Genomic DNA, 55946 nt, shown 5'->3' on the forward strand with positions numbered 1-55946 from the left:
ATGCACAAGGTCATCGAGGAGCTCGTCGACGACGGCGACTACCTGGAGGTCCACGAGCGCTGGGCCCGCAACATCATCTGCGCACTGGCCCGCCTCGACGGCCAGGTCGTCGGCATCGTCGCCAACCAGCCGCAGGCCCTGGCCGGTGTCCTGGACATCGAGGCCAGCGAAAAAGCCGCCAGGTTCGTCCAGATGTGTGACGCCTTCAACATCCCCATCGTCACTCTTTTGGACGTACCCGGCTTCCTGCCCGGTGTGGATCAGGAGCACGGTGGAATCATCCGGCACGGGGCGAAGCTGCTCTACGCCTACTGCAACGCCACGGTGCCGAGGATCTCGCTGATCCTGCGCAAGGCCTATGGCGGTGCGTACATCGTCATGGACAGCCAGTCCATCGGCGCCGACCTCACCTATGCCTGGCCGACCAACGAGATCGCGGTGATGGGTGCCGAGGGTGCCGCCAACGTCATCTTCCGCCGCCAGATCGCGGATGCCGAGGACCCCGAGGCGATGCGGACCCGCATGGTCAAGGAGTACAAGGCCGAACTCATGCACCCCTACTACGCCGCAGAGCGCGGTCTGGTCGACGACGTCATCGACCCCGCCGAGACCCGCGAGGTCCTGATCGCCTCCCTGGCCATGCTCCGCACCAAGCACGCAGACCTGCCGTCCCGCAAGCACGGCAACCCCCCGCAGTAGTCCGCAAGCCTGCCGAGAAGACGGAGAACACCCATGACCACTGCCGCCGAGTCCGTGCTGCGCGTCGAGAAGGGTCTGGCCGACCCCGAGGAGCTGGCCGCCATAACCGCGGTCCTGCTCGCCCGCGCCGCCTCCCAGCCCGCCGCTGCCACCCCCGCCCACCGGGGCCGCGACACAGCCGGCTGGCGCCGCCTGGAACGCACCCCGGGCTTCCGCGCCCCCCACAGCTGGCAGGGCTGACCGCCACAAGCCAGACCAAGCCCGGGCCGGCCAAATCAAGCCCGTCCGGCGATTGAGGACAAAGCACGGCCGAAGGCCGGGCGCACCACAGAGAAAGGCCCCGCACCCCCAGCAAAGGGGCGCGGGGCCTCACGTATATCCGCGGAAGCGGGCCGCAGGCCCTACCGCAGGCGCGCCATCAACGCATGCTCCACCAACGTGATCAGCGCACTCTTCGCATCCGCCCGATGCCGCGCGTCCGTAGTCAGAATCGGCGTGTCCGGCCCGATCTGGAGCGCTTCGCGGACTTCGTCGGGGGTGTAGGGCTGGTGTCCGTCGAAGCCGTTGAGGGCGATGACGAAGGGCAGCCCGCTGTTCTCGAAGTAGTCGACGGCCGGGAAGCAGTCCGCGAGACGGCGGGTGTCGACGAGTACGACGGCGCCGATGGCGCCGCGTACGAGGTCGTCCCACATGAACCAGAAGCGGTCCTGGCCGGGTGTACCGAAGAGGTACAGGATCAGGTCCTGGTCCAGGGTGATGCGTCCGAAGTCCATGGCCACCGTGGTGGTGGTCTTGTCCCCGGTGTGTGTGAGGTCGTCGATGCCCGCGGACGCGGACGTCATCACGGCTTCGGTGCGCAGCGGATTGATCTCCGAAACAGCACCGACAAACGTGGTTTTACCCACGCCGAAGCCCCCTGCCACCACGATCTTCGCCGAGGTAGTGGAGCGGGCCGCTCCGCCGCTAGAGCTTGCGAAGTCCACTGAGCACCCTTTCGAGCAGTGTCACATCTGGCTGGCCGCCGGCGGACTCTTCGCCGCCGGGCTGGTGGATAGCGACGAGTCCGGCCTCAGCCAGGTCGGCTACGAGGATCCGGGCAACGCCGAGAGGGATCGAGAGCAGGGCCGAAATCTCGGCCACTGACTTGATCTCGATGCACAGTCGGCAGATCCGCTGGTGCTCGGGCAACTGCCCTTGCAGCCGGGACGGATCAGCCGTCGTACTGACCAACGCCTCAATGGCGAGTTGGTAGCGCGGTCGGGTCCGTCCACCTGTCATGGCGTACGGACGAACCAGCGGATTGTGCGCGGCGGGAGCGGCCGGCTCGGGGGTCCACCGCGGCTGCACCGGCTCGATGCGGGGCGGCGGCTGCGGGGAGTCGTACCGGTGCGGCCGCTGAGGCTGCTGCGGCTGCTGGGGCCAGTCGTCCGAGCCGCGCGCGTCCTGGTGCGGCCAGTCGTCGGAGCCCTGGGCGCGCCGAGACTGCCGGAACGGCTGAAAAGGCTGCTGTCCGCCCTGTCTGCCGGGCTGAGAGGGGAAGTCGAAGCCATCGCCCCTGTGCTCACCCGGTACCTGCTGACCACCGTTGAACTGGTGCTCGCCTGGGGGTGTACCCACGATTCCTCCTCCGCCTGCCGGTCCCGGTCCCAGTGGGTCCGCGCCACCGCACCCTATGGCGCGGTGACGCGAAACGCACTGTCTGTCTACTAGTTAAGAAGGCTTCCCTGAAGTTCGGCGCGGAGGTCCGGAGTGAGGACACCGCCGGCGCGATCCACCAGAAGCGCCATTTCGTACCCAACCAGACCGATATCGGCGTCCGGGTGTGCAAGGACGGCCAAGGAAGATCCATCGGAGACGGACATGATGAAGAGGAATCCTCGCTCCATCTCCACAACTGTCTGATTCACGGCGCCGCCCTCGAAGATCCGCGAGGCACCCGCGGTCAGCGAGGTCAGACCGGAGGCGACAGCCGCCAGCTGGTCGGCGCGGTCACGCGGAAATCCCTCGGACATCGCCAGCAGGAGTCCGTCGGCGGAGACCACCACCGTGTGCGACACCCCGGGGGTGTTGTCCACGAAGTTGGTGATCAACCAGTTCAGATTCTGCGCCGCCTGGCTCATCGGGCTCACACTAACGCTCCTGGTTGTAGGTATTACTGCTGTCCGAACCCGCGTTACGTCCCCGCAGGACTCCCCGCCGCAGGTTGCTCAACCTGCCACGCACGTCCTCCGGGGCGCGGGAGACCTGGGGGCCGCCCTGCTGGGTCTGCTCGGCCGTGCCCTCGACCAGGTTGGCCTTGGGGACGCGCCGGGGAAGACCGGAGGGGGTGACCCCGCCCGCCTTCGGGTCCCGGAGCTGCTCGGCCCGCTCCCAGCGCTCGTCGTTCGCCGACCGCCAGTCGTCCGTTCCGTCCGCCCCGTCCGTGCTGTCCGCGTCCTGCTGTGCGGACAGGGGCTGCTGCGGCGGCTCCTGCCCCTGCGGCTGCTCCTGCGCGGCGGCGGGCCGCTCGTTCCCGCGTCCGGTGGGCTGCCAGTGCTGCTGGCCGCCCCGGCGCGGCAGACCGGCCTCGGTCATCTCGTGGCCGGAGTTCGGCACGGGGCCCGAACGGTCGAAGCCTACGCTGTCCGGCGATTCTGCGGGGGCGCTCCCAACAGATTCCGGTTCGGCCTGGACCGGAGCTTCGTAACCACCCTGATAGCCGCCCTGATCCGGCCACTTCTCCTGCTGGGGCTGGGTGGCGTACTGCCCGTCGTAAGCCTGCTGAGGTGTCCCGGGGGCCGGGTATGCCGACTCCGGATAGCCATTCTGCCGCTGGTAGTCGGGCTGTTGGACGTAGCCGGTGTCACCGCGGAACGGGTCGTAGCCGCCCTCGTACGCCGGCTGTCCGTACTGCTGCTGTTCCTGCTCCTGCTGCTGCCCGTCCTGCTGCCGCGGCTCCGGGGCGTACTGGCCGTCCTGCCGGGGTTCCAGCGCGTACGGGTCCGCGGGGGCGTAGGGGGCCTCCTCGTACGCCGCCTGCGGGTACTGCTCCTGGGACTCCTGCTGCGGGAACGCCGTCTGCTCCCCGGCGCCGGTCTGCGTCTCCAGGGCGGCGCGGCGCTCCTCGCGCATCAGCGAGCGGCCCACCGGGTCGAGCTGTGCGGCTTCCTCCGACCCCTCGACGTAGCGGGAGTCGTCGAAGCCGAGCTCGGCCGCCGTACGCAGCTGGGGCTGGAGCGGCGGCGCGTCGAACGCCTGCTGCTGCGGAATGATCGAGGAGACCGTGAAGTCGTCCGGCGTGGGCGCGCCCTCGCCGCCGCCACCGTGGGTGATGGCGTCGGGCAGCATGACCAGCGAGGTCGTTCCGGCCTGCTCGCCGGAGGGGCGCAACTGGACCCGGATGCCGTGGCGGTCGGCCAGCCGGCCGACCACGAACAGGCCCATGCGCTGGGAGACCGCGGCGTCCACCGTCGGCGGGTTGGCCAGCTTGTGGTTGATGTCGGCGAAGTCCTCGGCGGTGAGGCCGATGCCCTTGTCGTGGATCTCGATCATCACGCGGCTGTCCGGCAGCCGGGTCGCGGTGACCCGCACCTTGGTCTGCGGCGAGGAGAACGTCGTGGCGTTCTCCAGCAGCTCGGCCAGCAGGTGGACGAGGTCGGTGACGGACTGGCCGTGGATCTCGCTCTCCGGCACCCCGGAGAGCTCGATGCGCTCGTAGGACTCCACCTCGGAGGAGGCGGCGCGCAACACGTCCACCAGCGGCACCGGCTGGTTCCAGCGGCGGCCGGGCTCCTCGCCGGCGAGGACGAGGAGGTTCTCGCCGTTGCGGCGCATCCGGGTCGCGAGGTGGTCCAGCCGGAAGAGGCTCTCCAGCTGGTCCGGATCGGCCTCGTTGTTCTCCAGGTCGGTGATGAGGGTCAGCTGGCCCTCGATGAGCGACTGGTTGCGGCGCGACAGGTTGGTGAAGATCGCGTTGACGTTGCCCCGGAGCATGGCCTGCTCGGCCGCGAGCCGGACCGCCTCGCGGTGCACCTGGTCGAAGGCGCGGGCGACCTCACCGATCTCGTCCTGGCTGTTGATCGGGATCGGCTGCACGCGGGTGTCCACCCGGCCCGGGTCGGTCCGGGACAGCTGGTCGACGAGCGAGGGCAGCCGCTGCTCCGCGATACCGAAGGCGGCGTTGCGCAGCCGGCGCATCGAGCGGCTCATCTGGCGGGCCATGAGCCCGGCCAGGACGAACGCGGCCAGCAGGGCGACGATCACGATCGCGGCGTTGACGATGGCGTCGGTGCGGGCGCCGGACGAGATGTCCGCGGCCTCGGTCACGGCCTTGTCGACGAGCTCTTCCTCGACCGTGGTGTACCCGTCGAACTTCGCGGTGGCGGCGGACATCCAGGTCTCCGGGGTGATCCCCTTCGCCTTGAGCTCGGCGGGCGTACGGCCCAGCCCGAGCTGCTGGGCCATGCCGTCGTAGACCGAGCCGTTCACGGTGGGCGGCGTCACGAACGGGGCGCCCGCCGCGTCGGCCTTCTCCTTGGCGGACTTGACCTGGGCAGCGCCCTCGGCCGCCTTGCCCGTCATGACCTTCTTCAGCCGGGCCGCGTCGGCCTCCGTACCGCCGGAGGTGAACTCACCGAGGGCGATCTGCTCCAGGTAGTTGTACGAGCCGAAGGCCTTGACCTGGTCGTTGAACTTGCCCTTTTCCTGGCTGGGCCGTACCAGCAGGTGCATGCCGATGGAGCGCTGAAGCGATTCTGCAGCCTTGGCCAGCTCGATCGCGTAGACGGTACGGCCGTAACTGGTGATGTTGCCGGTGCCGAGACCGAGCTCGTTGCAGAACTCCATGAGGGAGTGCTGGACCTGGACGTAGCCCTCTTCCGTCTTCACCGGGTCCATGGCCTCGGCATAGGCGGCCTTGCGCAGATCGGGAAGAGTGGGCTCCTCCAGCCGGAACAGCTTGAGGCGCCGCTCCAGTCCCGCCTTCTTGGGCATGCCCTTCACGGCCGTGTCGAACTTGTCGGCGGCTGCGTCGGTGGTGGCCCGTACCTCGGAGACGGCCGCCGCGTCGCGCTTGTTGGAGAGCAGCGGCTGAGCGCTGAGGTCGCGCTCGTTCAGCAGCGCCTGGCCGTACTCGGAGGCCGCCCGCACGATCAGCGCGGTCTTCTCGGCGTCCTGGGCCTCCTGCCAGGTGTCGATCGAGCCCTTCACCTGGAAGCCGCCCATGACCAGCCCGACCAGTACGGGGATCAGGAGGATCGCGTTCAGCCGGGTGGGCACCCGCCAGTTGCGTGGGGACATCCGGCTGGTGCTGCCACCGGCCGGGGTCCCTTCGGACACGTCGGCGGACGACGCCGCGGCGCGCGGCGGGGTGAAGTTGCCCCGCTCCGGCTGCGCCGTGGAGCCCTCGTTGTTACGCCTCACTCGACCAACAACCTCTCGGCGTCGGCACCTACGTTGTGCCGTGTTTGTTCAGGGCCGTGCTACTCGGGAGTTCGTCGAATTGCAGCACGTGGAACGGCCGCGTTCCAAACAGTCGGGACCGGCGATTCCAAGTGGCGCAGGCCTCAGATAAAACGGGCATAAAGAACGAGCCCCGCCAAAAGGCGGGGCTCAGTTGAGCACAGTGGTACCGCGCGTACGCATCGGGTGTCGACCGTGAGGTAATTCTCTTTCGAAACGTTATGAACACGGGGGCGGATCGTGTCAAAGGACACAGTCCGCCCCCGTGTGACTACTTTAACTGCCGTATGGCAATACCGACTTGTGCCTACTTGAGCCTTGCCATCAATGCGTGCTCCACCAGCGTGATCAGACCGCTCTTGGCGTCACCGCGGTGCCGGGCGTCGGTCGTGATGATCGGCGTGTCCGGCCCGATCTGGAGCGCTTCGCGGACTTCGTCGGGGGTGTAGGGCTGGTGTCCGTCGAAGCCGTTGAGGGCGATGACGAAGGGGAGTCCGCTGTTCTCGAAGTAGTCGACGGCCGGGAAGCAGTCGGCGAGACGGCGGGTGTCGACCAGCACGACCGCGCCGATGGCGCCGCGTACGAGGTCGTCCCACATGAACCAGAAGCGGTCCTGGCCGGGTGTACCGAAGAGGTACAGGATCAGGTCCTGGTCCAGGGTGATGCGTCCGAAGTCCATGGCCACCGTGGTGGTGGTCTTGCCTCCGGTGTGTGTGAGGTCGTCGATGCCCGCGGACGCGGACGTCATCACGGCTTCGGTGCGCAGCGGATTGATCTCCGAAACAGCACCGACAAACGTGGTTTTACCCACGCCGAACCCGCCTGCCACCACGATCTTCGCCGAGGTGGTGGCACGGGCGGCACCGCCACTAGAGCTTGCGAAGTCCACTGAGCACCCTTTCGAGCAGTGTCACATCCGGCGCGCCGCCGGCCTCTCCGTTGCCCGGCTGGTGGATGGCCACCATGCCGGCTTCCGCCAGGTCCGCTACGAGGATCCGGGCCACGCCGAGCGGCATCGACAGCAGGGCCGACACCTCGGCCACCGACTTGACCTCGCGGCACAGGTGGCAGATCCGCTGGTGCTCGGGGAGCAGCGTTCCCAGGTGCGCGGGGTCGGCTGTGGTGCTGACCAGAGCCTCTATCGCTAGCTGGTAGCGCGGTCGGGTCCGGCCGCCGGTCATGGCGTACGGACGAACCAGCGGCTGGTCGCCTTCACCTTCGTACGACGCGTGGTTCAGCGCGCCGTACGGATCGGGTGAGGCGGGTGGCGGGGTCATGAATCCTCCGGGCGTGACAGCAGGATGTCGGCTTGCCGTCGGAAGGGGCCGGTGGGGGGCTGTAAGCGGCCGGACGGGCGAGGGTTGATTGCAATACCTGGGGTAATCGTCTGTGTCACCGATTCACGGCCGCCTAGTGGAGCAGGCTGCCCTGGAGCTCGGCGCGGAGGTCCGGGGTGAGGACGGTGCCCGCCCGGTCGACCAGAAGCGCCATTTCGTACCCGACCAGACCGATGTCGGCGTCCGGATGGGCGAGTACGGCAAGTGAGGAACCGTCGGAGACGGACATCAGGAAGAGGAACCCGCGTTCCATCTCCACCACGGTCTGGCTGACGGCGCCGCCTTCGAAGATCCGGGAGGCGCCCGCGGTCAGCGAGGTCAGACCGGAGGCGACAGCCGCCAGCTGGTCGGCGCGGTCGCGCGGGAAACCTTCGGACATCGCCAGCAGCAGGCCATCCGCGGAGACCACCACCGTGTGCGACACCCCGGGGGTGTTGTCCACGAAGTTGGTGATCAGCCAGTTCAGATTCTGCGCGGCCTGACTCATCGGGCTCAACTAACGCTCCTGCTGGTGAGTGGGGCCGATGGGGAAACTGCCGGTCGACTGGCCGTTGTTGGCCTGACGCCCCTGCTGAATGCCCCGGCGGAGATTGGTAAGACGCCCGCGCACATCATCGGGCGCACGCGAGACCTGGGGACCGGACTGGTGATTCTGCTGCTGGGCGGTGCCCGGCACCAGATTGGCACGCGGTACCCGGCGAGGCAGACCGGAAGTGGTAATTCCGCCTGCTGCGGGCTTCTTCACCCGCTCCGCCTGCCGGCCGAGTTCGTCGTTCGGCGAGGCGCGCCAGGAGCTCGTGACGCCGTTGGTGTCGCCCGGTCCACGCTGCGGTGCGGGCGGTGCGGGACGCTCCTCGGCGGGCTGCTGCTGAGGGAAGCCGGATGCCTGCGGCGCGGCGGGCTGCTGCTGGTGGTTCGGCTGCTGCCCGTGCTGCTGGCCCTGCTGGTGGTTCGGCTGCTGGCCCTGCTGCTGGCCGTTCTGGTACTGGCCGTTCTGCTGCGGACCGTGGAACCAGTTGGTCTCCAGCGTGTCGTACAGCGGCGTACGGCCGTCGCCGGGCCCGGAGGCCGGCGGCAGCGCCTCTGGCTGCTGAGGCTGCTGCGGCAGGGCCGGCCGGTACTGCGGGTCCTGCGGCGCGACGGGCGGCCGCGGAGCACCGAAGTCCTCGTTGCCCCGGTCGCGCCGGACCGGTCCGGGCTGCCCCTGCCCCTGGCCCAGGCCCTGGTCTTGTCCCGGTCCCAGGCCCTGGCCCTGGTTCTGCGGCCGGCCGAAGTCGGGGCGGGGGAACTGCGCGGTGCTCGCCGGGTCCGGCGTCTGCGCACCCGGAGCGGGCGCCGAGAAGTCCGGGCGGGCGAACTCCGAGGTGGAGCCCGGTCCCTGCCGGTCGTCCATCGGACGGCGAGGGGTGAGCGGCGGCGGGCTCAGCGGCCGCTGGAACTGGTTGGTGGACTCGGGCTCCTCGTGGCCCCGGGGGGCGTCGAGCGGGGAGCGCTGCTGGGGTGCGGACTGATCCTCGGAGCCCCAGCTGGTGGCCTGCGGGCGCTGCGGAGCGGGGAATCCACCGTTCGGCGCGGCCGGTACGGGGTTGCCGCCGGGCAGCTCCGCACGCGGACCGCCGACCGGGGGCAGCTGGCGGCCGTTCTGGCCGGGACCGCCGGACTGCGGGAAGCCGCCGCCCTGGCCCGCCGGATTCTGCCGGCCGGGGCCGTTGCCCTGGCCGCTCTGCTCCGGACGCCGCTGACTGAACAGGCTGCCCTGACCCGGGTCCGTACGCCCGGCGCCGCCGCCCTGGCCGCGGGCGCCCAGCCGGGCACCGCCGCCGAAGGCGCCGGAGAGGCCGCCGCCCTGACGCGGCGGATCCTGGCGTGAGCCGTCCTGCGGCTGCCGGGCCTGCGGGCCGGTGCCGGAGAGCCCGGCGCTCTGGAAGTCGGAGCCCTGCTGACCGGGCCGGCCGTTCGGCGCACCCGGTCCGTTCTGGCCGGGCTGTCCCGGCTGGCCCTGCGGGTTCTGGGACCGGGCACCGGTGTCCCGGGCGGGCAGCGCGGCACGCGGACCGGAGCCCGCACCGACCTGACCGCGGGTGGCACCGGGACCGGCGGGGAGCCGGCCGCCGGGCGCCGACTGAGCGCTGTCGAGGCCGGGGCGCGGCGCGGGTGCGCCACCGGCGAGCAGTCCGCCGGGAGCGGGCTGCTGGCCCTGGGCCTGCTTCGGCACCGGCATCTTGCCGCCGTGCGCGACATCGACGGGGAGCATGACCAGCGCGGTCGTGCCCCCGGAGTCGGAGGGCCGCAGCTGAATGCGGATGCCGTGACGCAGGGACAGTCGGCCGACCACGAACAGACCCATGCGGCGGGAGACCGAGACGTCCACGGTGGGCGGCGAGGCGAGCCGCTCGTTGATCGCCGCGAGGTCCTCGGGGGAGAGGCCGATACCCGTGTCGTGGATCTCGACGAGCACCCGGCCGTCGGGCAGCGCGTGACCGGTGACCCGGACCTTGGTCTGCGGCGAGGAGAACGACGTGGCGTTCTCCAGCAGCTCGGCCAGGAGGTGCACGAGGTCGTTGACGACCCGGCCGGCGACCTCGGTGGCGGGCACCGCTGCCAGCTCGATGCGCTCGTACTGCTCCACCTCGGAGGCGGCGGCACGGAGCACGTCGACCAGCGGCACCGGACGGGTCCACCGGCGGCCCGGCTCCTCGCCCGCGAGGACGAGGAGGTTCTCGCCGTTGCGGCGCATACGGGTCGCGAGGTGGTCGAGCTTGAAGAGCGAGGACAGCTGGTCCGGGTCGGCCTCGCGCGACTCCAGCTCGGAGATGAGCGAGAGCTGACGCTGGATGAGGCCCTGCGAACGACGCGAGAGGTTGGTGAACATCGCGTTGACGTTGCCCCGGAGGAGGGCCTGCTCGGCGGCGAGCCGGACGGCCTCGCGGTGCACGTCGTCGAAGGCCGCGGCGACCTTGCCGATCTCGTCACGGGAGTGCACACCGACGGACTCGACCGAGGTGTCGACGTCCTGCGGGTCGGCCTCGGAGAGCTGCTTGACGAGCTCCGGCAGCCGGTCCTGGGCGACGCGGGTGGCCGTGTCCTGGAGCCGGCGCAGCGAGCGGATCATCGACCGGGCGACGACGAAGGCGCCGACCAGCGAGACACCGAGCACCAGCAGGATGAGCGCACCGGAGATGATCGCCTCGCGCTGGGACTCGTCGCGCAGTTCGCGCGCCTTGCCCTCCATGTCGCTGAGGAGCGTCTCCTCGATCTGCTTCATGGCCTGGATCTTGGTGGAGTCCTGGTCGTACCAGTCGAGGTACGAACGCCGGGCCGTCCCGGTCATGCTGGTCGGGCTGTCGAGCACCTTCTTGGCGTAGGTGTCGGCGGCCTTGATCTCCGGGTTGCCCTCGTCGAGCGTGGCGGTCAGCTCGGCCGCGCTGTTGCCGGTGGTCGTGTAGATCAACTCGAACGAGCGACGCGCCAGTTCTTCCTTGCGCAGCGCCGCCAGGCCGAACTGCCGGTCGTTCGAATCGAGCTTCGGCTGCTTGTCGTTGCCGCCCGGCAGCGCCGCGGCGATGACCGCGCGCTGGACCGAGGCGTACTCCTTGGCGGAGGAGAAGGCCGCCAGGGCGCGGGTCCGCTTGATCATCTCGGGGCTGCTGGTCGCCTGCGCCATGTCCTGCGAGAGGCTCAGCAGCGAGGTGATCAGCTGGCTGTACGCGTCGACGGTCTGAAGGCTCGGCGTGCCCTTGGCGAACGCCTGCTTGCGGATGTCGCGGATGCCGCCCAGCTGCGAGGCGATCTGCTGGACGCTGGAGTGGATGCTCTCCAGCGCCTCGTCGCCCTCGGTGTCGCCGATGTCGTTCGTCGCGTCGAAGAAGGCCTTCTTGGCCCGGTCGGTCTTCTTCCGGGGCTCGGTGACCTTGAAGTCGTCGGCCGGCACTCCATTGGACAGCGGGCCGGCCGACCGGTCGCGCTCCTCCTGGAGCGCCTGGGCCAGCGAGGTCGCCTGCTTGGTCATCTGGGTCAGCAGCTGCATGTGCTCCAGCTGCTGGATGTCGTTCATGGAGTCGTTGATGCGGAGGCCACCCAGGGTGGTCGCCGCGACCACGGGGAGGGCGAGCAGGGAGACCAGGCGCGTGCTGATGCGCCAGTTGCGCAGAGCTACCCGCGATCCGGTGTTGACCGGGCCCTGGGGCTTCGGTGACGCGACCGCGTCGGCGTTGTCGCCCGACGGTGCGCCGGAGCGCTTGGCGCGGTCCGTGGTGTCGCCGGCCGCGGCCGGTCCGGGGTTCTGGGCGTGCTGGGGCGAGGAGCCGCGGTCGGTCCCGCCGCGCGGCTCCTGTTCAGCCGCTGCGCTGCCATCCCTCTTGAAACGTCCCTGCACTAGCGTCGCAACCTCTGGACCAGGCGTTCCCCCCGTCATGGACGGATGGAACGGTGTCGGCGTCGTGGGGCGTTGTACCGCCCCATGGTGGTCGTGAGTGACCGGCGTTCTTCCCCTTCCCGCCGCCACTCGGATCGGCGCTGCGTTGCGCCCCCTGCGCGCCGGCCTGAAACCTGCGGCGGTGCGTGGAATTCCAGCACAACGCAGGATCTCCAACAAGGGCCAGGTACCGGGCTGTGACCTGGGTGACACGTTGTGATGGCTGCGTAACAAGCCGTGGAGCCGGTTCGCCGTCAAACCGGACTATTGAGGGTGAATCAGGTGAGGGTGACGGGTGTCCCAGACGACATGATCAGGAGCGGAATGGTCGATTCAGTGATGCAATGTCTGGTTTGGTCGGCCGGAGCGACCGTCCGGATTGAGGTAATTGTCGGGTCACTGGTGAGCAAACTCACATGATGATCGTCGTCTCTTCCGGGCTCCGGGAGGGAATTGGATGTTTAGCCTGACGCTTTACAGGGATGGCAGAACCGACAACCGGCGCCCCTCCGGCGGCGCCCCTACCGACAGGGTCCGAACGGCAGATGAAGACGACGATGATGTTCCGCAACATTGCCAACCCCCGGCGCACGACGCTGGCGCACCTCAAGGACGCCGAAGCGCTGCAGACGCCGGAGCGGCCGGAGCACGCGCTCGACCTGCCGACGCAGACGGCCAACCCCCGCCGCACGATCCTCATGGTCGCCCCCGCCTCCGCCACTGCCGCCGCGGAGTAATACGCGCGGCCTCTCCCCTCACGGGCGTTAGCCTGGAGCCTCAGTCTTCAGTCAGCCAGCAAGTGAGGGGCCACAGCTTCCCGTGCGCATCGCCAGGTTCTCCATCGACGGCAATGTCGCCTTCGGCGCCGTCGAGGGCGACGGGCCCGATGGTCTCGTCCTCGACATCATCAAGGGCATCCCGTACGCCGAGTTCGAGCTCTCCGGGACCAAGGTCCCGCTGAACAAGGTCCGGCTGCTGCCGCCCGTGCTCCCCAACAAGGTCGTGGCCATCGGCCGCAACTACGCGGAGCACGCCGCGGAACTCGGCAACGAGGTCCCCGACGTCCCCGTCGCCTTCTTCAAGCCCACCACCTCGGTGATCGGCTCCGGCGACGCCATCGAGTACCCCTCCTTCTCCGAAGAGGTGCACCACGAGGCCGAACTGGCCGTGGTCATCGGCCGGATGTGCCGCGAAGTGCCGCGCGAGCGGGTCAAGGACGTCATCTTCGGCTACACCTGCGCCAACGACGTCACCGCGCGTGACGCCCAGAAGCGCGAGAAGCAGTGGGCCAGGGCCAAGGGCTTCGACACCTCCTGCCCGCTCGGCCCCTGGGTGGAGACCGACCTCGACCCCAGCGACCTCACCATCCAGGCCACGGTCAACGGTGAGCAACGCCAGCTGGGCCGGACGAGCGAGATGATCCGCTCCATCGAGGACCTGGTCGTCCACATCACGGAAGCCATGACGCTGCTCCCGGGCGATGTGATCCTCACCGGCACCCCCGCAGGGGTCGGCCCCCTGCACGTCGGCGACGAGGTCGCCGTCTCCATCGAAGGCATCGGCACTCTCACCAACAAGGTGATCAAGCGTGGCTAACACCGACGTACGCGTACGTTTCTGTCCCTCCCCGACCGGCAACCCCCACGTCGGCCTGGTCCGGACGGCCCTCTTCAACTGGGCCTTCGCCCGGCACCACCAGGGCACCCTGGTCTTCCGCATCGAGGACACCGACGCGGCGCGCGACTCCGAGGAGTCGTACGAGCAGCTCCTGGACTCGATGCGCTGGCTCGGTCTCGACTGGGACGAGGGCCCCGAGATCGGCGGCCCGCACGCCCCGTACCGCCAGTCGCAGCGGATGGACATCTACCAGGACGTCGCCGACAAGCTCCTCGCGGCCGGCCACGCGTACCACTGCTACTGCACGACCGAGGAGCTCGACACCCGCCGCGACGCCGCCCGCGCCGCCGGCAAGCCCTCCGGTTACGACGGCCACTGCCGCGACCTGAGCGCGGAGCAGAAGGCCGCGTACGAGGCCGAGGGCCGCACCTCGATCGTCCGCTTCCGGATGCCCGACGAGGCGATCACCTTCACCGACCTGGTCCGCGGCGACATCACCGTCCAGCCGGAGAACGTGCCGGACTACGGCATCGTCCGCGCCAACGGCGCCCCGCTCTACACGCTGGTCAACCCGGTCGACGACGCGCTGATGGAGATCACCCACGTCCTGCGCGGCGAGGACCTGCTCTCCTCCACCCCCCGCCAGATCGCCCTGTACCGGGCGCTCATCGAGCTGGGTATCGCCAAGCAGACCCCCGCGTTCGGCCACCTGCCGTACGTCATGGGCGAAGGCAACAAGAAGCTCTCCAAGCGTGACCCGCAGGCCTCGCTCAACCTCTACCGCGAGCGCGGCTTCCTGCCCGAGGGGCTCCTCAACTACCTCTCGCTGCTCGGCTGGTCGATCGCGGAGGACCGCGACATCTTCGACATCGACGAGATGGTCGCCGCGTTCGACATCGAGGACGTCAACGCCAACCCGGCCCGTTTCGACCTCAAGAAGTGCGAGCACGTCAACGCCGAGCACATCCGCCGGCTCGACGTGAAGACCTTCACCGAGGCCTGCGGGCCCTGGCTGAAGGCGCCGTTCGCCCCCTGGGCCCCGGAGGCCTTCGACGCGGACCTGTTCGCGACGATCGCCCCGCACGCCCAGACCCGCGTCACGGTCCTCTCCGAGATCACGGCCAACGTCGACTTCCTCTTCCTTGACGAGCCGGTCACCGACGAGGCGTCCTGGGCCAAGGCGATGAAGGAGGGCTCCTACGCCCTGCTCGTGACGGCCCGCGCCAAGCTGACCGAGGCGGAGTGGAACACGGACGCCCTCAAGGCCGCCGTCCTCGCCGCGGGTGAGGAGCACGGTCTGAAGCTCGGCAAGGCGCAGGCCCCGGTCCGCGTCGCCGTCACCGGCCGCACGGTCGGCCTGCCGCTCTTCGAGTCCCTGGAGATCCTGGGCCGCGAGAAGACCCTCGCCCGGGTGGACGCCGCACTGGCGAAACTCACCGCCTGACCGTGCGAGCAGGCCGCTGACCACGCGAGCCGGCTCCTCACCCGCTACTGGTGCTTGGCCACCCGCAGCAGGTGAAGGGCCGGCTCCGGCAGTTCGTGGCCCTTGGGCCAGACCGCGTGCAGCACGCGTTGCAGCCGGACGGCCGGGGTGACCTCGACCTCGACCAGGCGGCCCGATGCCACGTCCTCCCGCACGGCGAGCGCGGAGAGGACGGCCGGCGCCAGCCCCCGGGCTGCGGCGCTGCGCAGCGGGGCGGTGGAGCCGAGCTCAAGGACCGGCACGGCGACGCCGTCGTACGCGCGCAGCGCCCGCTCCAGCGTCTCCCGGGTGCCGGAGCCCGCCTCGCGCAGCAGCAGCGGGGTGTCGGCCAGCTCGCGTCCCGTCAGGGCGCTGCGGCGGCGGGTCCAGGGGTGACCGGGGGCCACCACGACCGCGAGCCGGTCACGCCCCACCGCTGTTCGGTGCAGATCGTCCGGGACCCTGGGCCCCTCGATGAACCCCAGATCGCAGCCGCCACGCCGCAGTGCCTCGACCACGCCCCAGCTGTTGGTCACCGTCAGTCCGACATGGGCGTCCGGGGCGCTCTCCCGCAGGGTGACGAGCCAGCCGGGCATCAGCTCCTCCGCGATGGTCAGACTGGCGGCGACCCGCAGTCGGCTGTCCTGCCGGGAGCGCAGCGCGGCGGCCCCCTCGACCAGCGCGGTGGCCCCTTCGAGCACCGTCCGCGCCCAGTCGGTCACCACCGCCCCGGCCGGGGTCAGCCGGGACCCCGCGGTGGAGCGGTCCAGCAGCTGGAGCCCGAGACGGCGCTCCAGCGTACGCATCCGGGCACTGGCCGACGGCTGGCTGATGAGCAGCCGGGTCGCCGCCCGGCCCAGGCTGCCGGTCTCCGCCACGCTGACGAGCAGCTGCAACGACTGCAGATCGGGCAGTGGCAGCTGTCCGAGGTCCTGGTTCCCGCCGCGCTCGCTCATAGGAAAACCCTCATAGGAAAACCCTCATAGGGCAACCCTATGACCTGGGCTCCGGTTCGTGGCTACCGGGCGGCGGGGAACCCGACCACGCTGGTGATCATGACTCTGGACACCGAACACTCCTGGTCGCCGCCCGTGCGACAGCCGGCGAAGCCGTCGTCCGGGGGCGCCGGGTCCACGCCGGGTCCGGTGCGCCGCAACGCCCCCGGCCTCGCGCTGGCCGGCATCGGGCTCGGGCTGGCCGAGGGGGTGCACGCCCTGCTGCCCGCCGTGCCGATGCTGACGGCGGCGGTGGTGCTCGGAGTCGTGGCGGCGCACCTTCCCGGCGTGCGGCCCTTCGTGCGCGGCCGGGGCCGGGCGGGGCTCTCGACGGCCGGGAAGCGGCTGATGCGCGCCGGCATCGTGCTGCTCGGGCTGAAGCTCAGCGTCGGAGACGTCCTCGGGCTCGGCTGGGCGACCGTGGCCATGGTGTTCGGCGTCGTCCTGGTGGCCTTCTTCGGGATCTGGTGGCTCGGCCGGAAGCTCGGGCTGCCCGGCGACCAGCCGCTGCTGATCGCCACCGGCTACTCGATCTGCGGAGCCTCCGCGATCAGCGCGGTCAGCGGCGCGCTCGGCAAGGAGGACGACGACGAGCGGCTCGCGGCCGACGTGGCGACCTCGGTCGCGCTGGTCACCCTGTGCGGGACCCTCGCCATCGCCGTACTGCCGCTGCTGCACCATCCGCTGGGCCTGGACACCGTGCAGTTCGGCCGCTGGGTGGGCGCCGGCGTGCACGACGTCGGCCAGGTCGTGGCCACCGCGCAGACGGCCGGGCCGACCGCGCTCGGTGAGGCCGTGCTCGTCAAGCTGATCAGGGTGGCGATGCTCGCACCGCTGGTCGCCGGGGTCGCCGTGGCCTACCGCCGTCGGGCGCGCGGGGCGGCCGGTGACCGGCGGGGCGACCGGCAGCAGGCGGGCGGGCGCCGCCCGGCCGTGGTGCCGCTGTTCCTGATCGGCTTCCTGGCGATGACGGCCCTGCGCAGCACGGGTCTGCTGCCCGCCGGAGCACTCGACGCCGCGGCCACCGCGCAGGAACTGCTGCTGGCCGCCGCGCTCTTCGGCCTCGGCACCGCCGTCCACCTGCCGACGCTCGCCCGCTCCGGAGCCAGGACCGCCGTTCTCGGCCTCGCCTCCTGGGTGGTCATCGCGGCGGCGAGCTACGGCGGTGTCCTGCTCACCACCTGACGTGGACACCATCGCGGGGCGGCGGCGCCCGCCCGGTCGGCGGTAGCGTGGCCGTATGCCGATCCGAGCAGTGCTCTGGGACATCGACGACACGATCTTCGACTACACGGGCGCCGACCGCGTCGGCATGCGCAGGCATCTGGAGAACGAGGGCCTGCCCGAGGGATACGCGTCCACCGAAGGGGCCCTCGACGCGTGGCGGGCGATCACCGATGTGCAGTGGGAGCGTTTCGCCGCGGGGGAGACCGACTTCCAGGGGCAGCGGCGCGAGCGGGTGCGTACGTTCCTGGGGCGGCGGCTCACGGACGCGGAGGCCGACCGCTGGTTCGCTCGGCACGCGGGTCATTACGAGGCCGCCTGGTCGCTCTTCCCCGACGCCGTGCCGGCCCTGGACCGGCTCGCGGACGGCTATCGCCATGCCGTGCTGTCGAACTCCAGCATCATCAACCAGGACCGGAAGCTGCGTGTTCTCGGTGTGCGCGACCGTTTCGAGGCCGTGGTGTGCGCCGTCGAACTGGGCATCTCCAAGCCGGAGGCCGGGGCGTTCCACGCCGCCGTCGACGCCCTCGGGCTGGAGCCGCGAGAGGTCGTGTACGTGGGCGACCACCCCGACATCGACGCGGCCGGTGCGGTGGCGGCGGGACTGAGCGGCATCTGGCTGGACCGGGACGGGCGTGGCGGGCGGCCCGAACTGGCCCGGATCACCGGTCTGGATCACCGGTCTGGATCAGCTCCCCGGGCTGTTGGCGCGCAATACCCGTTTTGGAGCGCCGGACACCTTCGGGTAATGTTCTTCCTGCGCCGCCCGAGCGGGCCGAAGGATCCGGTCGGGAAGCGCACACGGAAATAAGACCCCATCAAGGGTTGCGTTTCAGTGGGCTATGGTGTAATTGGCAACACTACGGTTTCTGGTACCGTCATTCTAGGTTCGAGTCCTGGTAGCCCAGCGCAGAGCTTCATCTGTACAACACGCCCCCGTTGTGTAGCGGCCTAGCACGCTGCCCTCTCACGGCAGTAGCGCCGGTTCGAATCCGGTCGGGGGTACAGATCCTTCCCGCGAGAACATCTGGGTCGCACCCACGCTCTCGATGCAGGATCGCTAGGGCCCCCGTTGTGTAGCGGCCTAGCACGCTGCCCTCTCACGGCAGTAGCGCCGGTTCGAATCCGGTCGGGGGTACTTGTAACACCATGGGCTATGGTGTAATTGGCAACACTACGGTTTCTGGTACCGTCATTCTAGGTTCGAGTCCTGGTAGCCCAGCGCAAGACAAGCAAATCGTAGGACACAGGCCCCCGTTGTGTAGCGGCCTAGCACGCTGCCCTCTCACGGCAGTAGCGCCGGTTCGAATCCGGTCGGGGGTACAAGAGCAACAGACAGAAGGCCCCTCACTCCGGTGAGGGGCCTTCTGCTTTTTCCTGCCTGCGTACGGGTTCAGAGCCCGAACCGCCGGGCGGACTCCTCCTCCTGGGCCAGCCGCCGCAGAGCGGCCAGCAGCGGTTCGTACAGGACCGCGGAGGCGACCGCGTGCTCCACCTGCTCCGCCTCGGTGGGATACGTCTCCATCATGTCCAGGTCCCGGACCGCCACTTGATGCATCAGCCGCGCCTGCTCCGCCAAGTAGTCGCCCTCGCAGGGGTATCCGAGGCGGATGAGCGTGGCCAGCGACGCCACCACGGACCGGTGAACAGGGGAGAGCGAACCGATCTCCTGGGCGGTCGTCCACCCCAACCGGTCCAGGAGCCGGTCGACTTCGGCCCGTGCGGCCACCGTCTCCGGCGCATCCTCCTCCGGTTCCGGGCCGTGCGGGAGCGACCAGAGTGCGGCGCCCAGGCGCATCGTCCGGCCCAGTGACTCGTCGTCGGCGTGCTTCAGCACCTCACGGGCGGTGGCGACCGGCAGCCGGCCGACCTGGATCGGGATGCGGATCAACCACTTCAGGGGAGTCCACCACTGGCTCCCGGTCCTCCTCGCGATGCCGCGCATGCTGCGGGAATTGAGCGGGGACAGGAGCAGGGGCCTGCTGGGGCACACCCTCCTGCTCGGCTCGCCCAGGACGTACTACGTCGTCCAGTACTGGGAGTCGAGGGAGAAGCTGTATGCGTACGCGGCGGCGTCCGACATGTTCCACCGCAAGGCGTGGGCGATGATCAACCGCAAGGAGAAGAAGTCCCGGCAGCACGTGGGGCTGTGGCACGAGGCGTACGTGGTGCCCGAGGGCGGCTACGAGTCCATCTACGCGGATATGCCGGCGTACGGACTGGCCGCGGCGACCGGGTCACTGCCGGTCGAGAGCCGGGGGCGCCGGGCGGCGGACCGCTTCGCGCACCGTTCACCGGCGAAGTCAGGTGAAGTGGGGTGAGGCGAGGCGGGGTGAGGCGAGGTGGAGCGAGAGGTGCCGTGAGGTTCTGAAGGGGCCGCCACGACGCTGGGGCGGCCGGTGCCGGAGGTTGTGCGGGGTGCGCCGGTTCAGCCGGTGCGGCGCAGCGCTTCGCTCAGCCGGGCGGCCGAGTCGATGATGGCCTGGGCGTGCATCCGGCCCGGGTGACGGGTCAGCCGCTCGATCGGACCGGAGACCGAGACCGCCGCGACGACCCGGTTCGAGGGGCCGCGTACCGGTGCGGAGACCGAGGCGACGCCCGGTTCCCGCTCGCCGATCGACTGGGCCCAGCCCCGGCGCCGTACGCCGGAGAGCGCCGTCGCGGTGAAGCGGGCGCCCTGGAGGCCCCGGTGCAGGCGCTCCGGCTCCTCCCACGCCATCAGGATCTGGGCGGACGAGCCCGCCTTCATGGTGAGCGTGGAGCCGACCGGCACGGTGTCCCGCAGACCGGACAGCCGCTCCGCCGCCGCCACACAGATCCGCATGTCGCCCTGCCGGCGGTAGAGCTGGGCGCTCTCCCCGGTGATGTCGCGAAGGTGGGTGAGCACCGGTCCGGCCGTGGCGAGCAGCCGGTCCTCGCCCGCCGCCGCCGCGAGTTCCGACAGCCGGGGGCCGAGAATGAAGCGGCCCTGCATGTCCCTCGCCACCATGCGGTGGTGTTCCAGTGCCACGGCCAGCCGGTGGGCCGTGGGTCGTGCGAGCCCGGTCGCCGCGACCAGCCCGGCGAGGGTGGCCGGACCGGACTCCAGGGCGCTCAATACCAGAGCTGCCTTGTCGAGAACGCCGACGCCGCTAGAGTTGTCCATACGACGATACTCGCGTCTCACTCTGTGAAACGCAAGTTCAATTTTCCAGGGAAGTTGCGAACCTGTACGGGCGGCCCCACAACGGCCCGTAGCCACCGCCCCGCACGGGGGTCCGGACGGCGGCACCCGATCTCTAGTTGGGCCGGCGAGGATGCCGGCCGGAGGGAAAGCGATGGGTAGGACACTCGCGGAGAAGGTCTGGGACGACCATGTCGTCCGGCGCGCCGATGGCGAGCCCGACCTCCTCTTCATCGATCTGCACCTGCTGCACGAGGTGACCAGCCCGCAGGCCTTCGACGGTCTGCGGCAGGCCGGACGCCCGGTGCGGCGCCTCGACCTCACCATCGCCACCGAGGACCACAACACCCCGACCCTCGACATCGACAAGCCGATCGCGGACCCGGTCTCCCGCGCCCAGCTGGAGACCCTGCGCAAGAACTGCGCGGACTTCGGCGTCCGGCTGCACCCGCTGGGCGACGTCGAGCAGGGCGTCGTGCACGTGGTCGGCCCGCAGCTCGGGCTGACCCAGCCCGGCACCACGGTCGTCTGCGGCGACTCCCACACCTCCACGCACGGCGCGTTCGGCGCGCTGGCGTTCGGTATCGGCACCAGCCAGGTCGAGCACGTACTGGCCACCCAGACGCTGCCGCTGGCCCGCCCGAAGACCATGGCGATCACCGTAGAGGGCGAACTGCCCGACAGCGTCACCGCCAAGGACCTGATCCTCGCGATCATCGCCCGGATCGGCACCGGCGGCGGCCAGGGCTACATCCTGGAATACCGCGGCTCCGCCATCGAGAAGCTCTCGATGGAAGCCCGGATGACCATCTGCAACATGTCGATCGAGGCCGGAGCGCGGGCGGGCATGATCGCCCCCGACCGGACCACCTTCGACTACCTCCAGGGCCGCGACCACGCCCCGCAGGGCGCGGACTGGGACGCCGCGGTGGCGTACTGGGAGACGCTGCGCACCGACGACGACGCGGTGTTCGACGCCGAGGTCGTCATCGACGCCGCCGAACTGGCGCCGTTCGTCACCTGGGGCACCAACCCCGGCCAGGGCGCGCCGCTGTCGGCCAGCGTCCCCGACCCCGCTTCGTACGAGGACGCCTCGGAGCGCAACGCCGCGGAAAAGGCCCTGGAGTACATGGGGTTGACCGCCGGGCAGCCGCTGCGCGAGATCAGCGTGGACACCGTCTTCGTAGGTTCCTGCACCAACGGCCGGATCGAGGACCTGCGCAACGCGGCCGCCATCATGGACGGCCGCCAGGTCGCCGACGGGGTACGGATGCTGGTCGTTCCCGGCTCCGTGCGGGTCGCCCTGCAGGCCGTCGAGGAGGGCCTGGACAAGGTCTTCAAGGCCGCCGGCGCCGAATGGCGGCACGCGGGTTGCTCGATGTGCCTCGGTATGAACCCCGACCAGCTGGCCCCCGGTGAGCGCTCCGCCTCCACCTCGAACCGCAACTTCGAGGGCCGGCAGGGCAAGGGCGGCCGCACCCACCTGGTCTCCCCGCAGGTCGCCGCTGCCACCGCCGTGCTGGGCCATCTGGCCTCGCCGGCCGACCTGTCCGACGCCCGTACGCCCGCCGGAGTCTGAGAATCATGGAAGCATTCACCGCACACGCCGGCCGGGCCGTCCCGCTGCGCCGCAGCAACGTCGACACCGACCAGATCATCCCCGCCCACTGGCTGAAAAAAGTCACCCGGGACGGCTTCGAGGACGGGCTCTTCGAAGCCTGGCGGAAGGACGAGAACTTCGTCCTCAACCGCCCGGAGCGCAAGGGCGCCTCGGTCCTGGTGGCCGGCCCCGACTTCGGCACCGGCTCCTCCCGTGAGCACGCCGTCTGGGCCCTGCAGAACTTCGGCTTCAAGGCGGTCGTCTCCTCCCGGTTCGCCGACATCTTCCGAGGCAACTCGCTGAAGAACGGGCTGTTGACCGTGGTCCTCGACCAGCAGGTCGTCGACGCCCTGTGGGAGCTGACCGAGGCCGACCCGACCGCGGAGGTCACGGTCGACCTGGAGAAGCGCCAAGTGCTCGCCGAGGGCATCACCGCCGACTTCGAGCTCGACGAGAACGCCCGCTGGCGGCTGCTGAACGGGCTGGACGACATCAGCCTCACCCTCCAGAACGAACCGGACATCGCGGCCTACGAGGCGACCAGGCCGGCCCACAAGCCACGTACAATTCACGCCTGAGCAGCGCATTTCCAGTACTGCGCCCCCTGCCTTCTGGTAGGGGGCGCAGTCGCTTGTTGAGACCCCGTCGGGCGACAACTCGCCCCAGATGGCACAATCGGTGCATGGAACGCGACAGCCAACTCAAGCTTTACGGCCAAGTCGCCGACCAATTGAAGGAAGCGCACTCACGAGTGCGTGCACTGCAAGTCCCGGAGAGCGTACGGATGGCGCTGTCCCGGAAGCTGCTGGTCGTCACGGCCGCGGCGAAGCACGATCTACCAGATGCGGCAAGGCGTCTGGACCGGTTGATGAAGGACCTCGATGAGGGCCGATTCCCCGAAGGTGACTGACTCTGCGGAACTGCGCAGCGGTCGACTTCGTTGCGGCACTAGGGTGATTAGCCCGTTTCGTGTTTGATTTGCGGTATATATCTGCCTAACGTGCGAAAAAGGCTTGAACACTTTCGTTCTGGCTATGTCTCCGAAGGGGAAGACGTGAACAAGGCGCAGCTCGTAGAAGCGATTGCCGACAAGGTCGGCGGCCGACAGCAGGCCGCGGACGCCGTCGATGCGGTGCTCGACGCGATCGTTCGTGCGGTTGTCGCAGGTGACCGTGTTTCGGTCACCGGCTTCGGCTCGTTCGAGAAGGTCGACCGCCCGGCCCGCTACGCCCGCAACCCGCAGACGGGTGAGCGGGTACGGGTCAAGAAGACGTCCGTGCCCCGTTTCCGTGCGGGACAGGGCTTCAAGGACCTGGTGAGCGGCTCGAAGAAGCTCCCCAAGAACGATGTGGCCGTGAAGAAGGCGCCCAAGGGCAGCCTCTCGGGCGGTTCTTCCACCCGTACGACGGCCAAGGCGGCCGCCAAGAAGGCCACCGCGAAGAAGGCCGTGGCGAAGAAGGCCACCGCCAAGAAGGCCGTGGCACCGGCGAAGAAGGCCACCGCCACCGCCAAGAAGGCGACCGCGAAGAAGACGTCCGCGGCGGCGAAGAAGACCACGGCGGCCGCGAAGAAGGCGACCCCCGCGGCGGCGAAGAAGACGACGACCGCCAAGAAGGCCGTCGCCAGCAAGACCGCGCCCGCCAAGAAGACCACGGCGAAGAAGGCGCCCGCGAAGAAGACCACCGCGCGCAAGACCACGGCCAAGAAGGCCACCGCACGGAAGAAGTGAGACCCAGCAGCACAGGGCTCATCACACGCGCCGGGCCGGGCTCCCCTCGGGGAGCCCGGCCCGCGGGCTGTTCAGGGTGCGATCACACGCGGTTCTGCGGGCCCGCGGGCTGTTCAGGGTGCGGTTGCGGGTTCAGAAGGTCTGCAGCGTCACCAGGGTGATCCGCAGCCCGGTCCCCTCACCCCGGCCCTCGATCCGTACCCGCTGGCCCGGCCGCAGCAGCCGCAGGCCGCCGGCGTCGAAGGCCTGGGCGTCGAAATCCATCGGGGTGCCGTCGTCGAGCAGCACGCTGCCGGTGCGGCTCTCGGGGTCGTACGTGTACGAGGTCGCCTGCATGAACGGCAGCCTATCGGTCCATCGCGGGGACCCCGGCGGCCCAGCGCCCGGCCGTGTAGGGGCCCACCCCGAGGGCGAGCGCCGCCCGCAGATCGTCGCCGGTGTCCACGTCCTGGCGGACCGAATCGATGCCGGAGAGCGTGATTTCCGCGGCCCCCGACGCGAGGTGCCGATCCCGGGACCGGCCACCGAAATCGGGGCGCAATTCCACTCCTGGCCCAGCGGACAGAAATGTTGTTCCGATTCCCGCCGCATCGGTCACAAATGCGCGCGTAAAAGCAGCCGAAAATTCGAGCACCCGGGCCAATTCATGGTGGCGCAGTGCCGGCAGATCCGCGTTGAGTGCGGCGACCGCCGCTCCGGGCCGGGCCGCGCGCACCGCACGCTCACCGTGCGCGAGGGCCGCGTTGAGCCCGGCGGCGGGGGAGTCGGGCACCACGCGGGCGCCGAGGGCCGCCAGCGCGGCGCCCGCCGTCGCGTCGTCCGTGACTACCACCACATCCGCGACGGCCCGGCAGGCCAGCGCGGCGTACACGGTGTCCTGGGCGAAGGCCAGGGCCAGCCGGGGGCGCAACAGGGCGCCGGACGCGGGTACCAGCCTGCTCTTCGCCCGCGCCAGCGGCTTCAACGGGACGACCAGGGACCAGCGGCCGGTCGGGTCGGTGTTCGTGGCGGTCTCCCCCTCGATGCGCATCACCGCCTATTCTCGCCTGCCGGTGCGACAACCCGGAGGGTCGGTCCCGAAGGTGAGGCGTACGGTGTTCTCGACAGAGCAGGGGCCTGGGGCGAGACTTGACCGTCGGTAGTCAGTCAGTAGAGCTCCACAGTCAGGTCCGTAGAGAAGGGTGTCCGGGTGTCCCGCCGCAGAATCGGCTTCTGGTACCGCTTTGCAGCGGTCATCGCAAAACCGCCGCTGGTGGTTCTGTTCAAGCGCGACTGGCGAGGGATGGAACATATTCCGGCCGATGGCGGCTTTATAACTGCGGTCAATCACAACTCGTATCTGGACCCGCTTTCGTACGGGCACTTCCAGTACAACACCGGCCGGGTGCCGAGGCTCCTCGCGAAGGCGGGGCTCTTCAAGACCCCCTTCGTCGGGATGATGCTGCGCGGCACCGGCCAGATTCCCGTGTACCGCGAGACCACCAACGCGCTGGACGCCTTCCGGGCCGCCGTCGCCGCCATCGAGCGCGGTGAGTGCGTCGCCTTCTACCCGGAGGGCACCCTCACCCGCGACCCCGAGATGTGGCCGATGGGCGGCAAGACCGGCGCCGCCCGCGTCGCGTTGATGACCCGGGCCCCGGTCATCCCGGTCGCGCAGTGGGGCGCCAACCTGGCGATGCCGCCCTACGCCACGGACAAGAAGCTGCGGCTCTTCCCCCGCAAGACCCTCCAGGTCCAGGCCGGTCCGCCGGTCGACCTCTCCCGCTTCTACGACAAGGAGCCGACGCCCGACGTCCTGCGCGAGGCGACCGAGGTCATCATGCTCGCGATCACCGAGCAGCTGGCGGACGTACGCGGGCTGCCGGCCCCCGCAGAGCTCTACGACCACCGAAAGGCCCGCGCGCAGCAGCGGCGCAAGTCCGAACGAGAGGGACCCAAGTGACGCACCCCGTAAAAGCAGCCGTCTTCGGAACCGGCTCATGGGGTACGGCCTTCGGCGTGGTCCTGGCCGACGCGGGCTGCGAGGTCACCCTCTGGGGACGCCGCGCCGAGGTCGCCGAGACCATCAACACGACCCGTACCAACCCCGACTACCTGCCGGGCATCGAACTCCCCGCATCGGTCCGGGCCACCACGGACGCGGCGGAGGCGCTGCGCGGCGCCGACTTCGCGGTGCTCGTCGTGCCCTCCCAGACGCTGCGCGCCAACCTCGCGGCCTGGGCCCCGCACCTGGAGTCCAAGACGGTGCTGGTCTCCATGATGAAGGGCGTCGAACTCGGCACCGCGAAGCTGATGAGCGAGGTCATCGAGGACGTCACCGGAGTCGGCGCGGACCGCATCGCCGTCATCACCGGGCCCAACCTCGCCAAGGAGATCGCGGAACGCCGCCCCGCCGCGGCCGTCGTCGCCTGCCAGGACGAATCGGTGGCCCGCCGCCTCCAGGCCGCCTGCCACACCCCGTACTTCCGCCCGTACACCAACACCGACGTGGTCGGCTGCGAGCTCGGCGGCGCCATCAAGAACGTCATCGGTCTTGCCGTCGGCATCGCGGACGGCATGGGGCTCGGGGACAACGCCAAGGGCTCGCTCATCACCCGCGGCCTGGCCGAGACCACCCGGCTCGGACACGCGATGGGCGCCGACCCGCTGACCTTCTCCGGACTGGCCGGCCTCGGCGACCTGGTGGCGACCTGCTCGTCGCCGCTCTCGCGCAACCACACCTTCGGCACCAACCTCGGCCGCGGCATGACGCTCCAGGAGACCATCGCCATCACCAAGCAGACCGCGGAGGGCGTCAAGTCCTGCGAGTCGGTGCTCGATCTGGGCCGCCGGCACGGTGTGGAGATGCCGCTGACCGAGACGGTCGTCGCCATCGTCCACGAGGGCAAGTCGCCGGTGGTCGCGGTCAAGGAGCTGATGTCGCGCAGCGCCAAGGCCGAGCGGCAGCACTGAGGCCGACGGCCCGCCACGGGGCCCGGTTCACCCGCCGGGCGGCACCGGCGGCGCTGACGCGACCCGTACCAGCAGGTACGCTCATCGCGATATGAGCAGCGAGAACCTCCCCCAGAGCACGGAGCAGCAGCTCCGCAAGCCGCGTGTGGCCGTCGTGTTCGGCGGCCGCAGCTCCGAACACGGCATTTCGGTGGTCACGGCCGGTGCCGTCCTGAACGCCATCGACCGGACGAAATACGACGTCCTGCCGATCGGCATCACGACGGACGGCCGCTGGGCGCTCACCGCCGACGAACCCGAACGCATGGCCATCGCGGACCGGAAGATGCCGGACGTGGCCCAGCTCGCCGAGTCCGACGAGGGCGGCGTGGTGCTCTCCGTCGATCCCGGCAGCCGCGAAGTGGTCTACAACGAGCCCGGCGCGGTCCCCAAGGCCCTCGGCGAGGTCGACGTCGTCTTCCCCGTACTGCACGGCCCCTACGGTGAGGACGGCACGCTCCAGGGCCTCCTGGAGCTCTCCGGGGTGCCGTACGTCGGCGCCGGAGTCCTCGCCTCCGCGGTCGGCCAGGACAAGGAGTACATGAAGCGCGTCTTCACCTCCTTCGGACTGCCCGTCGGCCCGTACGTCGTCGTACGCCCCCGTGAGTGGGACCAGGACCAGCAGGCAGCCCGCAAGCGCATCGTGGAGTTCGCCGGTGACCACGGGTGGCCGCTCTTCGTGAAGCCGGCCAGGGCCGGTTCCTCGATCGGCATCACCAAGGTCGAGGACGCCTCCGGGCTGGACGAGGCGATCGAGGAGGCCCGGCGCCACGACCCCAAGTTCCTCGTCGAGTCACTGCTGCGCGGCCGCGAGATCGAGTGCGGGGTGCTGGAGTTCGAGGACGGGCCGCGCGCCAGCGCGCCGGCCGAGATCCCGCCGGTCACCTCGCACGACTTCTACGACTTCGAGGCCAAGTACATCGACGCGGCGCCCGGCATCGTGCCCGCCCCGCTTACGGAGGACCAGACCGCGGAGGTCCAGCGGCTCGCCGTCGAGGCCTTCGAAGCGGCGTCCTGCGAGGGGCTGGTGCGCGCCGACTTCTTCCTCACGGAGGACGGCGGCTTCGTCATCAACGAGATCAACACCCTGCCGGGCTTCACCCCGATCTCCATGTACCCGCGCATGTGGCGGGAGAGCGGCGTCGATTACCCGCAGCTGGTCGACCGGCTCATCCAGGCGGCGCTGAACCGGCCGACCGGACTGCGCTGAGACTTCACCGACGGCCGAGGGCGTGCGCTCCGCACCGGAGCGCACGCCCTACAGCCTGTCGGGGACGGTCTTCCTGACCGCGGGGGCGAAGGCCGCCAGCGGACTCGCGTCATGCGCGTACGCCGCCGACAACGTCACCTCGACGTACGCCTTGCGGAGCGTGGTCGTGAACCGGGGCCGGCCGTCATCCAGCTGCTCCAGCATCCAGTTGACGCCGTTCGCGTCGACCGCCTTCGACTGGGCGTCATCCATCTTCGCCGGGCGCGGGACACCGCAGCGCAGTACGATCTCCCCGTCCCCCCACCCGGCGGTCAGGTCCGAGCCGGACCCCGGGTCACTGCGATCCTGACCGGCGACGGCACTCGGCAGCTCCTTGTGCAACGCACGGCAGTAGGCTGCGGCTTCCGGCGACGGGGTGGGAACCGTGACCGACGCCGAGGCATCTCCGGAGGAGCAGCCCGCCGCGGCCATGAGCACCAGGGCAGCGGACGGACCGAGGATCACAGGACGGGAAAGCCGGCGGCGGGAAGACGTCACCGGCCCAGCCTAGACGGGGGTTACAGGTGCACGACCGGGCAGGTCAGGGTTCTGGTGATGCCGTCCACCTGCTGGACCTTGGCGACCACCATGCGCCCGAGCTCATCGACCGTATCGGCCTGGGCACGCACGATCACGTCGTAGGGACCGGTGACGTCCTCTGCCTGGATCACTCCCGCAACTCCGGCGATGGTCCGGGCGACTGTCGACGCCTTGCCCACCTCTGTCTGAATAAGAATGTACGCCTGTACCACGGAACCTCCAGGGCGGCCACGAGGATCATGTGGGGGAAAGGGACGCCACGGTATCGCGTTGCCCCGGGCCACGGGGAGACCTGCGGGCCGGATGACGCCCACAGCGTGGCGTACAGAACACACAAGTTGACGTATCTCTTGACAGTACCGACAGCAGTGACGGCCCGCGACCGCAAGTCCAGCGGTGCGGACGGGGGACCCGCGTGCCCGTGACGACCAGGACGGACCGCCCCCGGGGCCGGTCCGCGGTCCGGACACCCGCAGGCCGCAGAGACAGGCCGGACGTCCGTCCGGCGCGACAGATGAGGGGTGAGACTCGGTGAAGGGAACCGTGGGCGAGTTGGGGGAGTTCGGGCTCATCAGAGAGCTGACATCCCGGCTCACCACCACTCCGGCGGTACGACTGGGACCCGGCGACGACGCCGCGGTCGTGACCGCTCCCGACCGCAGGGTCGTGGCCAGTACCGACATCCTGCTGGAGGGACGGCACTTCCGGCGCGACTGGTCGACGGCGTACGACGTCGGCCGCAAGGCCGCCGCACAGAACCTCGCCGACATCGCCGCCATGGGAGCCGTGCCCACCGCGCTGCTCCTCGGCCTCGTCGTGCCCGCCGAACTCCCGGTGACCTGGGCCGGGGAGCTCATGGACGGCATCCGCGACGAGTGCCAGGTCGCCGGGGCGGCCGTGGTCGGCGGCGATGTGGTGCGCGGCGACACCATCACCGTCGCGATCACCGCACTCGGTGATCTGCGCAACCACGAACCCGTCACCAGGGCGGGCGCCCAGCCCGGTGACGTCGTCGCCGTCACCGGCTGGCTCGGCTGGTCCGCCGCCGGGTACGCCGTGCTCTCCCGGGGCTTCCGCTCGCCCCGCGCCTTCGTCGAGGCCCACCGGAGGCCCGAACCGCCGTACCACGCGGGCCCCGCGGCCGCCGGACTCGGCGCCACCGCGATGACCGACGTCAGCGACGGACTCGTCGCCGACCTCGGGCACATCGCGGAGGCGAGCAAGGTCCGCATCGACCTGCGCTCTGGCCGGATCGACATCCCGTCCCAGATGTCCGACATCGGGCAGGCCGTCGGTGTGGATCCCCTCCAGTGGGTGCTCACCGGGGGAGAGGACCACGCGATCGTCGCGACGTTCCCGCCGGACGTGAAGCTGCCGGCCCGCTGGAAGGTGATCGGTGAGGTCCTCAACCCCTCCGCGCTGCCCCAGGTGACCGTCGACGGGGCGCCCTGGACCAGCAGACACGGCTGGGACCACTTCGGGGACATCGAGGACGCCCAGTAGATTGCGGGCCATGCCCATATCTCCCGCCGTACCTCCCCGTGTGCTCACCGTCGCCGGATCCGATTCCGGCGGCGGTGCCGGCGTCCAGGCAGACCTGAAGACGATGCTGGCGCTCGGCACGCACGGCATGAGCGTGCTGACCGCCGTCACCGCGCAGAACTCGCTGGGTGTGCAGGGCGCCTGGGAACTGCCCCCGGAAGCCGTCCGCGCCCAGTACCGCAGCGTGGTGGACGACATCGGGGTGAACGCCGTCAAGACCGGCATGCTGTCCTCCGCCGCCCTCGTCGAGACCGTCGCCGCGCTGATCGCCGGGACGGACGCCCCGGCCGTCGTGGACCCGGTGGGCGTCTCCAAGCACGGCGACCCGCTGCTCGCCGCCGAGGCACTGGACTCGGTGCGCACGAAGCTGCTGCCCGTCGCGACCGTGGCGACCCCGAACCTCGACGAGGTGGCACAGATCACGGGTGTGAGGGTCACCGACGAGGCCGGGATGCGACGGGCCGCCGCCGAACTGCTCGGCTTCGGACCCCGCTGGGTGGTGATCAAGGGCGGGCATCTGCCGGGCGATCCGGTGGACCTGCTGACCGACGGCTCCGAGGAGCACTGGCTGCGCGCCCCCCGCCACGACAACCGCCACACCCACGGCACGGGCTGCACCCTCGCCTCCGCGATCGCCTGCGGACTGGCCAGGGGCCAGGACGTGCCCACGGCGGTACGGGGAGCCAAGTCCTACGTGACCGGGGCGATCGCGGCGGGCTTCGCGCTGGGCGCGGGGATCGGCCCGGTCGACCACGGCTGGCAGCTGCGGAACGCCGGCTGACGGCCTCGGGAGGGTGCTGAAATCTTCAGCACCCTCCCGAGGCCGCACGGGCACAGCAAAAAGCCGGTCCACCGAGATGGACCGGCTTTTTGGGCAACCGGTAAGGCTGCGCTACGACGGGAACGTCAGCGCGCGACCTTGCCGGCCTTGATGCACGAGGTGCAGACGTTGAGCCGCTTCGGCGTCCGCCCGACCACGGCACGCACGCGCTGGATGTTGGGATTCCAGCGACGGGACGTACGGCGGTGCGAGTGCGAAATGCTGTTGCCGAAGCTCGGCCCCTTGCCGCAAACGTCGCAGTTGGCAGCCACGGGTCACTCCAAAACTTCAGATGCACTTACAGTGAATTCCGGCACGCCGGATTCATTGACTGAAGTGGCGGTACCGGGGGAATGTCCCGACTCTCGTCGGGCAACCGAAGCAGCATACAACGGCTGCGTCGGAGATACGAAACTACCATGGGATCCACAGCTGCCCGCCCCGCCCCTGACCCCGCCGGGGACCACCGGCCGGGGCTACCCTGCGGTGCAGCCCGCCGCCCCAGGCCCCGTTCGGAGGAGGACCATCAGGTGCCGCAGACCGCCGACGACCTGGACGCCGTCGCGGTGCGTACCTGGTGCTCACTGGCGCTGGACGCACTCGGCCGGGAGCGCGAGGCGATCGACGCGATCAACGTGTATCCCGTCGCCGACGGGGACACCGGCACCAACCTCTACCTGACCGCGGAATCCGCGGCGGCGGCCGTCGAGGCGGTGTTCGCCGCCCATGAGACCGGCACCTCCGCACCCTCCACCGCCGACGCGGTACGCGCCATGGCGCACGGGGCGCTGATCGGCGCCCGGGGCAACTCCGGCACGATCCTGGCCCAGTTGCTGCGCGGCATGGCCGGGGTGCTGGCGGCGGAGCCAGGTGACCGGGCCGGGGCGGAGCGGCTGCGCCTCGCGCTGACCCGGGCCGCGGCCTCGGCGCGCGAGGCCGTTGCCCACCCCGTCGAGGGCACGGTCCTCACCGTGGCCACCGCCGCCGCCGAAGCCGCAGGGCGCACCGAGGCCGGTGCCGGAGCGGGCGCGGTGGCGCGAGCGGCGTACGAGGGGGCGCGCATCGCTCTGGAGGCGACCCCCGGACAGCTCGCCGTGCTCGGCCGGGCCGGGGTCGTGGACGCCGGCGGGCGGGGACTGGTCGCGGTCCTCGGAGCACTGGTGGAGGCGGTCTCCGGCCGGGCGCCGGAGCTGGTGTACGAAGACCGGGACGCACCCGTCCCGGTCGCCGCCGCGCCCGGGGACTGCCCCGTGCCGGAGGACCCGCAGGACGGGCCCGCCTTCGAGGTCATCTACCTGCTGGAGGCCGGGGACGAGGCCGTGGAGCGGCTGCGGGCCCGGCTCGACGCGCTGGGCGACTCGCTCGTCGTGGTGGGCGGCGACGGGCTCTGGAACGTCCACGTGCACGTCGACGACGCCGGTGCGGCGGTGGAGGCCGGGGTCGAGGCCGGACGCCCGTACCGCATCCGGATCACCCACTTCGCCGCGGACCGGCTGCACGCCCGCCCCGAACCCGCCCAGCGCGCCGTCGTCGTGGTCGTCCCGGGCGACGGCCTCGGCGGCCTGTGCGCGGAGGCCGGGGCGACGACGGTGCTGGCCCGCCCCGGGGAGCCGCCCGCCAGCGGCGAACTGGTCGACGCGATCCGCCGCGCCCACGCCCGCGAGGTGGTGCTCCTGCCCAACGACGCGGACCTGCGCCACACCGCAGCGGCCGCCGCGGACCAGGCCCGCGCCGAGGGCATCCGGGTCGCCCTCATCCCCACCAGGGCCGCGGTCCAGGGCATCGCCGCGCTGGCCGTCCACGAGGCCGACCGCAGCTTCGACGAGGACGTGGTCGCGATGACGGCGGCGGCCGGCGCCACCCGGTACGCCGAACTGGCCGTCGCGGAGCGGCAGTCCTGGACCATGGCCGGGATCTGCCAGACCGGCGACATCCTGGGCCTCATCGACGGCGATGTCGCCGTCATCGGCCAGGACGTCCCGACCACGGCACGCAGCGTGCTGGACCGGATGCTGGCGGCCGGCGGCGAACTGGTCACCCTGGTCCTGGGCGAGGACATCCCCGACGCACTGGCCGCGACACTGGAGGAACACGTCCGCGAGGGCTACCTCGCGGTGGACACGGTGGTCTACCGCGGCGGCCACCAGTGCGCCCCGCTCCTGATCGGCGTGGAATAGCGCCGCGATCCGGCGGTATCAGGGACCGGGCCGGCGACATCAAGCCCGTCCGGCGATCGAGGACGGGACGGCGCGCCGGGCGGCCCCGGCGCCACACCTCCGTACGGCTCCCGCAACCCCGGTGACGGGACAACTGTCAGTCGCGTGGTGTGCAATGGACCACGTGTCTGCGTTCGACGAACCCCTCAAGAAGCTGCTCGGTGGCGCCACCGCGAAGGTGATGGCCGACCACCTCGACCTGCACACGGTCGGTGATCTGCTGCACCACTACCCGCGGCGGTACGAGGAGCGCGGCCGCCTCACGGCACTGACAGAGCTCCCGCTGGACGAGCACGTCACGGTCGTCGCCCAGGTCTCGGACGCCCGCGTGATGGCGTTCAACGGCGGCCGGGGCAAGCGCCTCGAAGTGACCCTCACCGACGGCCACGGACGGCTCCAGCTGGTCTTCTTCGGCCACGGCGTCCACAAGCCGCACAAGGAACTGCTGCCGGGCCGGCGCGCCATGTTCGCCGGCAAGGTCTCCGTCTTCAACCGCAAGATGCAGCTCGCCCACCCCACCTACCAGCTCCTCGACGCCGAACTCACCGACGAGGCCGGGGCGACCGAGGCCGTGGACGCCTTCGCCGGCAAGCTGCTCCCGATCTACCCGGCCTGCAAGCAGCTCGACTCCTGGCGGATCGCCAAGGCGGTCGACGCCGTGCTGCCCAGCGCCCAGGAGGCCGTCGACCCGCTGCCGCCCGCACTGCGCGAGGGCCGCGGCTTCACCGCGCTGCCCGAGGCACTGCTGAAGATCCACCGCCCGCACACCAAGGCCGACGTCGCGGCGGCCAGGGACCGGCTCAAATGGGACGAGGCCTTCGTCCTCCAGGTCGCCCTGGCCCGCCGCCGGTACGCGGACACCCAGCTGCCGGCCGTCGCCCGCAGACCCGTCCCCGGCGGGCTGCTCGACGCCTTCGACGCCACGCTCCCCTTCACCCTCACCGACGGCCAGCTCAAGGTCTCCAAGGAGATCTTCGACGACCTGGCGACCGAGCACCCGATGCACCGGCTGCTCCAGGGCGAGGTGGGTTCGGGAAAGACCATGGTGGCGCTGCGCGCCATGCTCGCGACGGTCGACGCCGGCGGTCAGGCCGCCATGCTCGCGCCCACCGAGGTCCTCGCCCAGCAGCACCACCGCTCCATCACCGAGATGATGGGTGAGCTGGCCGAGGGAGGAATGCTGGGCGGGGCCGAGCTGGGCACCAAGGTGGTCCTGCTCACCGGTTCCATGGGCATGCCCGCCCGCAGGCAGGCGCTCCTGGACCTGGTCACCGGCGAGGCCGGCATCGTCATCGGCACCCACGCGCTGATCGAGGACAAGGTGAAGTTCCACGAGCTGGGCCTTGTCGTCGTCGACGAGCAGCACCGCTTCGGGGTCGAGCAGCGCGACGCCCTTCGGTCCAAGGCGCACTCCCAGGGGGAGAAGAGGGCGCCGCATCTGCTCGTCATGACCGCCACCCCCATTCCCCGCACCGTCGCCATGACCGTCTTCGGTGACCTGGAGACCTCCGTCCTGGACCAGCTGCCGGCCGGCCGTTCGCCGATCGCCAGCCATGTCGTCCCCGCGAAGGACAAGCCGCACTTCCTCAGCCGCGCCTGGGAACGGGTCCGCGAAGAGGTGGAGAACGGGCACCAGGCGTACGTGGTCTGCCCCCGGATCGGTGACGACGAGGACGAGGCGGCTGCGAAGAAGGGGAAGAAGGCTGCCGAGGCGGACGGCGAGAAGCGCCCGCCGCTCGCTGTCCTGGAGATCGCGGAGCAGCTCGCCAAGGGGCCGCTGACGGGCCTGCGCGTCGAGGTGCTGCACGGCAGGATGCACCCCGATGAGAAGGACGACGTGATGCGGCGCTTCGCCGCGGGCCAGGTCGACGTCCTGGTGGCGACCACAGTCATCGAGGTCGGGGTCAACGTCCCCAACGCCACCGCGATGGTGATCATGGACGCCGACCGGTTCGGCGTCTCCCAGCTCCACCAGCTGCGCGGCCGGGTCGGCCGTGGCTCCGCGCCCGGACTCTGCCTGCTGGTCAGCGAGGCCCATGAGGCGAGCCCCGCCCGCGCCCGGCTCTCCGCCGTCGCCTCCACTCTCGACGGATTCGAGCTGTCCCGGATCGACCTGGAGGAGCGCCGCGAGGGCGATGTCCTCGGCCAGGCCCAGTCCGGGGTCCGCTCCTCGCTGCGGGTCCTCAGCGTCATCGACGACGAGGAGGTCATCGCCGCCGCCCGCGCGGAGGCCGTCGAGGTCGTCGCCGCCGACCCGGAGCTGGAGCACCTGCCCGAGCTGCGCCTGGTGCTGGACGCGCTGCTCGACAAGGACCGGGAGGAGTACCTCGACAAGGGGTGACGAGCCCCGGTCCCCGCGACGCCATATCGTGGGTGGCACGGCGCCCGCAGCACCCTGCGCGCCGCCCCGACCCGAGGATCAGACACCCATGACCCGCGTGATCGCCGGCTCGGCCGGCGGACGCCGCCTGGCCGTCCCGCCCGGTACCGGCACCCGCCCCACCTCCGACCGCGCGCGCGAGGGCCTGTTCTCCACCTGGCAGGCGCTCCTCGGCACCCTCGACTCCATCCGGATCGCCGATCTGTACGCGGGCTCCGGCGCCGTCGGCCTCGAAGCGCTCTCCCGGGGCGCGGCCCACGCGCTGCTCGTCGAGGCCGACGCCAAGGCCGTCCGCACCGTCCGGGACAACGTCCGCACCCTGGGCCTGCCCGGCGCGGAGGTCCGGGCGGGCAAAGCCGAGCAGATCGTGACAGGACCGGCGCCCGCGGAGCCGTACGACGTGGTGTTCCTGGACCCGCCGTACGCCGTCACCGACGACGATCTTCGCGAGATACTGCTCACACTCCGTACGCAGGGGTGGCTCTCAGCCGATGCGCTCGTCACCGTGGAGCGCAGCACCAGAGGCGGAGAATTCAGCTGGCCCAAGGGATTCGAGCCATTGCGGGCCCGTCGCTACGGCGAGGGAACGCTTTGGTACGGTCGCGCCGCCGCTACGTGCGAAGACGCACGATGACCGGACCGGAGAGCGAGGGAATCAAGTTGCGCCGCGCCGTCTGCCCGGGGTCGTTCGACCCCATCACCAACGGACATCTCGACATCATCGGCCGCGCCTCGAAGCTGTACGACGTCGTACATGTCGCGGTGATGATCAACCAGTCCAAGAAGGGTCTGTTCACGGTCGACGAGCGGATCGACATGATCCGCCGGGTCACCGAGGATTTCGGCAACGTGCAGGTCGAGGCCTTCCACGGACTGCTGGTCGACTTCTGCAAGCAGCGCGACATCCCGGCGATCGTGAAGGGCCTGCGGGCCGTCAGCGACTTCGACTACGAACTCCAGATGGCCCAGATGAACAACGGGCTCTCGGGCGTCGAAACGCTCTTCGTGCCGACCAATCCGACCTACAGCTTCCTGTCGTCCTCGCTGGTCAAGGAGGTGGCGACCTGGGGCGGCGACGTCTCGCACCTGCTGCCCCCGCTGGTCCGCGAGGCCCTGACCGAGCGCCTCGCCCAGCAGTGAAGCGCTGACAGTCCGTCACCAGGTTGTCGGGCGGGCGCCGACTGGCCTTACAGTCGTCCCGTCCGTCTCCAATCGGCAGTAGAGAGTGGCGAGCACACGGTGGACGTGCAGAAGAAGCTCGACGAGATCGTCGAAGCGGTCGGGAGTGCCCGGTCGATGCCCATGTCGGCGTCCTGCGTGGTCAACCGCGCCGATCTGCTCGCGATGCTCGAAGAGGTGCGCGAGGCCCTGCCAGGCTCCCTCGCGCAGGCCGCCGAGCTGATCGGCGGCCATGAGCAGCTGGTCGAGCAGGCCCGCCAGGAAGCGGGGCGGATCATCGAGACCGCCCACGCCGAGCGCGGCTCGCTGATCTCGGACACCGAGATCGCCCGGCGGTCCCAGGCGGAGGCCGACCGGATCCTCGGTGAGGCCCGCAAGGACGCCGACGAGATCCGCGCGGAGGCCGACGAGTACGTCGACAGCAAGCTCGCCAACTTCGAGGTCGTCCTCACCAAGACCATCGGCTCCGTCGACCGGGGCCGCGAGAAGCTGCTCGGCCGGGGCCAGGGCTTCGACGAGCAGGGCTACGAGGACCCGGACTTCGCCGAGGCCCCCGAGCGCAGCGCCGACCCGGCCACGCTCCAGCGCCGGGCCGACGAGTACGTGGACACCAAGCTCGGCGCCTTCGAGGCGGTACTCGCCAAGACCCTGGAGGCGGTGGGCCGGGGCCGGCAGAAGCTGCACGGCCGGGTCGCCACCGACGACCTCGGCGCGCACATGGCCGCCCAGGACGCCGCGGGCGGCCAGGGCCACACCAGTGACGAGGACCACTGGGCGGGGCTGGCCGAGATCGCCACCCCGCAGCCGCCGCAGGTGCCCCAGCAGGCCGATCCGCAGTACCCCGTGCAGCAGGAGCCCCAGTACCCCCTGCAGCAGGAGCCGCAGTACGCGCAGACGTACGCGTACCAGGACCAGCCCCAGCAGGACGTGTACGGCTACCAGCAGCAGCCTGACCCCTACGCCGGCTACCAGCAGCAGGGCTACGACCAGAACCAGAACCAGGTCCCGCCGCCCGCCCAGGGCTACGACGCCTGGCAGCAGCAGCCCGTCCAGGCCCAGCAGCCCCTCCAGCAGCACGGTGAGGGCGCCCTGGACGAGACCAGCCTGTTCGACACCAGCATGATCGATCTGGACCAGCTGCGCCGGTACGAACAGGAGCGCTGACCGGCCGGGAACCGGCGCGGGGCCGCTGTCCTGCGCCGGACCAAGGCCGGATTGGGAGCTGGGCGGCACGTCAAGTATCCTGGTTCTTCGGTCGCGCGTATGTCCGCGATCCTGGCTGCCCGCTTCGACTCCGGAGTCGGTCGGCCCCTCCCCACCACGCGTGATGCGCATGATTCGAAAGCAGGAAAAGCCCTGAACGGCCACCTCGACCACCGAAACCCTCTCGTGTTCGATACGCACGAGCTGGGTCGGCGTCCTGGTGCCATGAAGCGGCTGACCCGCTCGGCGGACGCCCCCAAGGACTTCGGTATCGACGGAGTCATCGGTGTGCCGGAAGGCGCACCCGTGGAGCTGGACGTTCGCCTCGAATCGGTCATGGAAGGTGTGCTCGTCACAGGCACCGCCCGTGCATCGGCCGAGGGGGAGTGCGTAAGGTGTCTGGAGCCGCTGAGCCTTGAGGTCGAGGCGGACTTCCAGGAAATGTTCTCGTACCCTGACGCCGATGACCGGAACCGCAGCAAGACGGCGGACCCGGTCGACGACGCCGAGGACGACGAGGACAGGTTCTTCCTTGAGGACGGCTTGTTCGACCTTGAGTCAGTGCTGCGTGATGCGGTAGTGCTCGCACTGCCGATGCAGCCGGTGTGCCGGGAGACCTGCGCCGGTCTGTGCTCCGAATGCGGAGTCAGGCTGGACGAGAACCCCGGCCACCACCACGAAGCCCTCGACATCCGTTGGGCGGCATTGCAGGGACTCGCCGAGACCGTTCAGGACGGCGAGAAGGACAACATGGGCGGCGCCGAACCTGGCGTCGACGAGAAGCAGGAGAAGTAGCCGTGGCTGTTCCGAAGCGGAAGATGTCGCGCAGCAACACGCGCCACCGCCGGTCGCAGTGGAAGGCTGCGGTCCCCACCCTGGTTTCGTGTGAGCGTTGCCAGGAGCCGAAGCTGCAGCACATCGCGTGCCCCAGCTGCGGCACGTACAACAAGCGCCAGGTCCTCGAGGTCTGAGCGGCTGGTGAGAGGCCCGATGTCTGAGTTGTCCCACGCCAAGAAGCAGGCAGACAACGTCAACACAGCCTCGTCCCACACGCTTCTGGAAGGGCGGCTCGGGTATCACCTTGAGTCCGCCCTTCTGGTGCGTGCGCTGACCCACCGTTCGTACGCGTACGAGAACGGCGGCCTGCCCACCAACGAGCGGCTTGAGTTCCTCGGGGACTCGGTGCTCGGCCTGGTGGTCACGGACACGCTGTACCGCACCCACCCCGACCTGCCTGAAGGCCAGCTGGCCAAATTGCGGGCCGCGGTGGTCAACTCGCGCGCGCTTGCGGAAGTGGGCCGCGGCCTCGAACTCGGCTCCTTCATCCGGCTCGGCCGCGGTGAAGAGGGCACGGGTGGCCGGGACAAGGCGTCCATCCTCGCCGACACCCTTGAAGCGGTGCTCGGCGCGGTCTATCTCGATCAGGGCCTCGGCGCGGCCTCCGAGCTGGTTCACCGGCTCTTCGACCCGCTGATCGACAGGTCCTCCAACCTCGGCGCCGGCCTGGACTGGAAGACCAGTCTCCAGGAGCTCACCGCGAGCGAGAGCCTCGGAGTCCCCGAGTACCTCGTCACGGAGACCGGCCCGGACCACGAGAAGACCTTTACTGCTGCTGCTCGCGTCGGTGGTGTCTCGTACGGCACCGGCACCGGCCGTAGCAAGAAGGAAGCGGAGCAACAGGCGGCGGAATCCGCCTGGCGCGAGATCACTGCCGCCGCGGAGGCGCGGAAGGCCGTGGCCGACAAGGCCGCTGCCGACGGAGGGGCCGCCGACACCCCTGCCGAACCGCCGTCATCCACGGACGTCGCTCCGGCCTGACCAGGAAAACCCCCCGGTGCCCCGCGCACCGGGGGGTTCTCTCTGTCCGGATCCCTTCCCGGATACCGGATCCTTTCCAGATACAGGAGCGACACCGTGCCCGAGCTGCCCGAGGTCGAAGTCGTCCGACGCGGTCTCCAGCGCTGGGTGACCGGGCGCACCGTCGGTGAGGTCGAGGTACTGCACCCACGTGCGGTCCGCCGCCACCTCGCGGGCGGCGTGGACTTCGCGGCCCGGCTCGACGGGGTGCGCTTCGGGCCCGCGATGCGCCGGGGCAAGTACCTCTGGGTACCGCTGGAGGACACGTCCAGCTCGCTCCTCGGCCACCTCGGCATGAGCGGTCAGCTGCTCGTACAGCCGCAGGACGCCGCCGACGAGAAACACCTGCGGATCAGGATCCGGTTCGACGACTCCCTCGGCACCGAACTCCGCTTCGTCGACCAGCGCACCTTCGGCGGCCTCTCGCTGCACGACAACACGCCCGACGGACTGCCCGACACCATCGCGCACATCGCCCGCGATCCGCTGGACCCGGAATTCGACGACGCCGCGTTCCACACCGCGCTGCGCCTGCGCCGCACCACCGTCAAGCGCGCCCTGCTCGACCAGTCGCTGATCAGCGGGGTCGGCAACATCTACGCGGACGAGGCGCTGTGGCGCGCCAAGCTGCACTACGACCGGCCGACCGCGACCCTGACCCGCCCCAAGTCGGCCGAGCTCCTCGGCCACATCCGCGAGGTGATGAACGCGGCACTGGCACAGGGCGGCACGAGCTTCGACAGCCTCTACGTCAACGTGAACGGTGAGTCGGGCTACTTCGACCGGTCACTCGATGCCTACGGCCGCGAGGACGAGCCGTGCCACCGCTGCGGTACGCCGATGAGGCGCCGCGCCTGGATGAACCGGTCCAGCTACTTCTGCCCCCGCTGCCAGCGCCCGCCGCGCCCCTAGGTTGTGCTCGACACGTCCCGTCTGGCCTCGTCGTAGCGGGCGCGGGCGGCCAGGACCTCGTCCATCCGGCCCTCGACGAGGTGGATCAGTCCGAGCAGCCGCTCGGCGACCTGCTGCCCCAGCGGGGTGAGCTCGTAGTCGACGCGGGGCGGATTGGTGAGCTGCGCCTCGCGGTGCACCAGTCCGTCCCGTTCCAGCGCGTGCAGGGTCTGGGAGAGCATCTTCTCGCTCACCCCGTCGACCCGGCGGCGCAGCGCGTTGAAGCGGAGACTGCCCTCGTACAGGGCGCCCAGCGTCAGGCTTCCCCAGCGGCCGGTGGCGTGCTCCAGCATGCCGCGTGAGGGGCACCGCTTGGAGAACACGTCGAAGGCCAGTTCCTCGTCCGGACAGCCGTCCGCCCCGCTGCCACCGTTCTCGTCCATATAAACCAGCGTACGCCCGCACAGCGCTCTCCACGGGATTGCGCTATCCGTGGGGGGGGGCTAGTGGGGCGTACGGGGAGGGAGCGGGTGGTGATGCGGGGCGGGTACGGCTCAGAAGCCGAAGAAGTGACGCGGCAGTTTCCTGACCTGCCTTCATGTAAGCGATCAAAGCTTTGACCTGGTGTTGAGACGTCGGCGGTTGTTAGCGCTTGTCATCCCTGAGCGTCCTCGGACGGCCCCGTGGCGGCCCGGTGTGTAGGGTGGCTGGCGTCCACCCTGGCGGAGGGCAGACATTAAACGGCCTGTGGAGTCTCTGTAGGTCCTCGAACGCTACGGCGGGCAAGGCAAGGGCAGTGAAGCAGGAAGGCCTGGATGTTCAGGTCAACCCAGTCAGGTAACTGACTGGCGTGCTGAGAGGTGCGGCCGTAGGTCGAGATTGCGAAAACCAAGCAGCGACCTTGCCCCTGACCATTGGTCGGGGGCGTCTGCTTGTGAGGCTTGTGCGACACCTGAACCCACCACTCACCCCGGCTCCCATCCCGTCCGCCTTCGACCCACACTCCGTGGAGCGGTCGCGGTTCAGGGCGTCAAGGTGGAGCGCGCCACTGTACGAACGACCTTGACGCCCTGAACCGCGACTGCTCGGCTCTGCCTGGGTCGAAGGTGGTCGGGATGGGAGCCCACGACGCTCGCCACGCTCCGGCCGGCACTCGCGAACGGTGCCCCGTCCATCCCGGAGTCTGAGCGCCCCCGCCGGAGGCATCCTCTTGAAGCCGCGGCTTGGTTCTCGACTCATGCCCCACGGGCCTACACAGCGGGCGCGCGTCGGCGGCGGCAGCGCCGAGCGGGCCGAAGGCAGGAGCGCGGGCGCAGCCAGAGCCGGGAAGCGCGCCCGGCGGAGCGGAGCGCAGCCGGGTGCTTGATGAGGTAGAGAAACCTGTAACCCGGCCTGCGTGCTCGCTAGGAGATCTGCTCGGCGGAGAGGGCGTCCGCGATGGCTTGCATCTCGTGGGTGATGGCGTTGGCACCCAGAGAAGCGAACGTCTCGGCCTTGGTGGGCTTGTTGGCGTAGCCGATCACGCTGGCTCCAGCAGCCCGTGCGGCTTGGATGTCAGTCACTGAGTCACCGATCAGAGCGCATCCAGAGACGTCCACGTGCATCAGTTCAGCGGCGTGGATCAGCGGATACGGGTTCGGCTTCATGAGATGCGGCTGCTCGGATGGGCGGCCCACGATCTCGGCGACGTATCCCCCCAACCTATGACGGTCCAAGAAGGCCCTCACGCATTGGGCCGAGTTGTTACTCACCACTGCAACCCCTCGGTTGGACTCCTTAGCCGCCAGCAGCGCAGCCACAGAACCCGGCGTCGGAGGTCCGGCAACCTCAACCGCCCGAACCTCTGCTGCCGTGAGGGCCTGCTCGATTCTCTGGCCCAAGGCCGCGTCCGCCTCGTGGGCAATGCTGAGTACCTCGATGGGGTCGGTCGTCCCCATAGCCTTCGCGCCCGCAGCTTCGTCTTCAGCCGACAGCAGCCGGGTCAGGTCGCTGGCAACTTGCGGTGCCGGCAGTCCGGCGAACACGTCGCAGAGAGGCCCGTCGAAGTCGAACAGTAGGACCCGGGCCCCGGTGAGTGCCTGACTGAGCGGGTCAGTGGGCATCGAGATCGAAGTCCCTTCCGATGGTTCCCCACACGCTGTCGAACCACATGCCAGCCTGCTGCACCTGCTGGGCACCGCTGGAGGATTCGCCGTCGTTGAGGGAGTGGTGGAACAGCACAGTGTCCTTGCCCACCAGGTCGTAGATCTCAATGGTTTCGCCTTGGGCGACGACCTTGTTGGGCCGGATCGGGTAGTACCCGAAGAAGGCGTCCTCGCCGTTGATGACGTACAGCTTGAAGAAGGGCGTCCCGCTGTGAACGCGCACCTGGATGCGAGTTGCTGAGACCAGGCCCAAGTGCTCCAGCTCAGCAAATGAGTCACGGATGCTGCGGGTGTAGCTGATCATGATCTCCCGCATGCGGTCACGGAGGCGCTGATCATCCTGGCCGTCCGTCATCCGGACCGGCGCGGCCTGGGGCACCGACATGTCCGGGACGAGTATCCGCATGGTGATGCTCTGCGGCGTCAGCCTGCCTACTCGGATCTTGTCCAGTGGTTCTTGGAGTGCACCGTGCAGGGTTTCGCTGGAGAACCCGGCGAAGTCGATGGTGACCTCATCCCGGCTGAACGCCTGCTCTACATACGGGCGAAGACCAGATGGACGCTCGGTGCGGTTGCGGACGTAGACCCCGCTGCCCTTTCGGGAGATGACAAGGCCCTCGTCCTCCAAGTCCCGCAAGGCCCGTTGGATCGTGGCCCGCGCGAAGCCGTACAGCTCGGTTAGCTCCTTGTGGGAGGGGAGCTTCTCTCCGGGGGCGATTCGACGGGTGCGGATGGCGGCGCTCAGGCTGCTTGCCACCTGCTCGTACGGCGGTCGGTCGTCGTCAGGGTCCAGCGGTTCGGGAACGAAGCTCATCCCCTGATGGTAGGGGACCACAAGCCCACAGGGACAGCCATGTCGGTCAAGTTGTTGACATGGCTAGCCATGTTCTTTAACTTGGGATGTGGCCAACCAAGCTAGTCAGGTTGGTCAAGTCGGGGCGGCACCCCTACGGCCAAGCAGATGTGCCGCCCCTCGTCCCCTGAGGGAGCTTCCATCATGCCTGCAACGCTCATTGCTCCGCGCACCACTCCGGACAGCCCCGACGCTGTTTCTCCTGTTTCGGTAGGGGAGCTGTCGATCGTGGAGCGGATGGTCGCGCTGTACGCCTCCGACATGCCGAACCGCTACCGCTTCGGCAAGGGCGACGATGCCCAGCTCGGGTCCTGGATCGTTCAGGGTGTGGCCCGGCTGGGGCTGGAAGAGGTGTACCGCTCGGCCGCGTACGCCCAGAGCTACCGGCTCCTGTCGCTGGCCAACCTCACCACGGCCGATCAGACCCGGGCCCACTCCGCTCGTTTCACCAACCTTCGTCGGCTGGACCGCGCGGAGTCGGTCGCTGGCATTTCCAGCATCGGTCCCGACAGCGTCCCCGTCTCCGCCTCGGCGGTCGCCCGCAGTCGACGCCCGATGGTCGAAGGCGGCTGCCCCTGCGGCGGTACCGGGTGGATGGAGCTCCAGGTACTTGACGGTGAGGCGCTCTCGCGGTCCTGCCCGGCACACAACCCGACCGGGAACCTCGTCAATCGGCGTGTGGCGGTGACCGGATGAGCTTCCCCGACGACGCCCTGCACGCCGCTGAATGGGCCGACGAGAAGCGGGCCGAACAGATCGGCATGTACCTCGACGCCCACGACGTACGCCCCTACACCCGCTTCTTCACCGTGATCGATGACGCCCACTACGCCGAGGAAGACGCCAAGGTACGCGGCCTCTACCCGCCCATCGGGCACGGCTACCCCAGGGAGGACGACCAGTGACCGTCTTCCCCGTCGCCCCCTCGGCCGTGGCTGGCACTGCTGCGGTCGTGGGCACCGACCCCCTGACCCTGGCCGACCTCTTACGCGTCGCCAACGCCCCCGGCTTCGACCGGTGGCAGGAACAGGTACGCCATACCGGTGGCTGCTCGGACCCGATCCACCTGGAGGGCATGACCACCACCCGCGACGCGAAGTCGGGGCAGGTGCTCTACTCCTACAGCACCCAGGGCGAACCCGGCGGACGCCTCCGCGTCGCGTGCGGAAACCGGCGTGCCTCCCGGTGCCCCTCCTGCGCCTGGACCTACGCCGGGGACACCTTCCACCTGATCCGCGCCGGACTGACCGGCGACGTGAACAAGGGCACCCCGGTCACGGTGCGCACGCACCCCAAGGCCTTCGCCACGCTCACCGCCCCGTCGTTCGGCCCGGTCCACAACCGCCCCACCCGTGGCGTCTGCCGGTGCGGCACCGACCACCCCGAGAACTCCCCGCTGCTGGGCTCGGCGCTGAACCCGGCCACGTACGACTACGCGGGCGCGGTGCTGTGGAACAACCACGCCGGAGACCTCTGGCGCAGGTTCACGATCTACCTCCGCCGGGAGGTCGCCGCCCGCGCCGGCCTCTCCCAGAAAGCCTCCGCCGAGGCCTGCCGGGTCTCCTTCGGGAAGGTGGCCGAGTTCCAGAAGAGGGGCGCGGTCCACTTCCACGCGATCGTCCGCCTCGACGGACCGGACGGCCCCGACACCCCGCCCCCGTCCTGGGCCAGCGTCGCCCTGCTCTCCGACGCGATCCAGGCCGCTGCTGCCCGCGTGAGCGTGCCCGTCCCGCCCTCGGGCGACCAACCCGCCCGGACCCTGCGATGGGGTGCCCAGGTGGACGTACGCCCGATCGGCGCGGACAACGCGAACGACGACCTGACCGAACAGGCCGTGGCCGCGTACGTCGCGAAGTACGCCACCAAGGCGGCCGAGACGACCGGCACCGTGGACCGGCGCATCGGAGAGCTGGCCGAACTCGACAAGCTCACCGACCTCCCCGACCACGCCCGGCGCCTCATCGGCGCGTGCTTCGACCTGGACGACGCCTACCCCGAACGCAAGCTCTGGCAGTGGGCCCACATGCTCGGCTTCCGAGGCCACTTCTCCACCAAGTCCCGCCGCTACTCGACGACCCTCGGCGCGCTGCGACAGGTCCGGGCCGACTTCCGCGCCCGGCAGGAACGCCGCGAACGCGGACTGCCCGACCCGGACGACTCCCCGGAGGGCTCCACACTCACCCTCGCCCACTGGACCTACGCCGGACACGGCCACACCCCCGGCGAATCCTGGCTCGCCGCCAACATCCACCGCGACATCCAGAGCAACCGCGACACCGTGCGCGAAGTACGCGCCGAACTCGAAGCGCTCGACGGACCGGAGGTGTGGGCATGAGGCGTCCGCTCCCCGATCGCTATCTGACGCCAGTTGATCTGGCTGACCTCCTTGGCGTCCCGGTCGAGACGGTCTACCAGTGGCGCCGCAAGGACACCGGGCCCCGCGGCTTCCGCGTCGGCCGGCACCTCCGCTACGACCCCGAAGACGTGCGCGTCTGGGTCGCCGCGCTGATGGACAAGGAAGCTGCCTGATGGCCGGACACATCCAAGACCGCTGGTACAAGACCGAGCCGGGCCCGAACGGCAAGACGGTCAAGGTCGCGACCGAACGTCACGGCATCGGTATGCGTTACCGCGCCCGCTACGTCGGTCCCGATGGCAGCGAGAAGTCCAAGAGCTTCCCGGACAAGCAGAAGCGCAAGGCCGAGACCTGGTTGGCGAACATCGAGGCCGACATGTCCCGTGGCGACTACATCGCCCCGGAGGCCGGTAAGGCCACCTTCGAGCAGTACGCCACGAAGTGGATGAAGACGCAGATGACCGACCCCTCCACTCGGGAGTCCGTCGAGATGCGGTTGCGTCTTCACGCGCTCCCGCACATCGGCAAGCGCCCCATCGGTTCGTTCAACCCGACACACATTCGACTGTGGATGCGGATCCTTGAGGACGCGGGACTCTCGCCTGCGTATCGGCGCGGCATCTTCGCTCACGTCTCGACCGTCTTCACGGCCGCTGTCGAAGACCGGGTGATCCGGGCCAATCCATGCAGCGCAAGGTCTGTGAAGGCTCCCCGCCTCGACCCGCGCAAGGTCAAGCCTTGGTCTGGTGATCAGGTCAAGGCTGTGCGGGCTGCCCTGCCTGAGCGGTATCGGGCGCTTGTCGACCCCGCCGCCGGGTGCGGCCTTCGGCAGGGGGAGGTGTTCGGCCTGGCTGTCGAGGATGTCGACTTCCTCGGCGGTGTCGTGCATGTGGTCCGACAGGTGAAGCTCCTGCGCAACCGGCCCGTGTTCGCACCGCCCAAGGGTGGCAAGGAGCGGGAGGTTCCCCTGCCGGAGTCCATCGCCTTCGCGTTGGCCGGCCACCTCACGCAGTACCCGGCTGCGGAGGTCACCTTGCCCTGGAAGTCGTTGGATGGCCCGCCGGTTACCGCTTCGCTGATCTTTCGGAGCCCCGAAGGCCTTTCCCTGAACCGGAATCGCTTCAACGATCGCCAGTGGCGTCCCGGGCTCCGTGCTGCTGGTATAGCCAACGGGAGGGATAACGGGATGCACGCGCTACGGCACTTCTACGCATCCGTGCTGTTGGACGCGGGGGAAAGCATCAAGGCCCTGAGCGAGTACCTCGGCCACCACGATCCGGGCTTCACGCTGCGGACCTACACACACCTCATGCCGGCCAGCCAGACGCGTACGCGAGCTGCCGTGGACGCAGTGTGGGCCGCCCCGGTCGCCAATGACGGCCCCGAGACGGCCCACGAGAGTTCATAGGTCGCTGACCTGCGGAATTCTTAGAAGCCGAAGTCCTGGGTCCACCAGGGGCCGCCGGAGCCGAAGTGGACACCCACGCCGAGCGTCTTGTAGTCGCAGTTGAGAATGTTCGCGCGGTGGCCGTCGCTGTTCATCCAGGCGTCCATCACGGCCTGCGCGTCGGCCTGGCCGCGGGCGATGTTCTCGCCGCCGAGCCCGTCCACGCCGGCCGCGGCGGCACGGTCCCAGGGCGTCTTGCCGTCGGGGTCGGTGTGGTCGAAGAAACCGCGGGCCGCCATGTCGTCGCTGAAGTTCTGGGCGAGCGAGGCCAGCGAACTGCTCGCGGTGACCGGGCTGCAGCCGACCTTGGCGCGTTCCTGGTTGACCAGGGAGAGCACGGCGGCCTGGGCCGAGGTGCCGGCGGCGGGCGGCGCCGTGGTCTGTGGGGCGGCCGGTGCGGACGTGGAGGGGGCCGGAGCGGTGGCCGTCGGGCTCGTGGTGGCGCTCTTCGCGGCTCGTGCGGCGGGGGCCTTCGAGGTGGAGGCCTTCGAGGCCGAGGCCTTCCGGGACGGCTGCGCGCTCGCCGTCTTCCCCGCGTCCTTCTTCTCGGCCTTCCCGGCCTTCTCGGTTTCCTTCGCCGGTCCGGATGTCCTGGAAGGGGACGAGGAGGGCTTGCCGTCGGCGGAGGGGCTCGACTTCGTCGGGCCGTCGGCGCGGCCGGTGCCGCGGCTGGCGGTGTCGGACGCGGTGTGCCGGTCGGCCGGCGGGGTCGTGGAGCCGCCCTGGGACAGCAGGTCCGGGGCGGCCTGGGAACGCACCTGGTCGGCGGCCGAACCTCCGCTCAGGTAGTTGTCACCACCGGGCAGCAGACCGGAGGCCACGGCGACGGCCCCGACGGCCATGGCCGCGGAGACACCGAGCAGTCCTGTGCGCACCGGCAGGCCGGACCGCTTCCTGCGGCGGTCTCCCCGGCTCCGGACGGCGTCCCATTCCGCGCTTTCCTCAGCGGTGGGAGCTGCGGCGGAGCGTCGATGGCGTCCCATCTGCTGTGCCCTTCTGACGACCTGGACGCCGTTTTCGACGTCACCATGACTCACCCGATCGAGTGAGCTTTTGCGACGGGACTGTACGCCATGAGCTTTCGCCGAGAAGTGCTCCGAGAGCAATTGGGCAGTTAGCGTTCGGGCATGAACGAAGATGTACGACTCACCGCCTGGGTACGCGGTCGAGTACAGCAAGTAGGGTTTCGCTGGTTCACCAGGGCAAACGCTCTGGAGATCGGGGACCTCACCGGATTCGCCCTCAATCTCGACGACGGCAGGGTGCAGGTGGTGGCCGAGGGGCGGCGTGAGAATTGCCACCGTCTGCTGGATTGGCTGCGCTCGGACGACACACCCGGCCGCGTTGACGGAGTCACTGAGATCTGGGACACGCCACGGGGTGGATACGAGGGGTTCGCGATCCGCTGATCCGGTACCCGGAGGGGCGCGCGGGAAGTGCCGTGTTCGGGCTGTGTTCGAGGGTCGGCGCGGGGTGACGGCGGGGGGCGTCGTCGCGCGTACACATGAAATGACCTGCGGAATGATCCGGTGGTTGCCAAGAATCGGCTGCCGTGCGAGGCTGCCGCGAGAAGGATGATCTCCGCGCCCCTGAGGGCCCCGCAGGAGAGTCGCGCCGCATGATCGCCAGGCCGCGCGCCCCCGGGACGCCCTTCTCTACAGGGTGTGATCGTGTTGACCGTCAAACTTTTTGGTGAGACGCTGAAAACCCCGCGCACCTTAGCTGTTCGGTAGAGCTGTTAGGCAGCAGAACAGCAGTGAACACAGAGCACTGCCGAGCACCGCGGGTGCGATTCCCTCACGACCCACACCGCATCGGTCGGTCACTCATTGTGGAGGACCATCCTCATGGCAAAGGCGCTTCTCGGTTACGTCGGCGGTTCCGACCCGCGACTCCTCGCCGAGATGCGACGGCTTCAGCAGCGCGTCCAGGATCTTGAATCCGAGATCGTACGGATTCAGGACGAGAACGACGCGCTCAACGCCGCCGCTCAGCACCAGGAGTCGCTGCTCGACAGCATCGACATCGACGTACCTCAGGCGGAGCCGGCGCTGACCTGACCGATGGCCCCAGGGCCGGTCGGGCTGTACGCGTCAGCCGCACGGAATCATCGCCGGATCGTCACCGGATCATTGAAGATCGATTGCGCCGGATCATCGCTTGCTCATTGATTGCGTTTGATCTGCGTCTTCGTCTGCCTGTCAATTGATCCGGCACGCGCGTCTCCACGGAGGCGCCGGATCCGTCGACAGAGCAATGCACAAGATTTACCGGGGACGCTTCGGCGTCCCTTCTTTCTTTTCCCCTCCGAACCGCGCCCGTCCCGCCCCGGACGTACACCCCTTCCCTTACCGTCTGATGTGCCCTGCACCTTCATCAGCGAAACCGAGAGCGAAAGGTAGAGTCCGGCGGCGTGCACCTCAAGGCCCTGACCCTGCGTGGTTTCAAATCGTTCGCCTCCGCCACGACCCTGCGGTTCGAACCCGGGATCACCTGCGTGGTCGGCCCCAATGGATCGGGCAAGTCCAATGTGGTGGACGCCCTTTCCTGGGTCATGGGGGAGCAGGGTGCCAAATCCCTGCGCGGCGGCAAGATGGAGGACGTCATCTTCGCCGGTACCACCGGGCGGCCCCCGCTCGGCAGGGCGGAAGTGTCGCTGACCATCGACAACTCCGACGGGGCGCTGCCCATCGAGTACGCCGAAGTGACGATCACCCGGATCATGTTCCGCAATGGCGGCAGCGAGTACCAGATCAACGGCGACACCTGCCGGCTGCTGGACATCCAGGAACTCCTCTCCGACTCCGGCATCGGCCGCGAGATGCACGTCATCGTCGGCCAGGGCCAGCTGGACTCCGTACTCCACGCCGACCCGATGGGGCGCCGCGCGTTCATCGAGGAGGCCGCCGGCGTACTGAAACACCGCAAGCGCAAGGAGAAGGCGCTGCGGAAGCTGGACGCGATGGGGGCGAACCTGGCCCGGGTCCAGGACCTCACCGACGAACTGCGGCGACAGCTGAAACCGCTCGGCCGGCAGGCCGCGGTCGCCCGTCGGGCCGCCGTCATCCAGGCCGATCTGCGCGACGCCCGGCTGCGGTTGCTCGCGGACGACCTGGTCAGGCTGCACACCGCGTTGCGCAGCGAGATCGCCGACGAGGCCGAGCTGAAGCGGCGCCGGGAGGCGGCGGAGGCGGAGCTCAAGGCTGCGCTGGGGCGCGAGGCGGAGCTTGAGGACGAGGTTCGGCGGCTCACCCCCAGGCTCCAGCGTGCCCAGCAGACCTGGTACGAGCTGTCGCAGCTGGCCGAGCGGGTGCGCGGCACGATCTCACTGGCCGACGCCCGGGTGAAGAGCGCCACCGCCCCGCCGGAGGAGGAGCGGCGCGGCCGCGACCCCGAGGACATGGAGCGCGAGGCGGCCCGGATCCGCGAGCAGGAGGCGGAGCTGACCGCCGCGCTGGAAGCCGCCGAACACGCCCTGGAAGACACCGCCTCCCACCGGTCCGAACTGGAGCGGGAGTTGGCGGCGGAGGAACGCAGGCTCAAGGACGCCGCCCGCGCCCTCGCGGACCGCCGCGAAGGGCTCGCCCGGCTCAGCGGCCAGGTCAACGCGGCCCGCAGCCGTGCCGGTTCGGCGCAGTCGGAGATCGACCGGCTGGCCGCCTCGCGCGACGAGGCGCGGGAGCGTGCGGTCGCCGCCCAGGAGGAGTACGAACAGCTCAAGGCCGAGGTCGACGGGCTGGACGCCGGTGACGCCGAGCTCGGTGAGCGGCACGAGGCCGCCCGGAGCGAGCTCAAGGAGGCGGAGGCCTCGCTCTCCGCCGCCCGGGAGGCCGCCACCGCCGCCGAACGCAAGCGCGCCGCCGTCGCCGCCCGCCATGACGCGCTGGCCCTCGGGCTGCGCCGCAAGGACGGCACCGGAGTGCTGCTGGGTGCCCGGGACCGGCTGACCGGTCTGCTCGGACCGGCCGCGGAGCTGCTCACGGTGGCCCCGGGGCACGAGGTCGCGGTGGCCGCCGCACTGGGCGTGGCGGCGGACGCGGTGGCGGTGACGGACCCGGCCACGGCGGCCGAGGCGATCCGGCTGCTGCGGAAACTGGACGCGGGCCGGGCCGCGCTGCTGCTGGGAGGCGGCGGTGGCGCTCACGTACCCGGGCAGGGCGCGGAGGCGGAGCCCGCGCTCGCGGTCTTCCCCCGGGGCGAGACGGACCTCGCGCCCCGGAGAGAGGAAGCGGAGCCCGCGCCCCGGAGCGAGGCCGCGCACGTCCCGGGCCAGGCGGCGGAGCGGCTCCCGGTGCGACAGAGCGCGGACGGAACCGACGGAACCGACGGAACCGACGGAACGGGGGCGGCTCCGGCCGGACACCCGGCCGCGCCCGCGCTCGACGGTCTGGAGAACCCCGCCGTCGCGGACCTCGTCAGCGGGGGCCTGGAGAACCCCGCCGTCGCGGACCTCGTCAGCGGCCCCGTCGAACTGGTGGCCGCGGTGCGCAGGCTGGTACGGGACATGGTGGTCGTCGGAACGCTGGAGGACGCGGAGGACCTGGTGGCCGCCCGCCCGGAGCTGATGGCGGTGACCGGCGAGGGCGACGTCCTCTCGGCGCACTTCGCGCACGGCGGTTCCGCGGGCGCGCCCAGCCTCCTCGAAGTCCAGGCGTCCGTGGACGAGGCCGCCGCCGAACTGGCCGAACTGGCGGTGCGGTGCACGGAGCTGGCCGAGGCCCAGCGGCTCGCCGCTCAGCGGCGCTCCACCGTCGCGGCGCTGGTCGAGGAGCTGGGGGAGCGGCGCCGGGCCGCCGAGCGGGAGAAGTCCGGGGTGGCCCAGCAGCTCGGCCGGCTGGCCGGCCAGGCGCGGGGCGCGGCCGGTGAGGCTGACAGGATGGCCGCCTCCGCCGCCCGCGCCGAGGAGGCGCTGGAGCGCGCGACCCAGGACGCGGAGGAGCTGGCCGAGCGGCTGCTCGTGGCCGAGGAGGCCTCGCAGGACGGCGGCGACGAGGAGCCGGACAGCGCCGTCCGCGACCGGCTCGCCGCCGACGGCGCCAACGCCCGCCAGACCGAGATGGAGGCCCGACTCCAGGTCCGTACCCATGAGGAACGGGTCAAGGCGCTGGCCGGCCGCGCCGACTCCCTGGACCGGGGCGCCCGCGCGGAGCGGGAGGCGCGGGCCCGCGTCGAGCAGCGCAGGGCGCGGCTGCGCCATGAGGCCGCGGTCGCCTCCGCCGTGGCGTCCGGCGCCCGTCAGCTGCTGGCTCACGTCGAGGTGTCCGTCGTACGGGCCGAGCAGGAGCGGGCCGCCGCGGAGGCCTCGAAGGCCGAGCGGGAACGGGAGCTGGCGGCGGAGCGGCTGCAGGGGCGCGCGCTCAAGGACGAGCTGGACAAGCTGACCGACTCGGTCCACCGGGGCGAGGTGCTCGGTGCGGAGAAGCGGCTGCGGATAGAACAGCTGGAGGCGAGGGCCCTGGAGGAGCTGGGCGTGGAGCCGGCCGGTCTGGCCGCCGAGTACGGGCCAGACCAGCTCGTGCCGCCGTCCCCGGCCGCGGAGGGCGAGGAGCTGCCGGAGGACCCGGAGCATCCCCGCAACCAGCCGAAGCCGTTCGTCAGGGCCGAGCAGGAGAAGCGGCTGAAGTCGGCCGAACGGGCGTACCAGCAACTCGGGAAGGTGAATCCGCTCGCCCTCGAAGAGTTCTCCGCACTGGAGGAACGGCACAAGTTCCTCTCCGAGCAGCTTGAGGACCTGAAGAAGACCCGGGCCGATCTGATGCAGGTCATCAAGGAGGTCGACGAGCGCGTCGAGCAGGTCTTCACCGAGGCGTACCGGGACACCGCCCGCGAGTTCGAAGGGGTCTTCTCGCGCCTCTTCCCGGGCGGCGAGGGGCGGCTCATCCTGACCGATCCGGACAACATGCTCACGACCGGTGTGGACGTCGAGGCCCGCCCGCCGGGCAAGAAGGTGAAGCGGCTGTCCCTGCTGTCCGGCGGTGAACGGTCGCTGACGGCAGTGGCGTTGCTCGTCTCGATCTTCAAGGCCAGGCCGAGCCCGTTCTATGTGATGGACGAGGTCGAGGCGGCGCTCGACGACACCAACCTCCAGCGGCTGATCCGGATCATGGTGGAGCTCCAGGAGAGCTCCCAGCTCATCGTGATCACGCACCAGAAGCGGACGATGGAGGTCGCCGACGCGCTCTACGGCGTCTCGATGCAGGGCGACGGGGTCTCCAAGGTGATCAGCCAGCGGCTGCGCTGAGCCACCCTCAGGCTTCGAGAACCGAACATCTGGTCGCTGCGCGGACGTTTCATCTTCGAGTGGTGGCACAGGTGAACGTATGCGCCACTGGGTACAGCTCGCCCCCCACGCCTGCGTCTGCGGCCAGGCACCAGGAGTTCACGTGACCAGCACATCGCAGGGACCAGAGTCCGGAGCCAGAGCCGCCCACCCGGACCACCTCGGCCATGTCATCTTCATCACGGCAGCCGCGGCGATGGGCGGCTTCCTCTTCGGTTACGACAGCTCCGTGATCAACGGCGCCGTCGAGGCGATCCGCAGCCGGTACGACATCGGCTCCGGCACGCTCGCCCAGGTCATCGCCATCGCCCTCATCGGCTGCGCGATCGGCGCGGCCACCGCGGGCCGCATCGCCGACCGGATCGGCCGAATCCGCTGCATGCAGATCGCCTCGGTCCTCTTCACCATCAGCGCCGTCGGATCCGCGCTCCCGTTCGCGCTCTGGGACCTGGCGATGTGGCGCATCATCGGTGGCTTCGCCATCGGCATGGCCTCGGTGATCGGCCCGGCGTACATCGCGGAGGTCTCGCCGCCCGCCTACCGGGGCCGCCTCGGCTCGTTCCAGCAGGCGGCGATCGTCATCGGCATCGCCATCTCCCAGCTGGTCAACTACGGCATCCTGCAGATCGCGGACGGCGACCAGCGCGGCAAGATCGGCGGCCTGGAAGCCTGGCAGTGGATGCTCGGCGTGATGGTCGTGCCCGCGGTTCTGTACGGTCTGCTGTCCTTCGCGATCCCCGAGTCGCCGCGGTTCCTGATCTCGGTCGGCAAGAAGGACCGGGCCCGTCAGATCCTCTCGGAGGTCGAGGGCGAGGGGGTCGACCTCGACGCCCGGGTGACCGAGATCGAGACCGCGATGCACCGCGAGCACAAGTCGACCTTCAAGGATCTGCTGGGCAGCCGCCTCGGCTTCCTGCCCATCGTCTGGGTCGGTATCGGCCTGTCGGTCTTCCAGCAGCTCGTCGGCATCAACGTGGCGTTCTACTACTCGGCGACGCTGTGGCAGTCCGTCGGCATCGACCCGACCGACTCGTTCTTCTACTCGTTCACCACCTCGATCATCAACATCATCGGTACGGTGATCGCGATGGTGCTGGTGGACCGGGTGGGCCGCCGCCCGCTGGCTCTCGTCGGCTCCTGCGGCATGGCCATCGCGCTGGCCTTCGAGGCATGGGCCTTCTCCGCCAACCTGGTCGACGGCAAGCTCCCCAACACCCAGGGCGTGGTCGCGCTAGTCGCCGCCCACGTGTTCGTGCTGTTCTTCGCCCTGTCGTGGGGTGTCATCGTCTGGGTCTTCCTGGGCGAGATGTTCCCGAACCGGATCCGCGCCGCGGCGCTCGGCGTCGCCGCGTCCGCGCAGTGGATCGCCAACTGGGCGATCACCGCGAGCTTCCCGAGCCTCGCCGACTGGAACCTGTCGGGCACGTACATCATCTACGCCTGCTTCGCCACGCTCTCGATCCCCTTCGTCCTCAAGTTCGTCAAGGAGACCAAGGGCAAGACGCTGGAGGAGATGGGCTGACCCCCACGGTCCGTGTCGCGCGGCTCAGGCCGCGCGGCACACTCCGTCAGCCGCCGGTCGCCTCGCAGAACAGCCGCAGACTGCGCCACCCCTCCTCGACCGGCATCCCGCCGCACAGCGGATGCAGCACCAGGCTGTCCAGCTCCCGGCCCAGATCGGCGCACGCCTGCGGGGTGACGATCCGGTAGATGCCCTCCTCGCGCAGTTCCGCCACCGTCGTGGCCGCCGAGCGGACGGCCGAGCGGATGTCCTTGGACTGCCAGGAGGCGTACGTACGGGCCTCGTGCAGGAAGTGCTCCCCGTACTCGGCCCAGGTACGGTCCGGGTCCTCCGAGACGTGCAGCAGGGGCGTCTCGGCCGCGGGCATCATGCAGAAACCCTCGGTGCCGTGCTCCGCGCGCTGCTCGTGGTAGTACGCCTCCAGCTCGGGGAGATGCGCGCTCGGGAACAGCGGCAGCCCCAGCCGTGCCGCCCGCCGCGCCGCCGCCCGGGAACTGCCGCCGACCAGCAGCAGCGGGTGCGGCCGGGTGAACGGCCGGGGGGTCACCGTGACCGTCCGGCCGCGGAACTCGAACGGTTCCCCGGTCCACGCCAGCAGCAGCGTCTCCAGCAGCTCGTCCTGGATCCGGCCCCGCCTGCCCCATTCGACGCCCGCCCGCTCGTACTCCTCCGGCCGGTAGCCGATCCCCGCGACCGTGACCAGCCGGCCCGCGCTCAGCAGGTCGAGCACCGCGATGTCCTCCGCCAGCCGCAACGGGTCGTGCAGCGGCCCGATCACCGCGGAGACCGTGACCGCG

Annotated in this window: 55 protein-coding genes, 5 tRNA genes and 1 pseudogene (1 of these 61 running past the window's edge); 40 read left to right on the forward strand and 21 right to left on the reverse strand. The window is 70.0% G+C overall.

Going from position 1 to position 55946, the window contains the following annotated elements:
* Positions 1-699 (forward strand): acyl-CoA carboxylase subunit beta (locus tag ACZ601_RS32935; RefSeq protein WP_469544846.1); only part of this gene is annotated, 699 nt, incomplete at its 5' end.
* 33 nt (positions 700-732) lie between these two features.
* A complete protein-coding gene (locus ACZ601_RS32940; protein ID WP_469544849.1) occupies positions 733-939 on the forward strand; it encodes an acyl-CoA carboxylase subunit epsilon in 207 nt (68 codons plus the stop codon).
* A gap of 161 nt (positions 940-1100) precedes the next feature.
* Here ACZ601_RS32940 and ACZ601_RS32945 read toward each other — a convergent pair whose 3' ends face one another.
* From ACZ601_RS32945 to ACZ601_RS32980, 8 genes are all read right to left on the reverse strand, one after another.
* A complete protein-coding gene (locus ACZ601_RS32945) occupies positions 1101-1682 on the reverse strand; it encodes a GTP-binding protein (protein ID WP_014048542.1) in 582 nt (193 codons plus the stop codon).
* Positions 1663-2316, reverse strand: coding sequence for a DUF742 domain-containing protein (locus ACZ601_RS32950; protein WP_469544851.1), 654 nt, complete (start codon positions 2314-2316; stop codon positions 1663-1665). Before ACZ601_RS32950 ends, ACZ601_RS32945 begins: the two co-directional genes overlap by 20 nt.
* Before the next feature lie 89 nt (positions 2317-2405).
* Positions 2406-2819, reverse strand: a complete 414-nt coding sequence (locus ACZ601_RS32955; RefSeq protein ID WP_037779127.1) for a roadblock/LC7 domain-containing protein — start codon at positions 2817-2819, stop codon at positions 2406-2408.
* 10 nt (positions 2820-2829) lie between these two features.
* Complete coding sequence (locus ACZ601_RS32960; RefSeq protein WP_469544853.1) at positions 2830-6099, reverse strand: sensor histidine kinase; 3270 nt, start codon at positions 6097-6099, stop codon at positions 2830-2832.
* Between the two features lie 346 nt (positions 6100-6445).
* Entirely contained in the window at positions 6446-7027 is a 582-nt protein-coding gene (locus tag ACZ601_RS32965; protein WP_073738725.1) for a GTP-binding protein, read from the reverse strand.
* Positions 7008-7415, reverse strand: a complete 408-nt coding sequence (locus ACZ601_RS32970; RefSeq protein ID WP_073738726.1) for a DUF742 domain-containing protein — start codon at positions 7413-7415, stop codon at positions 7008-7010. Before ACZ601_RS32970 ends, ACZ601_RS32965 begins: the two co-directional genes overlap by 20 nt.
* 133 nt (positions 7416-7548) lie before the next feature.
* On the reverse strand, positions 7549-7962 hold the full coding sequence (locus ACZ601_RS32975; RefSeq protein WP_024495006.1) for a roadblock/LC7 domain-containing protein: 414 nt from the start codon (positions 7960-7962) through the stop codon (positions 7549-7551).
* A gap of 9 nt (positions 7963-7971) precedes the next feature.
* On the reverse strand, positions 7972-11850 hold the full coding sequence (locus tag ACZ601_RS32980) for a nitrate- and nitrite sensing domain-containing protein (protein WP_469544856.1): 3879 nt from the start codon (positions 11848-11850) through the stop codon (positions 7972-7974).
* Between the two features lie 584 nt (positions 11851-12434).
* Between ACZ601_RS32980 and ACZ601_RS32985 the strand changes: the two genes are divergently transcribed.
* The 3 genes from ACZ601_RS32985 to gltX all read left to right on the forward strand — a co-directional run bounded on the left by ACZ601_RS32985 (position 12435) and on the right by gltX (position 14950).
* Entirely contained in the window at positions 12435-12626 is a 192-nt protein-coding gene (locus tag ACZ601_RS32985) for a hypothetical protein (protein ID WP_469544857.1), read from the forward strand.
* Between the two features lie 82 nt (positions 12627-12708).
* Entirely contained in the window at positions 12709-13485 is a 777-nt protein-coding gene (locus ACZ601_RS32990; protein WP_440577594.1) for a fumarylacetoacetate hydrolase family protein, read from the forward strand.
* Positions 13478-14950, forward strand: a complete 1473-nt coding sequence (gene gltX, locus ACZ601_RS32995) for a glutamate--tRNA ligase (RefSeq protein ID WP_469544860.1) — start codon at positions 13478-13480, stop codon at positions 14948-14950. The genes ACZ601_RS32990 and gltX overlap by 8 nt, the downstream gene beginning before the upstream one ends.
* A 44-nt stretch (positions 14951-14994) precedes the next feature.
* Here the strand turns inward: gltX and ACZ601_RS33000 are convergent, their stop codons facing one another.
* Positions 14995-15924 carry a LysR substrate-binding domain-containing protein gene (locus ACZ601_RS33000; RefSeq protein WP_440577592.1) on the reverse strand — a complete coding sequence of 310 codons (930 nt, stop codon included), beginning with the start codon at positions 15922-15924 and terminating at the stop codon, positions 14995-14997.
* 99 nt (positions 15925-16023) lie between these two features.
* Between ACZ601_RS33000 and ACZ601_RS33005 the strand changes: the two genes are divergently transcribed.
* From ACZ601_RS33005 to ACZ601_RS33035, 7 genes and pseudogenes are all read left to right on the forward strand, one after another.
* Positions 16024-17148, forward strand: a complete 1125-nt coding sequence (locus tag ACZ601_RS33005; RefSeq protein WP_469544862.1) for a YeiH family protein — start codon at positions 16024-16026, stop codon at positions 17146-17148.
* Positions 17149-17203: 55 nt separating this feature from the next.
* A pseudogene (locus ACZ601_RS33010) lies at positions 17204-17936 on the forward strand (HAD family hydrolase).
* A gap of 87 nt (positions 17937-18023) precedes the next feature.
* Positions 18024-18095, forward strand: a tRNA-Gln gene (locus ACZ601_RS33015).
* Positions 18096-18119: 24 nt separating this feature from the next.
* Positions 18120-18192: transfer RNA gene (locus ACZ601_RS33020), tRNA-Glu, on the forward strand.
* Positions 18193-18252: 60 nt separating this feature from the next.
* Positions 18253-18325, forward strand: a tRNA-Glu gene (locus ACZ601_RS33025).
* 12 nt (positions 18326-18337) lie between these two features.
* A tRNA-Gln gene (locus tag ACZ601_RS33030) sits at positions 18338-18409 on the forward strand.
* A 28-nt stretch (positions 18410-18437) separates the two neighbouring features.
* Positions 18438-18510 (forward strand) — tRNA-Glu (locus tag ACZ601_RS33035).
* Positions 18511-18580: 70 nt separating this feature from the next.
* Here ACZ601_RS33035 and ACZ601_RS33040 read toward each other — a convergent pair.
* Complete coding sequence (locus tag ACZ601_RS33040) at positions 18581-19132, reverse strand: MerR family transcriptional regulator (protein ID WP_469544863.1); 552 nt, start codon at positions 19130-19132, stop codon at positions 18581-18583.
* Here ACZ601_RS33040 and ACZ601_RS33045 point away from each other — a divergent pair.
* Positions 19068-19508 (forward strand): DUF4188 domain-containing protein, encoded by a 441-nt coding sequence (locus tag ACZ601_RS33045; protein WP_469544865.1) that lies wholly within the window; start codon positions 19068-19070, stop codon positions 19506-19508. The two genes, ACZ601_RS33040 and ACZ601_RS33045, sit on opposite strands and share 65 nt — an antisense overlap.
* A 107-nt stretch (positions 19509-19615) precedes the next feature.
* Here ACZ601_RS33045 and ndgR read toward each other — a convergent pair whose 3' ends face one another.
* Positions 19616-20332, reverse strand: a complete 717-nt coding sequence (gene ndgR / locus ACZ601_RS33050; RefSeq protein WP_024490257.1) for an IclR family transcriptional regulator NdgR — start codon at positions 20330-20332, stop codon at positions 19616-19618.
* A 172-nt stretch (positions 20333-20504) separates the two neighbouring features.
* On the opposite strand from ndgR, the gene leuC reads away from it, so the two are divergent.
* The 4 genes from leuC (at position 20505) to ACZ601_RS33070 (ending at position 23679) form a co-directional block, all read left to right on the forward strand.
* Positions 20505-21929: a 3-isopropylmalate dehydratase large subunit gene (gene leuC, locus ACZ601_RS33055; protein ID WP_469544867.1), complete on the forward strand. Its 1425-nt coding sequence runs from the start codon at positions 20505-20507 to the stop codon at positions 21927-21929.
* A gap of 5 nt (positions 21930-21934) precedes the next feature.
* Complete coding sequence (gene leuD, locus ACZ601_RS33060) at positions 21935-22528, forward strand: 3-isopropylmalate dehydratase small subunit (protein WP_469544869.1); 594 nt, start codon at positions 21935-21937, stop codon at positions 22526-22528.
* A 104-nt stretch (positions 22529-22632) separates the two neighbouring features.
* Positions 22633-22860, forward strand: coding sequence for an SCO5555 family protein (locus ACZ601_RS33065; protein ID WP_024490260.1), 228 nt, complete (start codon positions 22633-22635; stop codon positions 22858-22860).
* Between the two features lie 144 nt (positions 22861-23004).
* Positions 23005-23679 (forward strand): HU family DNA-binding protein, encoded by a 675-nt coding sequence (locus ACZ601_RS33070; RefSeq protein WP_389212608.1) that lies wholly within the window; start codon positions 23005-23007, stop codon positions 23677-23679.
* Between the two features lie 132 nt (positions 23680-23811).
* Here the strand turns inward: ACZ601_RS33070 and ACZ601_RS33075 are convergent, their stop codons facing one another.
* Both ACZ601_RS33075 and cofC read right to left on the reverse strand, forming a co-directional pair.
* On the reverse strand, positions 23812-24015 hold the full coding sequence (locus ACZ601_RS33075; RefSeq protein ID WP_469544871.1) for a hypothetical protein: 204 nt from the start codon (positions 24013-24015) through the stop codon (positions 23812-23814).
* A 10-nt stretch (positions 24016-24025) separates the two neighbouring features.
* Positions 24026-24709 (reverse strand): 2-phospho-L-lactate guanylyltransferase, encoded by a 684-nt coding sequence (gene cofC / locus ACZ601_RS33080; protein WP_469544873.1) that lies wholly within the window; start codon positions 24707-24709, stop codon positions 24026-24028.
* A gap of 159 nt (positions 24710-24868) precedes the next feature.
* Between cofC and ACZ601_RS33085 the strand changes: the two genes are divergently transcribed.
* The 3 genes from ACZ601_RS33085 to ACZ601_RS33095 all read left to right on the forward strand — a co-directional run bounded on the left by ACZ601_RS33085 (position 24869) and on the right by ACZ601_RS33095 (position 27880).
* Positions 24869-25621 carry a lysophospholipid acyltransferase family protein gene (locus ACZ601_RS33085; protein WP_440578527.1) on the forward strand — a complete coding sequence of 251 codons (753 nt, stop codon included), beginning with the start codon at positions 24869-24871 and terminating at the stop codon, positions 25619-25621.
* A complete protein-coding gene (locus tag ACZ601_RS33090; protein WP_469544875.1) occupies positions 25618-26631 on the forward strand; it encodes an NAD(P)H-dependent glycerol-3-phosphate dehydrogenase in 1014 nt (337 codons plus the stop codon). The genes ACZ601_RS33085 and ACZ601_RS33090 overlap by 4 nt, the downstream gene beginning before the upstream one ends.
* Positions 26632-26722: 91 nt before the next feature.
* Positions 26723-27880, forward strand: a complete 1158-nt coding sequence (locus ACZ601_RS33095) for a D-alanine--D-alanine ligase family protein (RefSeq protein ID WP_469544877.1) — start codon at positions 26723-26725, stop codon at positions 27878-27880.
* A gap of 48 nt (positions 27881-27928) precedes the next feature.
* Here ACZ601_RS33095 and ACZ601_RS33100 read toward each other — a convergent pair whose 3' ends face one another.
* Together ACZ601_RS33100 and ACZ601_RS33105 are read right to left on the reverse strand one after the other, a co-directional pair.
* Positions 27929-28417 (reverse strand): DUF3515 domain-containing protein, encoded by a 489-nt coding sequence (locus ACZ601_RS33100; RefSeq protein ID WP_469544879.1) that lies wholly within the window; start codon positions 28415-28417, stop codon positions 27929-27931.
* Positions 28418-28437: 20 nt separating this feature from the next.
* On the reverse strand, positions 28438-28671 hold the full coding sequence (locus ACZ601_RS33105; protein ID WP_440578531.1) for an Lrp/AsnC ligand binding domain-containing protein: 234 nt from the start codon (positions 28669-28671) through the stop codon (positions 28438-28440).
* A 319-nt stretch (positions 28672-28990) separates the two neighbouring features.
* Between ACZ601_RS33105 and ACZ601_RS33110 the strand changes: the two genes are divergently transcribed.
* Both ACZ601_RS33110 and thiD read left to right on the forward strand, forming a co-directional pair.
* Positions 28991-29962 (forward strand): thiamine-phosphate kinase, encoded by a 972-nt coding sequence (locus ACZ601_RS33110; RefSeq protein WP_024490269.1) that lies wholly within the window; start codon positions 28991-28993, stop codon positions 29960-29962.
* 10 nt (positions 29963-29972) lie between these two features.
* A complete protein-coding gene (gene thiD, locus ACZ601_RS33115; protein ID WP_469544882.1) occupies positions 29973-30782 on the forward strand; it encodes a bifunctional hydroxymethylpyrimidine kinase/phosphomethylpyrimidine kinase in 810 nt (269 codons plus the stop codon).
* A 125-nt stretch (positions 30783-30907) separates the two neighbouring features.
* Here the strand turns inward: thiD and rpmB are convergent, their stop codons facing one another.
* Entirely contained in the window at positions 30908-31093 is a 186-nt protein-coding gene (rpmB, locus tag ACZ601_RS33120; protein WP_003965989.1) for a 50S ribosomal protein L28, read from the reverse strand.
* 258 nt (positions 31094-31351) lie between these two features.
* On the opposite strand from rpmB, the gene ACZ601_RS33125 reads away from it, so the two are divergent.
* The 9 genes from ACZ601_RS33125 to mutM all read left to right on the forward strand — a co-directional run bounded on the left by ACZ601_RS33125 (position 31352) and on the right by mutM (position 40568).
* Complete coding sequence (locus ACZ601_RS33125) at positions 31352-32998, forward strand: DAK2 domain-containing protein (RefSeq protein WP_469544884.1); 1647 nt, start codon at positions 31352-31354, stop codon at positions 32996-32998.
* A 154-nt stretch (positions 32999-33152) separates the two neighbouring features.
* Entirely contained in the window at positions 33153-35378 is a 2226-nt protein-coding gene (gene recG / locus ACZ601_RS33130) for an ATP-dependent DNA helicase RecG (RefSeq protein ID WP_469544886.1), read from the forward strand.
* 88 nt (positions 35379-35466) lie between these two features.
* Positions 35467-36051, forward strand: a complete 585-nt coding sequence (gene rsmD / locus ACZ601_RS33135; RefSeq protein ID WP_469544888.1) for a 16S rRNA (guanine(966)-N(2))-methyltransferase RsmD — start codon at positions 35467-35469, stop codon at positions 36049-36051.
* Between the two features lie 26 nt (positions 36052-36077).
* Complete coding sequence (gene coaD, locus ACZ601_RS33140; RefSeq protein ID WP_440576424.1) at positions 36078-36557, forward strand: pantetheine-phosphate adenylyltransferase; 480 nt, start codon at positions 36078-36080, stop codon at positions 36555-36557.
* Positions 36558-36656: 99 nt separating this feature from the next.
* Positions 36657-37760: an ATP synthase subunit B family protein gene (locus tag ACZ601_RS33145; RefSeq protein ID WP_469544889.1), complete on the forward strand. Its 1104-nt coding sequence runs from the start codon at positions 36657-36659 to the stop codon at positions 37758-37760.
* Positions 37761-37985: 225 nt separating this feature from the next.
* Positions 37986-38594: a YceD family protein gene (locus ACZ601_RS33150; protein ID WP_440576425.1), complete on the forward strand. Its 609-nt coding sequence runs from the start codon at positions 37986-37988 to the stop codon at positions 38592-38594.
* Positions 38595-38596: 2 nt separating this feature from the next.
* On the forward strand, positions 38597-38770 hold the full coding sequence (gene rpmF, locus ACZ601_RS33155; RefSeq protein ID WP_003965982.1) for a 50S ribosomal protein L32: 174 nt from the start codon (positions 38597-38599) through the stop codon (positions 38768-38770).
* 19 nt (positions 38771-38789) lie between these two features.
* Complete coding sequence (gene rnc / locus ACZ601_RS33160) at positions 38790-39617, forward strand: ribonuclease III (protein ID WP_440576417.1); 828 nt, start codon at positions 38790-38792, stop codon at positions 39615-39617.
* 96 nt (positions 39618-39713) lie between these two features.
* Positions 39714-40568: a bifunctional DNA-formamidopyrimidine glycosylase/DNA-(apurinic or apyrimidinic site) lyase gene (gene mutM, locus ACZ601_RS33165; protein WP_469544891.1), complete on the forward strand. Its 855-nt coding sequence runs from the start codon at positions 39714-39716 to the stop codon at positions 40566-40568.
* On the opposite strand, the gene ACZ601_RS33170 is transcribed toward mutM, so the two are convergent.
* The 3 genes from ACZ601_RS33170 to ACZ601_RS33180 form a co-directional block, all read right to left on the reverse strand.
* On the reverse strand, positions 40565-40990 hold the full coding sequence (locus ACZ601_RS33170; protein WP_469544892.1) for a winged helix-turn-helix transcriptional regulator: 426 nt from the start codon (positions 40988-40990) through the stop codon (positions 40565-40567). The genes mutM and ACZ601_RS33170 overlap by 4 nt on opposite strands.
* Before the next feature lie 960 nt (positions 40991-41950).
* On the reverse strand, positions 41951-42649 hold the full coding sequence (locus ACZ601_RS33175; protein WP_469544894.1) for an HAD family hydrolase: 699 nt from the start codon (positions 42647-42649) through the stop codon (positions 41951-41953).
* A complete protein-coding gene (locus ACZ601_RS33180; RefSeq protein WP_469544896.1) occupies positions 42639-43505 on the reverse strand; it encodes a GntR family transcriptional regulator in 867 nt (288 codons plus the stop codon). Before ACZ601_RS33180 ends, ACZ601_RS33175 begins: the two co-directional genes overlap by 11 nt.
* Before the next feature lie 183 nt (positions 43506-43688).
* Here ACZ601_RS33180 and ACZ601_RS33185 point away from each other — a divergent pair, with 183 nt between their 5' ends.
* Genes ACZ601_RS33185 through ACZ601_RS33205 form a run of 5 tightly spaced genes read left to right on the forward strand, consistent with a single transcriptional unit; the run spans position 43689 to position 47308 of the window.
* Entirely contained in the window at positions 43689-44240 is a 552-nt protein-coding gene (locus tag ACZ601_RS33185; RefSeq protein WP_469544898.1) for a hypothetical protein, read from the forward strand.
* The gene (locus tag ACZ601_RS33190; protein ID WP_469544900.1) at positions 44237-44449 is read left to right on the forward strand and encodes a hypothetical protein; all 213 of its coding nucleotides are present in this window, start codon (positions 44237-44239) and stop codon (positions 44447-44449) included. Before ACZ601_RS33185 ends, ACZ601_RS33190 begins: the two co-directional genes overlap by 4 nt.
* Positions 44446-45879 (forward strand): replication initiator protein RepSA, encoded by a 1434-nt coding sequence (gene repSA / locus ACZ601_RS33195; RefSeq protein WP_469544902.1) that lies wholly within the window; start codon positions 44446-44448, stop codon positions 45877-45879. Before ACZ601_RS33190 ends, repSA begins: the two co-directional genes overlap by 4 nt.
* Complete coding sequence (locus ACZ601_RS33200; protein ID WP_329233307.1) at positions 45876-46073, forward strand: helix-turn-helix transcriptional regulator; 198 nt, start codon at positions 45876-45878, stop codon at positions 46071-46073. The genes repSA and ACZ601_RS33200 overlap by 4 nt, the downstream gene beginning before the upstream one ends.
* On the forward strand, positions 46073-47308 hold the full coding sequence (locus tag ACZ601_RS33205; RefSeq protein ID WP_469544903.1) for a tyrosine-type recombinase/integrase: 1236 nt from the start codon (positions 46073-46075) through the stop codon (positions 47306-47308). The genes ACZ601_RS33200 and ACZ601_RS33205 overlap by 1 nt, the downstream gene beginning before the upstream one ends.
* A gap of 20 nt (positions 47309-47328) precedes the next feature.
* On the opposite strand, the gene ACZ601_RS33210 is transcribed toward ACZ601_RS33205, so the two are convergent.
* The gene (locus ACZ601_RS33210) at positions 47329-48330 is read right to left on the reverse strand and encodes a CAP domain-containing protein (protein ID WP_469544904.1); all 1002 of its coding nucleotides are present in this window, start codon (positions 48328-48330) and stop codon (positions 47329-47331) included.
* Between the two features lie 144 nt (positions 48331-48474).
* Between ACZ601_RS33210 and ACZ601_RS33215 the strand changes: the two genes are divergently transcribed.
* The 4 genes from ACZ601_RS33215 (at position 48475) to ACZ601_RS33230 (ending at position 55149) form a co-directional block, all read left to right on the forward strand.
* Complete coding sequence (locus ACZ601_RS33215) at positions 48475-48756, forward strand: acylphosphatase (RefSeq protein ID WP_073739083.1); 282 nt, start codon at positions 48475-48477, stop codon at positions 48754-48756.
* A gap of 438 nt (positions 48757-49194) precedes the next feature.
* On the forward strand, positions 49195-49407 hold the full coding sequence (locus ACZ601_RS33220; RefSeq protein ID WP_024494492.1) for a hypothetical protein: 213 nt from the start codon (positions 49195-49197) through the stop codon (positions 49405-49407).
* Positions 49408-49760: 353 nt separating this feature from the next.
* On the forward strand, positions 49761-53588 hold the full coding sequence (locus ACZ601_RS33225; RefSeq protein ID WP_469544906.1) for an AAA family ATPase: 3828 nt from the start codon (positions 49761-49763) through the stop codon (positions 53586-53588).
* Positions 53589-53730: 142 nt separating this feature from the next.
* Entirely contained in the window at positions 53731-55149 is a 1419-nt protein-coding gene (locus ACZ601_RS33230) for a sugar porter family MFS transporter (RefSeq protein ID WP_469544908.1), read from the forward strand.
* A 46-nt stretch (positions 55150-55195) separates the two neighbouring features.
* On the opposite strand, the gene ACZ601_RS33235 is transcribed toward ACZ601_RS33230, so the two are convergent.
* A protein-coding gene (locus tag ACZ601_RS33235) for an LLM class flavin-dependent oxidoreductase (protein WP_469544909.1) crosses the window boundary here: on the reverse strand, positions 55196-55946 show its 3' portion. Its footprint extends 215 nt past the window's final position; 751 of the gene's 966 nt are visible here — the last part of the coding sequence; the start codon falls outside the window, past its right edge; the stop codon is at positions 55196-55198.

It is taken from the genome of Streptomyces sp. NPDC104307, assembly GCF_055584045.1.

Excerpts from the sequence above, each read along its gene's own strand:
- ACZ601_RS32940 (WP_469544849.1), top strand. The coding sequence starts at position 733 with ATGACCACTGCCGCCGAGTCCGTGCTGCGCGTCGAGAAGGGTCTGGCC.
- ACZ601_RS32955 (WP_037779127.1), bottom strand. The coding sequence starts at position 2,819 with ATGAGCCAGGCGGCGCAGAATCTGAACTGGTTGATCACCAACTTCGTG.
- ACZ601_RS32970 (WP_073738726.1), bottom strand. The coding sequence starts at position 7,415 with ATGACCCCGCCACCCGCCTCACCCGATCCGTACGGCGCGCTGAACCAC.
- ACZ601_RS32975 (WP_024495006.1), bottom strand. The coding sequence starts at position 7,962 with ATGAGTCAGGCCGCGCAGAATCTGAACTGGCTGATCACCAACTTCGTG.
- ACZ601_RS32985 (WP_469544857.1), top strand. The coding sequence starts at position 12,435 with ATGAAGACGACGATGATGTTCCGCAACATTGCCAACCCCCGGCGCACG.
- ACZ601_RS33000 (WP_440577592.1), bottom strand. The coding sequence starts at position 15,924 with ATGAGCGAGCGCGGCGGGAACCAGGACCTCGGACAGCTGCCACTGCCC.
- ACZ601_RS33005 (WP_469544862.1), top strand. The coding sequence starts at position 16,024 with ATGACTCTGGACACCGAACACTCCTGGTCGCCGCCCGTGCGACAGCCG.
- ACZ601_RS33045 (WP_469544865.1), top strand. The coding sequence starts at position 19,068 with ATGCGGATCAACCACTTCAGGGGAGTCCACCACTGGCTCCCGGTCCTC.
- ACZ601_RS33040 (WP_469544863.1), bottom strand. The coding sequence starts at position 19,132 with ATGCGCGGCATCGCGAGGAGGACCGGGAGCCAGTGGTGGACTCCCCTG.
- ndgR (WP_024490257.1), bottom strand. The coding sequence starts at position 20,332 with ATGGACAACTCTAGCGGCGTCGGCGTTCTCGACAAGGCAGCTCTGGTA.
- leuC (WP_469544867.1), top strand. The coding sequence starts at position 20,505 with ATGGGTAGGACACTCGCGGAGAAGGTCTGGGACGACCATGTCGTCCGG.
- leuD (WP_469544869.1), top strand. The coding sequence starts at position 21,935 with ATGGAAGCATTCACCGCACACGCCGGCCGGGCCGTCCCGCTGCGCCGC.
- ACZ601_RS33065 (WP_024490260.1), top strand. The coding sequence starts at position 22,633 with ATGGAACGCGACAGCCAACTCAAGCTTTACGGCCAAGTCGCCGACCAA.
- ACZ601_RS33075 (WP_469544871.1), bottom strand. The coding sequence starts at position 24,015 with ATGCAGGCGACCTCGTACACGTACGACCCCGAGAGCCGCACCGGCAGC.
- cofC (WP_469544873.1), bottom strand. The coding sequence starts at position 24,709 with ATGCGCATCGAGGGGGAGACCGCCACGAACACCGACCCGACCGGCCGC.
- ACZ601_RS33095 (WP_469544877.1), top strand. The coding sequence starts at position 26,723 with ATGAGCAGCGAGAACCTCCCCCAGAGCACGGAGCAGCAGCTCCGCAAG.
- thiD (WP_469544882.1), top strand. The coding sequence starts at position 29,973 with ATGCCCATATCTCCCGCCGTACCTCCCCGTGTGCTCACCGTCGCCGGA.
- recG (WP_469544886.1), top strand. The coding sequence starts at position 33,153 with ATGGACCACGTGTCTGCGTTCGACGAACCCCTCAAGAAGCTGCTCGGT.
- rsmD (WP_469544888.1), top strand. The coding sequence starts at position 35,467 with ATGACCCGCGTGATCGCCGGCTCGGCCGGCGGACGCCGCCTGGCCGTC.
- rnc (WP_440576417.1), top strand. The coding sequence starts at position 38,790 with ATGTCTGAGTTGTCCCACGCCAAGAAGCAGGCAGACAACGTCAACACA.
- ACZ601_RS33170 (WP_469544892.1), bottom strand. The coding sequence starts at position 40,990 with ATGGACGAGAACGGTGGCAGCGGGGCGGACGGCTGTCCGGACGAGGAA.
- ACZ601_RS33175 (WP_469544894.1), bottom strand. The coding sequence starts at position 42,649 with ATGCCCACTGACCCGCTCAGTCAGGCACTCACCGGGGCCCGGGTCCTA.
- ACZ601_RS33180 (WP_469544896.1), bottom strand. The coding sequence starts at position 43,505 with ATGAGCTTCGTTCCCGAACCGCTGGACCCTGACGACGACCGACCGCCG.
- ACZ601_RS33185 (WP_469544898.1), top strand. The coding sequence starts at position 43,689 with ATGCCTGCAACGCTCATTGCTCCGCGCACCACTCCGGACAGCCCCGAC.
- ACZ601_RS33190 (WP_469544900.1), top strand. The coding sequence starts at position 44,237 with ATGAGCTTCCCCGACGACGCCCTGCACGCCGCTGAATGGGCCGACGAG.
- ACZ601_RS33200 (WP_329233307.1), top strand. The coding sequence starts at position 45,876 with ATGAGGCGTCCGCTCCCCGATCGCTATCTGACGCCAGTTGATCTGGCT.
- ACZ601_RS33205 (WP_469544903.1), top strand. The coding sequence starts at position 46,073 with ATGGCCGGACACATCCAAGACCGCTGGTACAAGACCGAGCCGGGCCCG.
- ACZ601_RS33210 (WP_469544904.1), bottom strand. The coding sequence starts at position 48,330 with ATGGGACGCCATCGACGCTCCGCCGCAGCTCCCACCGCTGAGGAAAGC.
- ACZ601_RS33215 (WP_073739083.1), top strand. The coding sequence starts at position 48,475 with ATGAACGAAGATGTACGACTCACCGCCTGGGTACGCGGTCGAGTACAG.
- ACZ601_RS33220 (WP_024494492.1), top strand. The coding sequence starts at position 49,195 with ATGGCAAAGGCGCTTCTCGGTTACGTCGGCGGTTCCGACCCGCGACTC.